The sequence below is a fragment of the Thermogemmatispora tikiterensis genome (assembly GCF_003268475.1).
GTDB lineage: Bacteria > Chloroflexota > Ktedonobacteria > Ktedonobacterales > Ktedonobacteraceae > Thermogemmatispora > Thermogemmatispora tikiterensis.
Genome location: NZ_MCIF01000002.1, coordinates 2,634,983 through 2,692,653, shown reverse-complemented (window position 1 = coordinate 2,692,653; position 57,671 = coordinate 2,634,983). Strand labels below are relative to the sequence as shown.

The window sequence follows — 57,671 nt, the reverse complement described above, 5'->3', positions numbered from 1 at the left end:
GGCGCAGGTCCAGCTGATGATGAGGGGCTGCGCTTGCAACCGCGGCTTGGGGAGCGGGCCTTCTTTGATATTACGGATGACAAGACATCCTCGCAACAGGAGCAAGATATTCTCTGCCTGCGCGATTCCCGCCAGATGTATAAGCGAGAAATTGGGCGCACGCGGCAGCTCTCTGCCGAAGAAGTGACAGCCCTTGCGCGGCAGATGGAACGTGCCCGCGAGGAGCGCAAGAAGGCCCATCCTGATCCCTACATTCTTGCCCAGGGAGAGGAAGCCAAGCGGCAGCTGATCGAATCCAACCTGCGCCTGGTGGTTAGCATTGCGCGCCGGTACGTGGGCCTGGGGATGGACCTGATGGATCTGGTACAAGAAGGCAACATTGGCCTCATCCACGCCATAGAAAAGTTCGACTATCGTCGGGGCTACAAATTTAGCACCTATGCCACCTGGTGGATCAAGCGTGCCATGTCCCATGCCCTGGCCAAGCAGGCCCACACCATTCGCGTGCCGCTTTACAAGCGTGAAGAACTGAAACGTCTGACCCAGGTACGCCAGCGCTTGCAGCAGGACCTGGAGCGTGATCCCACCACCGAGGACCTGGCGGAGGAGCTGGATCTCTCAGAGCGGCAGGTGATAGCCCTGTTGCAGGCTAGCGAGGAGACGCTCAGCCTTGACTCCCCGGCCACCGGCTCGGAAGATGAGATCCCTTTCAGGGACACCATTGAAGACGACATTGCCTACTCACCGGAGCAGGTAGTCATTCGCCAGATGCTGGAAACTCATATCAAGGAAGTGCTTCAGAATCTCAGTCCCAACGAGCGCAGAATCATTTGCTTGCGCTATGGCCTGCAGGGGGCGCGTGAGCACTCCCTCAAGGAGGTTGGGCGCAGGCTGGGAGTCACGCACGAGGCCATCAGGCAGGCCGAAGCCAAGGCCCTGCGCAAACTGGCCGATCCTTGCCGCAAGCGCATGCTTGAGGAATTCCTTGTTCCCTGATGGAGCAGAGCTTGATCGGTCGCTGCGCCTGGGCCAGGGGGACAGGCGGACAGCAAGAGCGCTGTACCTCTCCTGGCCGGGCCAGGCCGGCCAGACCAGACCCGCCTCAGCCGCTCTGGCCTACGAGAAAGCAGCCGCGGGACGCTGTCGGCGAGAAAGCAGGGACTGCCAGGGAGAAGAGAAGGAGCCTCACGTCAGATCAAGGTCCAGCCTGGAGTCAGTTGATTCATAGACAGGCTACAAACAAGAGGAGACAGGTATTTCGGCGAAAGCACCCGCCCGTGCCCATGCATAACGAAGGCGGGCTATCCTATCACCTACGGCGGAAAACCAGGGGCCTTCATCGCCGCTGGCTGATCACCCTCCTAGCCAGATGAACAAGTAACAACCACCTGCCGATATGATTGACCGATGGGGGCCAGATCGCTCGGCTGAAGGCCAGCCAGCGATTGGGCCTCGTTTCCAGGAAGGGGCAGGCCACGATGGGCAAGCTTGTCATGGTGATCGACGACTCATTGCCGGTGCGCAAGATCGTCGAGGTATGTTTGCGACGCCAGGGCATCGATTGTCTGACCTATGCCGATGGCGTCGAGGCCATCAGAACCCTGGCGGAGCAGCGCGATCTTCTCCCCGATCTCGTGCTCCTGGACATTGCCTTGCCGCGCCTGAGTGGCTACCGTATTGCACAGATCCTCAAAGCCCGTCACCCTCGGCGCCCGGTCGTCGTCATCCTCTCCGGTTACGATGGCGTACTAGACCGTCTCAAGGGGCGTCTGGCGGGAGCCAGCGCCTATCTCACCAAGCCCTTCCGGACCGAAGAGCTACTGGCGCTCATCAAGACGCACCTGGGTGAGAGCGAGGCCGAGCCTCCTGCTCAGCAGGCCCATCCTGAATAAAATAAAAATCAAGGGGGAGAGAGAAGGAGAGAGGCCAGCGCCGGCGCAAGGAAGAAGAAGAGAGACGGCGGGAGAGGCAGCAAGAAAGAAGCCTTGCCACCGGCGCTGTGCCCATCCTCTGATGAAGAGGCCTGGCAGGGGGCCGCCTACGGGCAGCGGCTCAACACTTCCTCGATGCGGGCAACCTCCTCCTCTCCAAGCTCGGGATAACAAGGGATGGCCACCAGCAGGCGAGCGACCTCTCGTGCTCGCTCGGCGGCCACGATACGGCAGGGAAGCGAACCCTGGCGATAGAGTGGCTGGTCTGGCACCACACTGTAGGTATCGGCGACCTGGATACCCGCCGCGCGCAGGCGAGACTCCAGCAGGCGACGGGCTTCCAGCGTGGGCGCTTTGACCATGTAATTAAAGAAAGCATGGGTGCGACCAGGTGCAGTATAGGGTGGCGTGAAGGAGGTGCCGGCCAGAGCAGTGTTATAGCGTGCGGCAATCTGTTGACGACGGCTCACCCAGCTATCGAGATAGCGCAACTGGGCCAGGCACTCTGACGCTGAATATTCATCCATCCGTGCACGGATACCCCAGGTCTGGTGCTCATAGCGGTGCCGACCGAGGCGCCCTGTATTGCGCCAGGCGCGGGCCTCAGCGGTGAGGGCTGGCAGGCGGGAGCCGAGGCGCGTAGTCAGTGTCAGCAGGCCCGCATCATTGCCCATCGAGCCAATGTTTTTCACATCGCTCAGCGAAAAGCAGCCGCAATCGCCCATACTCCCCGCCTGGTAAATATGGTTCGTCTGGGGATCAGTGTAGGTTGCGCCGTGGGCCTGGGCGGCATCCTCAATGACAAAAAGCTGGTGCTCATCGGCCAGATCGAGCAAGGGGCGCATGTCGGCCATTTGGCCCAGCATATGGACGGCGATGATGGCCCGTGTACGCTCGCTCAAAGCTTCCCTGACGCTGGCCAGATCGATGGTATAAGTTTGAGGATCGATATCTACAAAGACAGGGATCAAACCGCCTTTGGCTAGCGCTCCGCTCTGCGGCTCGAAAGCAAAGGCATCGTTGACCGCATATGCGGTCATAATAAACGTATAGGCCGGGACAATGACCTCGGTTCCAGGGGGCAGGCGCAGCAGTTCGCAGGCGGCCCGCAAAGCAGAGCTGCCGCTATTGACGGCGATCGCATCGGCCACCTGAAGATAGGTCTTAAATGCCTCTTCCAGGGCCTGGACACGAGGCCCATTGGTGTGACTGCCGCTCTCAACTGCCTCCTCTACGACCTCGGCCACTTCCTGCTGGAGAGCGTTGAGTCGTTGCAAGAGACGGCGCCCGTTGCCCTGAGCGGGAATCAATGGCCGGGCCTCGCTCGGGGCAGCGGCTGCAGTAGCGTAAGAAGCTGACCGGCTCATAGCTATGCCTCCTTGCTGCGCGGTCTACAATTGAGGCCGCGGTGGACGCGATGATCACTGTGCTCAAGATGAGCACTTCTATCGTAACGATAGCCTACCATGATCAGCTGCCAAATGCCTGTGATTTTCTACCGCACTGATGGTGAAAGGATGTCGGTCTTACTGGATGTAAGGTGCGCTTCCGGGGCACAGGTGTTTGAACCGCTGCGGGCAGAGGAGACTAGTCTAGGGCAGGAAGCTATACGCTTGATAGCGGAAGGCCGTCCAGGCTGATAAGGATGTCTGGCTCAAAGAGACGGGGACAAGGCGCAGGTGGATGGCGCTTTTGCCCGCCGTCAACTGAGCTGGCAGCGGATAGTCTTCCTCGCGCCAGCAGCGGCGAGGCGAGCCGGGCGGGCCATGATTAGCCACACCGGCGCTGTACCAGATCCCGGCGAAAGTCCCATCGACGTAGACTGCGGCGCTCTGATTGGGGGTGCAGTAGTCAAAAAGGCGGCGCAGAAAAGCCCCGACGTTGTTGGCCGTCAGGCGGAGGCTGAACGAGATCGCCCCCCCCGTCGCACTGACGGTGCCGCTTCGCGTGATATTCCCCTGCTGGTAAATGGCAGCGGCGCGCAGATCATAGAAGTGTTCATCTGTGGCCTGATAGCCATGTTGCAAGCGGCTGCCTGCCTGGGCTGGGAGCAGTGTATCGCTAAGAGTTGCCGTCTGACGTGCTGTCCCATACCAGAGCAAGAGAGCGCGATAGGGGTAAGGACTCTGATTGTGGCTGCCATGTTCCAGACGGAAGACCAGATGGCGGTTGAACGGGATACTGTCAGCGACAAGGAAGCGGTAGAGGGCTGCGCCATCGCGCTCGCTCCCCGATGGATTATCTGGACCGCTGGGAAAGCCACCCAGAGGCAGGCTCGTCTGGCGACCGCCGTGCCAGTAGTCGCCGCCGAGGCCCCATTCTTCGGTACCCGTAACCTCGATTTGAGGAGTCAGGCTATCATCAAGCGTGATCTCTGGATTGCCTTCCAGCGTCCCATCGGGTCGCCAGAAATTAATCACCGTGCCAACAAGCTTGCCGCTTCCGCGGACATCCAGCAACGTCAGAGCCTGACCCTGTGGCGGATGACTCACACTGGTGTAGGTAGCATGAAAGGTCCCCCACCAACTGGGGGGATCAGGAAAAGGCTCAAAGGCCACGCTCCAATCTACGGCAGTCAGCCGTTGGGAGGACTGCAGCATAAAGCGAGCGCTGCGCGAGAAAGGCATCGGCCAGTAAAGATGGAAGGCCATCAATCGCTGATCGCCGCTGCCCTCGCTCTGGATCGTCGCCAACCAGCCGGCCACCAGTGGGCGGCCCGCGGGTTGATAGAGGCCGGCGCCATCACCAGCGAGAAACTTCACAGGGGCGGTTACCGAGGGCCGTCGCTCGCCATCCCAGGCGATCGACAGCCAGCTCCTTCCAAAAGCGACCGCCTCGCTCAGTGGCACACGAAAGGTCAATTCCCGTACCTGGGCAGGCCCCTGCAGAGTCAGAAAGGTCACACGCTTTCCTGGCGACACCGTGAGCTGACCGCTTTGCCGGTATTTGGAGGCCGCTGCTGGCAAAGCTGGAGTATGGGTACTGACCAACGTGGCCGTCTGCGCTATCGTGCTGGAGGGGCACTGTGGGGGAGCGATCCCCCAGGGAAGGCGCCGATAAAGCGCATAAAAATTACCGTTGCGATGCGTTGTGCTCAGCGTCAGGCGTTGAGCGAAAGGAAGCGGCAGCGCAATAATACTGCTTCCCTCATCTTCGCTCGGATTCAGGGAAAAAGGGTAGGGAAAGCGACTGGCCGTCTGTGAGGTGGGCCGTCGCTGGCCCAAATCGCTGGCCGAGAACTTCTGCAGCTCGCCATCGCGGTAGAGCAGCCAGGGTGCGCCGATCTCCTCCTGCATACGGGCGAAGGTCAAGAGGCCGGGACCGAGCGCATCAAAAAGGACGCGCCCGCCGCCCGCGAGTGAACGCAGGTAATGGGAAGAATCGGCGTTGTTCCCGTAAAGATCAGCTGTGGACAAGCCCAGGACACGATCGCCGATCTCCAGATAGGCCAGCTTGTCCACGAAGCGGTAGGCGGCCAGGCCCAGATAGAGCGGAGCCGTGCGCCCGGGGGAGAGGAAGAGCGCAGTACAGTCGCCTCCCACGGAAGCGAACCCCGTGGCTGATCTACCAGCGAGTGTCACCAGCAGCGGTAGCAGCATGACGAACAACGCCAGATAGAGCAGCAGGCGACCGCGGCTGATCTTCCTCTCCCAATACTCACCAGGCCACTGCACTCTCATCACGAAAGCCATCCTCTATCTCTTCTCCCCAATGGGGATGGGCGATTGCTCTCCCGCGAGTACCAGGTAAGCTCAAGCAAAACCTGATTCCTCCTGGAGCCAGGTCTCTTGCCCAGGGACTTGCCGCTCTCCGGGTCTCTTACCCGCCTCTTCCATCACAGCCGATTCGCCACAAGGGATCGGGGCCGAGACCTTGCCTCTACCGATCGCAGCAGTGCTATCGGGCTGCGCAGGCAGAGAGAGTAGACGTAGATAGTCGCCAGGAGCAAGCGAGCCTTTTTCTCTTCTAGAAGCGCACCGTCATTTTTATCATAGCTAGCTTGTTTATAATCTTCTGCTCCTATCCCTTCTTTGGAGGATAACGACTTCAGGGGAGATTGTCAAGCAGCGAGCGGTGAAATGACAGGAAGGAAAGAGACAAGGAGACGCCGCTTGCGACAGTCGGCGTCTCTCCTGCTCGACTGAGGGTGATTAAGAATGGCCACCAGGTTTGCTCAGGCGCGCAAGGAGCGCAGGCGAGGCAAGGTACGGGCAGCCTGCTGGCGAGCCTCGCGAAGCCGCGAGCGTGCCTCTTTCAGGGTGCTGGCGGGGACAACGCGGACTGGCAGCTGCGAGCGTCGGCGGCGTTGCTGGAACAGGCGAATCAACAGAGGCAAGGCGATGATCAACGCTAATAGCGGTAGTAAGAGTACCGGACTGCTTGGGCGGTGCTCCTCCGCGGGCCGCCCTTCGACCACAGCCGCCAGCGAAGCCAGGATCTGGTTATAGATCCGTCTCAGGCCCAAAGGGGCGAAGAGGCGCTCAAAGAAACCGCCGAGACCGCTGCCTCCTTCCCACATTGTTGCAATGCGTACCTGCGTACGTTGCCCATCGTCGAGCGGCGTGACCGTCCAGGTTGTGACCAGCGAAGAATTGAGGTCGCTCTCCGTCAGGGTTTGGCCCCGTACTGGCTCGCTCACACGCATGCGGTAGAGGCGTTCCCGCCCGCCAGCGTGCAGACGAAAGCTCACCACCGTACCCTCACCCTGGGCGCCCTGCTCAACCCGATAGTCCTGGAAGTTAGCTGGCAGAATCTGCGGATGACGGCCCTTATAGTCAGCTAGAATTGCGTAGATATCTTCTGGCCTACCAGAAATAACCTTTTCGCTCTGAACAATAATCCGACTCACAGAAGTCCGCTCCTTTCCTGATGTGCGTCTCTATCACAACGAGCATATATGCTGATCCGTCACTTTCCTTTCTGCTCTCAGTATGGACACGTTCTATGACAGATCAATGTATATATAGGGATCTGCTTATGGAAGGGAAAAGGGGGGGCGATAGCCTCCCTGCGGCTGGAGAGAACGGCTGGCAGATAACACAAAGGCAAGGTTACTAGCTGTGGTCCATCTGAGCCTGTGACGTGAGAGTGGGAGTGATCGCAGCGGGTGAGGCCGTAGGAAAGAGGGAGGGAGCCGCCAAAGATGCACTACCACTGACGGGCTGTGCTTGTGCTGGTTCAGGAGGAGAAGGCTGGGCGAAGCGCTGGTCAGGGAACGCTGTTGGCAGCGGCGATGCTTTCAAACCGACGACTGTGGCTACATGGATGCTAATCAAGTGAGAATTGTCTGGCAAGCGGGAGCCATTGCCACTGAGGGAGAGCGAGACGCTCTGGATACCGGGCTGCTGTCGAAGCAGGGCCAGCGCCTGCTCCTGGGTTTTTCCTTTGATCAGGTTCGCCAGTCGCTGGCGCGCTTGAGCATCGAAGCGATAGGCCCAGATGCCCTCGGCCTGCACGCGAAGCGTGATGAGGCCCTGCTGATGCTGATCGAGGGTAGCCGAGACGATACTAGTGGCGATCTGATCTACCAGACTATAGCCTGGCCCGAGGTTCCCTGCTGCATCGTTGGCGAGCAGACTGGCGGCCAGAATACGTGCCTCCACTTGATCGTAGACCTCACCGCTGCAGGCGACAACGACCGTCACTGTCACCTCTAATGCTCGATCGCCAGCCTGGTGATCGGCGCTCGTCAAGACTGGGCACTGTGCTCCGCCGACAAAGCGCTCATTAGCTGCCGCTCGTGCCTGAAGATCGCGCTGGGCCGCTGCAATGAGGCTCGTCTGGAGCACCATGCTGGCCTGATCGATATCGCTCTGTTGAACATAGGTGTAGGATTGTGGATCGGCTCCTCCGCTGAAGGCCAGAGCATTTTGGACCGTGAGGCCATTGCCGCAGCAGGAAACGGTGTGAAAGGCGAAAGCCGGAAGATTGCCCTGACTCCCTGGCTGCAAGGCATGAGCCGGAACGCTAGCGCTGGACTCCACGGGGGGCGTAGCTGCTGGCAATGTGGCTGTCTGATCGGTGATGACTTGAACGCCGCTTGGAGCACTCAGGATGGTTCCTTTCGGAATGCTTTGAGGCACGGGCAAGGCATTGTAGAAGGTCAAGATGCCCTCGGCTCGTGTTGCTGGTGTCAGGCCGTGCCCGCTGGCTGGCACCTGGCGGCTCTGGCGCAATTCGGATGAAGCCAGAAGGCGAGCACTGATCTGGTGACGGGCGGCGTTGGCAGAGATGCCCGGCTCTCCGCTCAAGGTGTAGATCTGCTTGAGGTCGCGCGTTGCGGGAACAATGATGACATTGGCGGCGCTGGCTGCCCCGCCGAAGAGCTGTGATAGCGGGATGAGCGCGATGCTGATGAGCAGCAGGAGCATGATGACGAGGCCGAGGAGTAGCCAGAAGCGCCTATTGGCAAGAACGCGGTGGGGAAGACGATGCTTGCGCGTGGGCGGGGGAGGGATGAGGGCGCTCGTCACCGGCACCAACGGAGGCAGGGCGCCGGTCGCCCTGTTGGGAGGAGGTTGGGGAGCGATCGCCGTCGTGGCAGGTTCGCTGTCTCCGCCCTGGGAGTCGGGTTTTGCTGGAGCTGGACCTCGCAGAGCATCAGCGCCTGACTCGACAGCGGGGCCACTTTCTGCCTCGGCGACCGCTGCCGGGTCCGCAACTGCTGCTGCACTCTTGCCTGGCGACGGCTGGTACAGCTGGGCTGTGGCGGCATACTCTTCCAGCGAGGAGAAGACAGGAAAACGCTGCTGGCGAGCGTAGTGGGCCACCTTCGAATCAGGCTGGGCAATAACGATGAGCTGCGTCTGCAGCTCCCGCTGTAGCTCTCGCAACCCTTCAAAATCAACCTTGCGATGGAAAGCCTTATTCTCGGCTGGCAGAAGCAAGACTGTTTGTCTGCGCCCCAGCTTCTCTTGCGTCAAGATGGCCGTGAGCACGCTCTGGCGCGTGTCAGTGGGTCGCACCTCGATGATACTGATAGCCTGGCTGCGCAGTACTTCGGCTGGAGGCAGCTCACCGCTGTTGTGCTCTTGCATGATCCGGGCCTCCTTGCTCTCATGAAAGCCGCCGCCAACTGATGATAGCCCACGGCCTGGATTATGGGCCTGAACGCTTGCTTTGTCAAGTAGTCGAAGAAAGAAGATCGTAATTGTTCCAGCGGAAATACGCTACATGCTCGATACGACCCTCAACTGCCAGGGCAGCGCTATAAGCAGGCGATGGATCAATGGCCAGCAAAGACCAGCGTTGAGGGGCGTCTGGATCTTCATAGCTTGCCAGCAGTCTGGCAGGAGAATCGGGAGTGAGCGACACCTCAAAGGCGTCTAAAGGCAGCGAAAGACCCTGACCGCGTGCCTTGACGTAGGCCTCTTTGCGCGTCCAGCAGCGGAAAAAAGCCGGCAGCCTCTCCTCGTAAGGCAGGCTGAGGAGCGCCCTGTATTCCGCGGGGGCAAAGTAGCGGGCGGCGAGCTGTTCCAGCTCAGCCTCGGAGAGCGGACGCTGATACTCGAGGTCGATACCGATCGCCAGTCCGCCTGTCACAGCATAGAGAGCGAGTGCTTCGGAGTGCGACAGATTGAAGGTTACGGTGGGCTGAGAGCTAGCTGGCCTCGGTTCTAGCTCTGGTTTTCCCCAGGGATTGGTGCGCAAGCGCAGCTGCTGAGGAGGAAGCCCAAGATAGCGGCTGAGAATGAGACGCAGGGTGGCGCGTGCCGCCACGAAGTGCTGACGGGCCTGGGCTGAGCGGAAGCGGGCAGCATGATCCTGCTCAGCGGGTGTCAGAACTGCAGTCAGGCGTTCCACACTGGCGGGGGGGAGAGCCAGCGAGGCGCACCAAATATGGACCTCACCACGAGCGAGGCGCAGATGGGCTGGCGCGCATGGCCAGTGCTGCCAGGAAGGCAGAGTACTCATTCAGTGACCTGACCCTCCTTCTTTCCTTCCTTCCTTCCTTCCTTCCTTCCTTCCTCCCTCCCTTCGTGACAGAGCAGAGTGCCTATCGGTCTCTGCGCAGCTCTCCATTCATTACAGACGTGTCAGGGAGGTCTCTTGTTGCAGCCTGGCTGAGCGCCAGGAACTGGAAGCGGGGCAAAGATCCATGCTCAGGCCCACGAGCAGGGTAGGGCGGAAGTCCCGCGTCAATACCTGCCCCGGGACTTGACAGCAACGGCAAAAAATGGTATAAATCCCAAAAAGCAACCCGCTCTAAGAGCGAAAAGCGTTGCGGGATGAGTAGCGGCCAGGCCGCATTCAGAGAGCGAACGGTTGGTGCAAAGTTCGTATGCTGGCAGGTCGTGAAGAAGGTCCCGAAGCTGCGAGAAGAAATCGTCCGTTCAGGCGGGCGAGAGTAGACCTCTGCCGGAGGCCCCCGTTAACGGGCAGGAGTGCAGTCTCGCTCTCTGTTTTCTAGTGCATACTGACCGCAAAAGGAGGGAGTGAGGGGGCTGCACTCGTCGAGGTCACTACCGTGAGGTAGTGGCAAATGAAGGTGGTACCGCGAGAGCCGCTATCTCTGTTGCGCTCTTCGTCCTTTCGAGGATGAAGAGTTTTTTTGTTGCTGCGGCAATCTGCCTGCAGAGATGGCCGGGCAGCGGCAGCAAGAAAAGAGGTCTTTCCAGGTGAGAGCCTGCCAGCGGGAAGCGGACTGCGAACGCCGGTCGCTGGTTATCAAATAAGCGCCTGATAGACAAAACAAACACGGTCAAATTCGGAGAAGGCACTGAAGGGGACAGGTAGCGGTTCCTCCGATAGCCAGAGAGCGAGCGGCTGGTGGAAAGCTCGTCTATCGTGAGCCGTGAGAAAGACCCCAGAGCTGCGAGAAGAAATCGTCCGTTCAGGCGGGCGAGAGTAGACCTCTGCCGGAGGCCCCCGTTAACGGGCAAGAGCACGCTGGCGTGCTCGCTGAGGCCGGTGCGCAGGAGTGCCGGCGAATGAAGGTGGTACCGCGAGAGCTGTCGATTGTGATAACTGACGCTCTTCGTCCTTCGCAAAAGAAGGGGACGAAGAGCGTTTTTGTTTGGCTGTATCTAGTGAGAGACACAGACGTGTAATAAGGCTGCTAGTCAGGAGGAACAGTCATGAGCAAACTGGTTGCCCTCTGTCCGGAGTGCGAGGCCGAGATCGACCTGCAGAACAGGCTTGTAGGGGAGATTGTCTATTGTCCCGATTGCAATGCCGAGCTGGAAGTAACTAATCTGGAGCAGCCAGCAGTGGCGCTGGCGCCGCGTGTTGAAGAGGATTGGGGTGAATAGACCATGAGGCTGGCAATTCTGACCTCGCGCATCCGCGTTGAGGAGAAGTTGCTCATCGAGGCCATGCGCCAGCGCGATATCGCCTTCGACCTGCTGAATGATGGCGAGCTGCTGCTTGATCTGGCGCGACCTGATGAGCGCTGGCGCTCCTACGATGCCGTGCTCTGTCGCAGCGTGAGCCAATCCCAGGGCCTGGCGGTAGCTCAGGTCCTGGAGAGCTGGGGAGTGCAGGTCTTCAATCGCCCGGCGACGACGGCCCTCTGTAACGATAAGCTGCAGACCACCCTGGCCTTGCTACGTGCGGGCATCCCCACACCACGCACCTTGCTGGCCTGTAGCGCCGAAAGCGCTCTACGTGGCATCGAGGCCCTGGGCTATCCCGCGGTTATCAAGCCGACTACTGGTTCCTGGGGGCGTCTGCTGGCGCGCGTCAATGACCGCGACGCTGCCGAGGCTGTACTGGAGCACCGCGAGACGCTCGGCTCTTATCAGCACCACATTCACTATATCCAGGAATACGTGCAGAAGCCGCAGCGCGATATCCGGGCCTTTGTTGTAGGAGAGCGTACGATCTGCGCGATCTATCGCACAAGCGAGCACTGGATCACGAACACGGCCCGCGGGGCGCAGGCCAGCAATTGCCCAGTTACACCCGAGCTGGATGCTCTCTGTGTGCGTGCGGCGCAGGCAGTTGGGGGTGGTATTCTGGCCATTGATCTCTTGGAAGACGAAGAGCGTGGCCTGCTGGTCAACGAAATCAATGCCACAATGGAATTCCGCAATAGCATTGCTCCTACCGGGGTTGACATCCCTGGTGCGATGCTGGACTACATCGAGCAATGCGTGCTGCAAGGAGCGGAGCGATGAGTCAGGTGCGCGTAGCGATCGTTGGCGGTTCGGGCTACACAGCGGGCGAGCTGCTGCGCCTGCTCCTCTTTCATCCCCAGGTGGAAATTGCCCAGGTGGCTTCCAGCAGTCACGCTGGCCAGTATGTGCATAGCCTGCATCCCAATCTGCGCAAGCTCTGCGGCCTTCGCCTCTGCCATTATGATGACCTGTCGACTTGCGACGTGATCTTTCTCTGCATGCCGCATGGGACGGCGATGCAGGCTATCGAGCGCTATCGTAGCCTGGCGCCAGTAGTCATCGATCTCTCAGCGGATTTTCGTCTGCGCTCGCCAGACCTCTATCTGCGCTGGTATGGGAAGGAACATTCGCAGCCGGAGCTCCTGGCCCAGGCTGTTTATGGTCTGCCGGAGCTGCATCGGCAGGAGCTGCGCGAGGCGGCTCTCATCAGCGGGACAGGCTGCATGGCCACGGCGGCCATCCTGGGTCTGGCTCCGCTCTATCGGGCTGGTCTGGTAGAGCAGAGGTTGCCCCTGGTAGTAGATGCGAAAGTTGGCTCCTCGGCGGCGGGGGCCACGCCCGGGCCGGGTAGTCACCATCCCGACCGTAGCGGGGCGGTGCGCTCATTCCAGCCGACTGGTCACCGTCACAGCGCCGAGCTGATCCAGGAGCTGGGTGCGCTAGCCGGAGGCTCCTGGCAGCAGACACTCGCCTTCTCGGCGACCGCTGTGGAGCTGGTGCGGGGCGTCCTGATCACCGCCCAGGTCTTTCTGAATACCGACCTTGATGAGCGGGCCCTCTGGCGTCTCTACCGCGAAGCGTATCGCGATGAGCCATTCATTCGCCTGGTGAAAGAGCGCAGCGGCGTCTATCGCTATCCGGAGCCGAAGATTCTGGCTGGCAGCAACTACTGTGACATTGGCTTTGAACTTGATCCTTCCCAGCGCCGCCTGGTAGTCATGGCTGCGCTGGACAATCTGATGAAAGGGGCCGCCGGCAATGCCGTGCAGGCGCTCAACTGTCGCTTTGGCTGGAATGAGACGCTGGGGCTGACCTTTCCAGGGCTGCATCCGATCTGATCTGAGTTCTGTTCGGTTCGGTCAAGAGAAGAGGAGGCACGGGCCATGACTCTTGTTGTCAAGATTGGCGGTGGGGCCGGTATTGATGCGACGCCGATTGTTGAAGAGATTGCGCGCCTGGTGAGGGAAGGCGAGCGGGTAGTAGTGGTACATGGCGGCTCTCAGCTCACGAATGAGCTGTGCGAGCGCCTGGGCCACCCCATGCAGGTGCTCACCGCTCCCAATGGAATGACCAGTCGCTATACCGATGTCGAGACCTTGCGTATTTATGCGATGGCGGTAGCTGGCCAGATTAACACGGAGCTGGTAGCGCTCCTGCAGCGGCGCGGCGTCAACGCAGTGGGCCTGGCCGGCGTGGATGGACGGCTACTGCTGGCGCGGCGCAAGACGGCCCTTCGGGCGGTGATGCCCGATGGCCGCGTGCGGGTGGTGCGTGATGATTACAGCGGGCAGATCGAGCAGGTCAATGCCTCGTTGCTGCAGTTGCTCCTGGGTGCAGGTTATACGCCGGTGGTGGCGCCGCTGGCCCTGGGCCTGGAGGGAGAGCGCTTGAATGTTGATGGCGACCGCGTGGCGGCGGCGATTGCCGCGGCTCTAAGTGTGGAAACCCTGGCCATTCTGACCAACGTGCCGGGCTTGTTGCGCGACCTGGCTGATCCGGCCAGCGTGGTGCGCACCATTGCGGCCCACGAGCTGGAGCAGTACCTGCCCTATGCTCAGGGGCGCATGCGTAAGAAGCTGCTCGGTGCTCAGGAGGCTCTGGCCGGCGGGGTCCGCCGTGTCTGCATTGGCGCTGGCTCACTCGCAGCGGTTCTGGCAGGTGAGGGCACAACCATCGCTGCCTCGGCATCTCTCAGCGAGAGCGCGGCTGCCTCCTCCTCTTACATCGCTGCTCTATCAGCGGAGGTGCGGCGATGAGCGCACTGAGCGGACTAACGGCGCTGTCCGAGTCACTCCTGGAGCAGGAGCGGCTCTACAGCAGTGGGGTCTACAACAAACGGCCAGTAGAGATCGTGCGTGGCGAGGGGGCGCTGCTCTGGGATGTGCAGGGACGCTGCTACATTGACTGCGCCGCCGGGCATGGAGTGGCGAACATCGGGCATGGGCGGGCGGAGATTGCCGCAGCGCTGGCGGCCCAGGCGCAGCGCTTGATCACCTGCCCCGAGAGTGTCTACAACGATGTTCGGGCCCGTCTCCTGGAGCGTCTGGCGCAGCTCATGCCGTCTGGACTACAGCGCTTCTTCCTGTGCAATAGTGGGGCTGAGGCCGTCGAGGGGGCGATCAAGTTTGCTCGCCTGGCAACCGGACGACCGGGCATCATCGCCACGCTGCGTGGCTTCCACGGACGGACCTTTGGTGCCCTCTCTGCTACCTGGGAGCGTAGCTATCGTGAACCGTTTGCTCCTCTGGTACCAGAGATCAGGCATGTGCGCTACAACGACCTGGCGGCTCTGGAGCGAGCGATCGACGACCAGACGGCGGCGGTGCTGATTGAGCTGGTGCAAGGCGAGGGAGGCGTACATGTCGCTGATCCAGTCTATGTGCGTGAGCTGGCCAGGCTCTGTCAGGAGCGAGGGGTGTTGCTCATTGTCGATGAGGTACAGACTGGCTGCGGACGCACGGGGCGCTTCCTGGCCTGCGAGCATTATGGGCTGCAGCCCGACCTGCTCTGTCTGGCGAAAGGGATCGCCGGCGGGCTGCCGATGGGCGTGATCGCGCTTGGTGAGCGTGTGATCGCCAGCGGGCGTCTCACGCCGGGCACGCATGGCAGCACCTTCGGAGGCAATCCGTTGGTCTGTGCTGCAGCCCTGGAAACGCTGGACATTATCGAGCGCGAGGGACTGGCTGAGAGAGCCGCGCGTCTCGGTCAGCATGCTCTGCAGCGTCTGAGTGCGCTGCAGTCGCCGCTGATCCGCGAGGTGCGCGGCCTGGGCCTGCTGCTCGGCGTCGAACTGCGCACGCGGGTGCAGCCCTATCTCGAAGCGCTGCTAGAGCGCGGCGTGCTGGCCCTGCCGGCAGGTCCCAATGTCATCCGCTTGCTGCCGCCGCTAGTCATCAGCGAGGAGCAGCTTGACCATGCGCTTGACTGTCTGGCAGAGATATTGCTGCAAGCCGGGCAGCCGGGGCAGCCGGCAGTGACGGAGGTGACGGCAGAATCGCATCCCGCGGGATCAGAGGCGATCTCGGGAGGGGCATCTGCTGAACAGGGAGCGGAGATTGAGTTGCTCTATCGCATGGTGAGCATTCCAAGTCTCTCCGGTCAGGAGCGTCCTCTTGCGACCTGGCTCGCTGAATATCTCCCGCGCCTGGGGCTGCGAACCAGTCTCGATGAGGTCGGCAACCTGATCGCCACGGTGCCTGTGGACCCGGAGGTTGCTGGACGAGCGCCGCTAGTGCTGCTTGGCCATATGGATACGGTACCAGGGGCCATCCCGGTGACTATCCGCGAGGGCAAGCTCTACGGGCGTGGGGCGGTGGATGCCAAGGGGCCGCTGGCGGCCTTTCTGGCGGCAGCGGCGCGTCTGGCGAAGCGCGGCGGACTGCAGCGTCCGATCGTGGTTATCGGCGCAGTAGAGGAAGAGGCTGCGACCTCGCGGGGGGCGCGGGCCGTCGTTGATCGCTATCGTCCCTATGCTTGCCTGATCGGCGAACCGAGTGGCAGCCGGGCGGTGACCCTGGGCTACAAAGGGCGATTGCTTGTTGATGGGCGAGTGGTACGTCCCTGTGGTCACAGCGCTGGCCCCCGCCAGACGGCGGCGGAGGCGGCGGCGGCTTTCTGGGAGCGGGTCAGGCTCCATGCCGAGGAGTGGAATCGTGAGCATGGTGGCAGCTCACCTTTTGCGGCGCTGCAACCGGTGCTGCGCAGCATCGAGAGCGGCCAGGATGGCCTGCACGAATGGGCGACGTTGCGCATTGGCTATCGTCTGCCGCTGGCTTGTTCGGCGCGGGAGCTGCGCGCTGAGCTAGAGCGCTGGGCGGCGGAGGCAGAACTGGCAGTAAGCTTCAGCGGCGAAGAAGCTGCGTTCCAGGCGCCGCGCACAACCAGGCTGGTGCGCGCCTTTGTGCAGGCCATGAGGGCAATGGAAATCCAGCCTGCCTTTAAGGTCAAGACCGGCACTTCGGATATGAATGTCGTCGGACCGGTCTGGGGACCAGAGATTGTGGCCTATGGCCCGGGCGATGCGCGTCTGGATCATACGCCCGAGGAACACCTTGCTCTGGAGGAATATATGGAGGCCATTGCCATACTGGAGCGCGTGCTGACGAGCCTGGCTCAGGAAGTAGCAGGCAGAGGGGAGGATGAGGAGCGATGAGACGAGCGCTGCACATTCTTGATACGACGCTCAGAGAAGGCGAGCAGTTCGCCGGCGCTTTCTTCAATCTGGAGCAGCAGATTGCTATTGCTCGTATGCTGGATGCCTTCGGCATCGATTTCATTGAGGTGCCCTCGCCGATCTCGGCGCCGCGCATCCGCGAAGCCATCGAGCACCTCTGCGCCCTGGGGCTGCGGGCGCGCATCGTGACCCACGTGCGCTGTGTGGAGGCGGATGTCGAGGCGGCTCTGGCCACCCCGGTGGCTGGCGTCAACCTCTTCTATGGCACCTCACCCGAGCTGCGCTCTTATAGTCATGGGAAACGCATCGAGAGGATTATCGCCGATGCTGTGCCACTGATCCAGCGCATTCGTGAGGCGGGACGCTATGTACGCTTCTCGGCTGAGGATGCCTTTCGCAGTGATCTGGTCGACCTGTTGACCGTCTTTGATGCCGTGGTGGAGGCTGGGGTGGAGCGCATCGGCCTGCCCGATTCGGTGGGCATTGCCACGCCGCGCCAGGTCGAGCGCATCATTCGCCTCTGTGCCGAGCGCTATCCCCGGGTGGGTATCGAGTTCCACGGCCACAACGATAGCGGCTGCGCCATTGCCAATACCATTGCCGCCTACGAAGCCGGAGCTGATTGTCTGGATGTGACCGTCCTGGGCATCGGTGAACGTAACGGTATCGCCTCGTTGAGCGGCCTGGTGGCGCAGCTCTACTTGCACTATCCCGAGACGCTTCAGCAGCGTGATTTGAGGCAGTTGGCACCTCTCGATGATTATGTTGCTCAATGTCTTCATCTGCCTATTCCTTTCAATAATCCGATTACAGCTCCATATGCCTTCACACATCGCGCAGGCGTACATACTCGTGCCATTCTGAACAATCCGCGGGCCTATGAGATTCTTGATCCGGCAGATTTCGGTCTGGAACGCCGCGTAGATCTCGGCTCGCGCTTTACGGGAAGCCATGCTGTAGCTCATCGGGCCGCGGAGCTGGGGCTGCAGCTGAGCGACGAACAGGTACGAGAGCTGACCTGGTCCCTGAAGATGCGTGCTGAGGAGGGGCCACTTTCCCCAGAGGCAGTCGATGCCTTTATTCGATCCTGGTATGAAGAACAGAGGAGTACCGCATGGGAACGCTAGCCGAAGAGATCTTTAGCTATAAACTGGGCCGGCCAGTGAACGCCGGCGAAATTGTGATCGTCGACGTTGATCACGTCATGAGCCATGACACGACCTCGCCGCTGGCCATTCAAGCCTTTCGCAAGCTGACGGGCGAGGGCGGTGGGCGCGTCTTTGACTCGGCGCGTGCGCATATTGTCTTTGATCACATCGTCCCGGCGGCCACCGTGGCAGCAGCCACGCTGCAGCGTGATATCCGCGTCTTTGCCCGTGAGCAGGGCATCCAGATCCTGCAGGAGGGCATTTGTCATCAGGTGATGCCGGAGCGCGGCTTTGTGGCGCCGGGCGAGATTATTGTTGGTGCCGACAGCCATACCTGCACCTATGGCGCCCTTGGGGCCTTTGCCACCGGCATGGGGTCGACCGATATTGGCGTCGCCTATGCTACCGGGCGCAGTTGGTTCCGCGTTCCCGAGACCATTAATGTGCGCCTGACAGGGCAGCTGCAACCCGGCGTCTATGTCAAAGATGTGACGCTGGAGCTGGTGCGACGCATTGGGGTGGACGGGGCCAACTACCGCGCCCTGGAGTATAGCGGCCCGCTTGTCGAGTCTCTCTCGATCAGTGAGCGTTTCACTCTCTGCAACATGGCCATTGAGATGGGCGCCAAGACCGGGTTGGTGGCGCCGGATGCCACCACCGAGGCCTGGCTGCGCGGGCGTGTCAATCGCAGCTATCCCATGTTGCAGCCCCAGAATCCGCGTTATGAGCGTGTGGTCGAAGTCGATGTTTCCGATCTATCGCCACTGATTGCCTGCCCGCCGGATGTCAACAACGTGGTCCCGGTTGAGCAGGTCGAGCACATTCAGATCGATCAGGTCTTCCTGGGCACCTGCACCAATGGCAGGCTCGACGACCTGGCCATCGCGGCCTCGATCCTGCGGGGGCATACCATTCATCCCAATACGCGCATGGTCGTGATCCCGGCCTCGCGCGAGGTCTATCTGGAGGCGCTGCGCCTGGGCTACATTGAGACCTTTATCCAGGCGGGGGCTTCGGTTGGCACGCCGGGCTGTGGCCCTTGCATTGGCCGACACTTTGGCGTGCTTGGTCCTGGCGAGCGTGCCCTGACGACGATGAATCGAAACTTCACCGGGCGCATGGGCGATCCCACTGCCGAGATCTACCTAGGCAGTCCGGCCACGGTGGCGGCAACGGCCATCACCGGGCATATCACCGATCCGCGCCAGTTCCTTGCTTGAGTCTATGATCAGGAGCTGGTGAGCGAGAGGAGCGGGACGAGAGGGCAGGCACTCTGTCCACTAGAGCAACGACAGACAGTAGATTGAGAGTGAGAGAAGGAGCGATCAAGAGCATGGGACGTATCTGGAAGCTCGGTGATAATATCAATACCGATGTCATCATTCCGGGGCGTTACAATGTCACGACCGACCGCGCGCAGCTGGCGAAGTACTGTCTATGTGAGATTCTACCGGAGTTTGCCCAGCAGGTGCGCCAGGGTGACATCATCATGGCTGGCCACAACTTTGGCTGTGGCTCCTCGCGGGAGCATGCGCCGGCGGCTATCCAGGCCAGCGGCGTCAAGGCGGTGATAGCTCGCAGCTTTGCGCGCATTTTCTACCGCAACGCCATTAACATCGGGCTGCCTGTCCTGATCTGCGAGGAGGCCGTACTCAATAGTGAGGATGGGCAAGAGGCCGAAGTTGATCTAGAGCAGGGCCTGATTACCAACCTGACCACTGGCCAGCGTTTTCAGGCGCAGCCGCTGCCGCCCTTTATCGCGCGCATTGTGGAGGCGGGGGGCATCATTGAATACATCCGGCGTGAGGGAACGCTGCGATGAGCGCGGGCATCTTTCGGCGAACGCTGGCCCCGGACGAGCCGGCGCTGATCTGCGTCGTTGCCGGCGATGATGCCGCGCCCGAAGTAGTCTGGCCCACAGTGGAGATCTTGCAGCGCCTGGTACCGGAGTTGCGCTTTGTCAGGGGGAGCAGTGGGCGCGAGGCCGAGGAGCGTTATGGGGCGGCTTTTCCGCAGGAGACGCGGGAGCTGATTGACAGGGCGGTGTGCACGCTCTTTGGGGCCAGTGGCGGGCCGAGCCGGCCTGTGCTCTGGTATCTGCGCTGGAGCAAAGATACGCGTGTCAACATTCGTCCGGTGCGCTGGCAGCCGGGCTATCGCAGTCCGATGCGCGAGCCGGAGCATTTCGATTTTGTCATTGTGCGCGACAATCTGGAGGGGATGTATCCACCGCGCGAAGGAGACCTGGCCGAACTGGCGGCCCTGGCGAGTAGCCGTAGCTGGTGGCAGCCGCCGCCGCTGGACCGTCAGGGGGCCTATGCGGTGCGCATCTGCACCGATGAGCAGATGGCCTATGTGGCGCAGGCGGCCTGTGAGCTAGCCCTGGAGCGCAAGGCTCAGGGCTATCCGGGGCGGGTGACGCTCGGTGCCAAGTATTCGATTCAACCGCGTACCGACGGGCGCTTTCGCGAGATCGTGCGCGAGACGGTGCGCCGTTATGGAGAGCTGGAGTATCAGGAGTTTCTGATTGATGACCTGGCGCGGCGCATGGTAGCGGTGCCTGAGAGCCTCGATGTGGTTGTGCTCTCGAATGAGCACGGCGACATTCTGGCCGATATGGCTGCTGGCTGTATTGGAGGGCTTGGTCTGGCGCCGAGTGGCTGCTATGGTCCCACCTATGCCTATTTTGAGCCAGTGCATGGCTCAGCGCCGGACCTGGCTGGCAAGGGGGTGATCAATCCAACGGCCATGCTGCTCTCTGGGGCCATGTTGCTGGACTATCTTGGCTATGGAGAGCAGGCCCTGCGCTTGCGGGAGGCTGTTGCTGAGGTCTATCGACGCGGGCAGGTGCTGCCTCCCGACCAGGGGGGCAGGGCGACCACAGCGGAATTTGTGGAGGCGGTAAGGCACTTCCTCTAGGATGGTTCAGGAGGGCGACCGAAGGGCGCGCCCTGGCTGAATCTGGCAGCAGCTGCTCCTGTCTGCCGGCAGCCAGGTGGCGCGCTCTTTTTATGGCTGGCGATGAGTGGTCAGGTCAGGAAGCGCAGGGGGGCTAGCAGCCACTCGCTGAGGCGCACATACCAGGGCCGCTGCTCCCAGTCTTCGAGGCGCAGCTCGAAGGCATTGGTCTTGTCGTACTTGAAGAGGACCTCCATCTGACGGGCCAGGTCGCCGTTGTAGATCTCCACGTTGATCTCGTAGTTGCCGATCGAACTGAGGCGGTCGAGGTTGGCGGTGCCGATGGTCGACCATTCGCCATCGATGGTGCAGGTTTTGGCGTGAAGCATATGGCGGTAGCCGAAGACGCGGATGCCGGCCTTGAGGCACTCGCTAAAGTGACTGCGGCAGAGCCAGTCAGCGATGATGTGGTTGGACATCCAGGGGACGAGGATTTCGACGTCGACGCCGCGCCGGGCGGCGGCTTTAAGGGCATCGAGCAGGATCGAATCCGGCACAAAGTAGGCGTTGGTCAGATAAATGAATTTCTGAGCGCGGTCGATGGCCTCGATGTACATGTCACGGATGGGGAACATGAGGCGCATGGCGCTGGTGCCGCGCACGTTGATGAGTGGGTTGAAGCAGCGCGGGTGGCGCCTGGTGATGCGTTCATGGGCGGGTACATGCTGGTTCCAGAAGTCGACGAAGGATTGAGCCAGGTCGGCGGCGGCTGGTCCGCGGATGCGCAGGTGGGTGTCGCGCCAGCTGGTAGCGTAGGTTTCGCCGATGTTATAGCCACCGATGAAGCCGATCGTGCCGTCGACGACGAGCAGTTTGCGATGGTCGAGGGCGTAGCGCCGGGGGTCGAAAAGGTGCCAGGGATAGCGGAGCGCCTGGTACTGGAGCACATGAATGGTGGGCGGGAAGATTTTGAATTTGCGCGGGACGACCAGGTTGGCGAACCAGTCGAAGATGACGTAGACGGCGACGCCTTCTTCGGCTTTGCGAATCAGGTGCTCTTTAAAGGCGCGGCCAACGCTGTCGTCTTTCCAGATATATGATTCCAGGTAAATGGTTTCCTGAGCGGAGTCGATGGCGGCGAGCATGTCATCGTAGAGGTCGCGCCCGTAGTCGTAGAGCTGCAGGTGGTCCTGTCCGATGGTGATCTCTGCAAAGCGGGTGTGAGGAAAGCCGCCCTGGGGGAGGTAGCGCTTGCGCTGGCGCGAGATGACTTGCAGGATGATCAGGGTAATGGCCTGGGCGCTGAGGATGGCCCCCAGGGTGCGTAGAAGGAGACGCTTGAGGGAGAAGTGGCGTGCGAGGGAGATGAGCAAGGCCATCGCTATGCTGGTTGGGCTGCTGCGCTCTCGGTGCTCTCTATGCCTCATATGGTTTTTCTCCGTTCGTGCTGTCAGTGAGGATGGCTGTTGTGCGTTCTCTGCTGGCTGGTTTGTAGTGTAGGCGGCCCGGCCCAGTCCGGTCCGGCCTGGCTGGTCCCGTTAGGGCTGATGGCGGCTGGCTGAGACACCCCCGTTGTCCTCTGCTGTTCCCGACTGCCTTGATATGATAGCGTACTTTGCCCCCCCGGGGAAGGTGAGAGTAAGCTGAAACTGGGAATCCGGGGTGTTGGCTCGTTCTGTTTTTAATGGATAGTACTCTTTTCAGCAGGCAGAGGGAGAATTGCCATCTGTGTCCACCAGGCCCAACTTGATTCTATGGAACCGCTTTCCGCTCTTGACAGCTGGTGCCGAGACTGCTAGATTTGTAGGTGATAGTGATGAGTCAGATTGTGAAGTAATTTTACTTCACAATCTGACTCATCAAAAAATTAAAAAGGAGGTGCGCTAAAAATTGAAAAATGCCGATGTTAATATTCGAGAGGAAAGGTTAGATTACAGTACCTCTGCTTCTGAACATCGAAACAAAGATGAAGGTTCTCTCTTCAAGAAAGGAGGCAAAAATGAGTAGAAAAAGAAAAAGTAATGCAAGGAAGATGTCGAGAGGATTAAAGCACAAAAATCTAGTTACCAAAGATCAAAGGCAGTCGGGGCGTATTCATACCTCACAGCCTCGCGGACAAGCTCTAGATTCGTCCGATTTCTCCAGGAAGAAATTAGGGATACGTGGTTGGCTGAGATCAGATTTTTTGCCTAAGCTTGTTTTAAGGATAGGGAAGTGCATCTTAGATGAATACCTCCGTTCTTTCGTTAGCTGGATTATCCCCTACGTTAACAACATTCCAGTTTTCTTATGGTCTTTTCTGCATCGCCACTTTCGCTGATCCATAGAACAGGGTCAGTCCCGGAGTGAAATTGCGTGCGCCTGGAGCAAGAGTAATCCACTCTTGCTCCAGGCACTGGGGCAAGATAGAGGAAAGCAGTTACCCGAAGAAAAACAGGTTCCTTAGAGGATGGGGCTTGCGTCTTCCCTCAGATGTTGTGTTATACTTAGAGCAGTCATGACCAAATGGTTTTGAAACGAGCCAATTTGGCTGCTTTAATCCTCTCGGCATCTAGTCCTTTCCCGTTTGGGCTTGTGAGAGGAAGTAGCACAGCATCCACCTGCCTCTACGCAGCGCAGGTGGATGCTTTTTTCTTGCTATCGGCAGTCCTTAGAGTTATTGAAAGAAATCAGCAGAGGCTCTCATATGCAATTCCATCGAACTGTGCTATACTGCTCTTGTCTGCTGCAAGGTGCATCTTAACGGAGCAATGAATGGTGAAGGGAGGTAGCGCAGCCGTGGCCTATGCGCTGGTTATGCTCGACACCGATCGTATCAAAAACTACGTCTTCAGCACCGATCGCCTGAGAGAGATCCGTGGTGCCAGCTCCATCCTTGACCGGCTCAATCGTGAGGTTATGGGAGCCATCGCCAAGGACCTCGATCCCAACGCGCGAGTGGTCTATGCCAATGGCGGCTCAGGCCTCTTCTTGCTGGCTGAGGACAAAGCAGAGGAATTCGTGAGACGAGTCCAGGCCAGGTACCGCGAAGAAACTCAGGGTGGGGCTACTGTCACGGGCGCTGTGCAACGGCTGCCAGCAGAGCTGGCTGAGTCTGATCTCTGGCAGGCTAATCTGAGCCAGCAGCTTGATCTGTTGCGCTATAAGCTGCGCCGCGCCAAGGACTGCCCACCGGCCATCGTGGCCTTGCCGTCCCATCCGCTGCTCCGGCTCTGCGACTCCTGCGGCCTTGAATATGCTGCCGGGCAAAGCCCCTGGCGAGAGCCTCGGCAGGAAGAGCAGCGTTATTGCCCTGTCTGCCTTCAGAAGAGAAGAGAGGATGCTCAGATCAAGAAAAGTATTGAGAGAATGGCAGCCAGACCCCAGGAGGTGAGCCCTGACTCTGACGAGGAGGCGAAGCGAGCGGTACTCTGGGCCAACCTGATCTCTCGGTTAAATAGAATAGCGCCTGATTACTTCCTGGAGGATGGTAAGCCCATCGTGCCCAAGCGCCCGCACGATATCGATACCTTGCGCGCCGTTGCCAGCAGCGGTCGAGGTAGTGTCAGAGACTATCTCGGCCTGATCTACGCCGATGGCAACGGGATGGGCAGCAGGGTTGAAAAACTCTCGACCCTCAAACAGGTCAAAGAATTCGCCGGAGATATCGACAGTGCCATCTACGACGCCCTGGCGAGCGCGGTCGCCGAGCACCTCAAGCCGGTCCTCGTGAAGGGCCTGTTGGATGAGGAGGACAACGAAGAGGAGAATGGCCAGGCAAGACAAGAAGCTCAGCCAGAGGGCGACTATTTCTTCCCCTTCGATGTGCTCTTGCTTGGCGGCGACGACCTGATGCTGCTGACCAGCGGTGATCGGGCCCTGAACGTGGCGCTGGAGGTGGCCCGTGTCTTCCGTAAAAAGGCAGGTGGGCAGCAGGGCACACTCTCAGTGGGGGTAGTTTTTGCCCCTTTGAAGTATCCTTTCGGCCTGATGCACGATCTGGCGGAGAATGCGCTCAGGTTCGCTAAGAAGCAGGCTCGCGTGGACCAGTGGCGTGACGCTGGAGATGGCGACGACACGCGCATCAATTTCCTGGTCGTAGCTGGTGCTGGCACCCACGAATTTGACTATCTCTACAAGACCGTTTACTGCCGGCGTGAGGCCGGCACTGAATTCCGCGCCACACTGCGCCCCTATCGGCTCCCCGTGCTGGAGGATCTGCTACAAGCCATTCGCGGGGCGAAGCGCCTGGGTTTTCCGCGCTCCAAGTTGCATCAGCTACGCGAGGCCGTGCTCAGAATGAACCGGACCAGCGCCGTTCTCGAGGCCCTGACAGCCTTGCAGGGCTGCCGCGACAGAGAGCGTGAGTTTCTGTTGAGATGGCTCTATGAGTTCAGTCAGCGCTATCTCCTCCTGGGGAGCCAGTCGGGGACCAACTCCGGCAATATCCAGGGTTTCCCTCGCGTGATTTTCCCCTGGTCTCGGCTTCAGGGCCAGAGTCAGTCAGAGCAAGAGATCTACCTGACGCCGTTGCTCGATCTGGTTGAACTCTACGATTTTGTGACAGCGCAGGAGGGCGAGCGTGAGAGTGAGGACTGATCGCCTGTCCATTGATTACAGTCTGACCTTCCTGACCCCTTTCCACTTGGGGACTGGCTTTCGTCAGGGACTGGTTGATCGCACGGTGGCGCGCGATCGGCAGGGCCGCCTCTACGTACCTGGTGCCACATTCAAGGGAGTCCTGCGCGAGTGCTGCGAGCAACTGGCCCGCACCTATGAAGAGCTGGCTGAGATGCGCAATCTGTTAGCCTCTCCCCATGATGAGAATCTGGCTCTGCGCGGTCTCGGGTCGCGTATCAGCATGGTCACACGCATCTTCGGCTCGCAGATGCTGCCTGGAACGCTCTTCTTCGACAACGCTCACCCCGTGACCACCAGCGCAACAGAGCTGCCACAGTCGGGAGAGAGCACACGGGCAGCGGCAGCGCTGGAAGAGGGCGCTGCAAGGCAAGTGACGCTCTATACCCAGGTACGCCTGCGCCGCCTGACGCGCACGGCTGTCCCCGGAGCGCTCTACACCAGCGAGTTTGGCCTGCGTCATCTAACCTTCCACGGCACTATTCGCGGCTGGCTGACCTGCCTGCCTCTCGACGAGCAGCCGCGCAGCCCGACCTATTCGCTGCTACTCTTGCTCGCAGGCTTGCACCTGGTCGAGCAGCTCGGGGCCAATAAGTCAACGGGCAAAGGGCGATGTCGCTGTGAGGTGCTGCGTCTGGAAATCAACGGAGAGGAATATCCTTCCACGGAATGGCGCGGCTGGTTAAAGGAGCGTCTCGATGACCTGGTCTACTATTCGACGGCGCAAGAGGAGGCCTGGCAATGAAAACTTTTGCGCTGTTGCTAGAAGCTCGCTCGCCCCTGGCCATTCGGGCTGACCACGCTCCTTCCGGCTTTGGTTGTCTGGACTACCTGCCCGGAACGAGCCTGGCCGGGAGCCTGGCCAGCCTCTTCCGTTTGCTCTATCCTAACGAACGAGATGAGTTCAGACGCCTCTTTCTGAGTGGGCGCGTGCAATTCCCTGATCTGCTGCTCGCTCCTCTGATCCCGAGTGAAGATGGGCAGCAGAGAGAAGAACAGGAAATACCGCTCAGTCCTGTCTATCCACTGCCGCGCACAGCCCAAAGCTGCAAGCGGCACCCAGGCTTTAAAGGCGACAGCGGTCGGGCGCGGGACGAGGGTGGGCACGGTGTGTGTGATACGCTCTTTGCCTGGGCTGTCTTTGCTCTGCAGCCCGATGGTGAACCGCAGGCGATCAGGGCGCTTAAAAACCTGTACTCCTGTAAGGAGTGCGATGCCTCGATGCAGAGCATTACCGGCAGCTATGCGCATCATGAGGCGACCTTTCGGCTGGCCGATTATCGGGGAAGACGGCGCTTGCAAACGCACACGGGCATCGACCGCCTGCGGGGAACCGTGCAGGAAGAGATTCTCTACAATCGCGAAGTTCTGGACGAGGGAACCTGCTTCTGGGGACTGCTCAAGGCCTCCGACGAAGAGGCGCCTGCGCTCCAGCGTTTTATCGAAGAGGCGGGTCATTCGGGCCTGGTGCGTGTTGGCACTGGACGAACGCGCGGCCTCGGCTCAGTTGAGCTGACGCTGACTCCCCTGCAGGAGCCGTCGGCGTCCTGGGAACATTTCCGCCAACGCCTGCTGACCTTCGATCGCGAACTGAAAGACTATCTGGCTACCTACGGGACGCCAGGGCCTCGCAAGGGCCAGGGTCAGGGTACAGAGCCGTTCTACTTCGCGCTCACGCTCTATTCGCCAGCCATCCTCTGCGACGAGTTCCTGCGCTACCGTGGGCGCATCGATGAGGTAGTTCTGGCGGAGCTACTCGGCCCACCCTTCACCAGGGAAGAGCTGCGTGCTCTCCACATGGCCGCAGCGCTGCGTCGTATAACAGGCTGGAACGAGCTTTGGGGCCTACCGCGTGCGGCGGAGTATGCGATTGAGCGCGGCTCGGTCTTCCTCTTTGCTTACTGGATGCACAGCGATGCCGACCGTGACGAGCTGATCAAGGCCCTTTTCCGCCTGGAGGAGGAAGGCATCGGGCGCCGTCGCAACGAGGGCTTCGGTTCGGTGCGTATCTCCGATCCTTTCCATTTCGAGGTGTTGTGATATGAGTACAAGGGCTAATGCGCTCTCTGAAACGCAAATTGCGCTCGCTGTGAGCCGAGAGGCGGACAAAAAGGACTTCTACGAGCTGGCGGAACGCCTTGGACACTACGCCGCGGTTGTCCTGCAAAAAGAGCACCGCTCACAGATGACTGGACTGGAGGCGGTCGTCAACGGAACGCTCAAGCGTAGTGACGTGCTGGACTACGTTAAGAAACAAATCGGGCGTTTGGACGAATGGCGTAAACCATGCAGTGATGATCAGCGTGATCCTCAAACTGGCTTCGGCGAGCGCCTGCTGCAGGCCCTGGGGGGGGATCTGGGTGATCGTGCTGGCAGGCTGTGTGAGGAGCTAGGCGTCGATGAGGAAACCGAGGAGGGCCGTCAGCTGCGCCGGCGTCTCCATCTGCTCTTGATGCGCCGGTTTATCCGCTCAATGGTCGCCCATTATGAATGGCGCTCCATTATGGAGAAGACCAGGTTGCTGGATGCCTTCGTTGAGAGGAGGTCATAGCCCGTGCTCACCGAGGAGCAGATCAATACCATTGCCCTGCTTAGCGATGAGGTGCTCTATCGAGAGGCCGTGGCCTTCATGCGCCAGCTGCTCGAAGAGGAGGATTGCGAGCCGCTGCCCATGAGCCAGATCCAGGGTCTGCATGCCATCTCGCTGTCCCTGAGCTACCAGGAGCTGCGCCGCTTTGTGGCCCATCAGAACGAGCGTAACTGGCCCAGAGATAAAGAGAATATAAAAGTATTCTACAAAAAGCTGAAGGAGTATATGGAGTCTATGCAGAAAAAACGTCTGAAGAACGAGTTCCATCTCCTCAGCGATCAAGGGGGGCCGCGGCAGGTGATCGCTCAGACTGAGGAACTGATGGCGCTGCTGATGGCCGAATTCATCCAGCACCTGGCAGCGGAGAACAGCTACTTACTAGCCGTGCAAAAGCAGCAAAGTAGGCAGAAGAAAGCGAGTTCCTCCAGGAGTAAGTGATAATGGCAGTTCAAGACAAGCTCTATCAGGATGACCCTGTACGACGGCTACGCCTGCGCAACCGCTATCTCTTCACCGGGCGGCTCGTCATGGAGACGGCGCTGCATATCGGCGGCGGCAAACTCACGCTCAGCAGCAGCAGAAACCCGATTGTCCTGACGCCCGAGAACATCCCCTTCATTCCTGGTTCGAGCTTCAAGGGGGCGTTGCGCAGCACTGTCGAGAAACTGGTCGCTACCCTGGCTGAGCTTCCGCAGTTGCCTCTGCGCACCTGCGGTCTCATCGAGGGAGAAGCGGAGGAGCTAGAGCAGGCGCGACAGGAAGGGCGCCTTGATAAAATCTGTCCCACGGCGCGGCAACGTACCATAACAGAAGAGAGACGCCAACGTGGTGAACTGGCGCTTGAGAATATTCTAAAGGATCTGTGCCATACCTGTCAGCTCTTCGGTTCCCCCTTCTCCGCCTCGCGGGTCAACGTCAGCGACCTCTACATCCCCGAGGAGGAATGGAGCGGTATTATCCAGATACGCGACGGCGTGGCCATTGAGCGCGACAGCGAACGTGCCAAGGAGCGCCTCAAATACGACTACGAGGTTGTGCCAGCCAGCACCTCCTTTAGCCTGGAAATCACGCTAGAGAATGCCACCGCCGAAGATCGCTGGCTGTTGAGCCTGGGTCTCAGCGAGTTCGTCAATGGCTTCGGGGCCATTGGCGGCAAGCGCTCGCGTGGTCTGGGGGCCTGTCGTCTGCGCGATCTGCGCGTCTACATCCTGGAGCTGGAGGGGGAGGAAGGGAGTGCCGACGGAGGACAAAGAGCAGTGAGCGCCGAGGAGCGCACTCGTCGTTTGCAGCGTTACCTGCTGGGACGCAGCCCTGAAGAGAAATTTCACCGGGTCGAAGACGGTAAGAGCTTCCTGGCGCGGCAGATTGAGCAGCTGTTTCAAGCGAGCTAGCGCAAGAGATTGAGTGAGAAGGATAGTGGCTTATGCTCAAGCAACTGGTCAATGAAGCGCGCTTGCGCCTGCGCATCACCACCACCGGGCCCCTGCTCGTTAAATCGGGCTTGCCCACCGTCAGTGGGCCAGACATGGCCCCAGTGCTGACCTTTCGCAACGGGCGTCAGGAGCCATTCCTGCCCGGCAGCTCGCTCAAAGGGGTCTTCCGCAGCCACGTAGAGAAAATCGTCACGAGCCTGCGAACACGTGTAGTCTGTTATCCCTTTGCCATTAACAAGAGCGCGGAGACGAAGGACTCTCTAGAAGAGCGCCGTCGCACTCACCGCGACTCCTGTGGCGAGCGCTTCAATCGCGAGGTCAGGAATGATGAGCAGCGCCGTGCCCAGCTCGAAGCCCGTACCGATGAGGTCTATGGGCGCTCCTGTCCCGTTTGTCGTCTCTTCGGCTCCACCTGGTTTATTGGGCGCCTGGCTATTAGCGATGCCTATCTCGTTTCAAGTCCTATCCTTGAGCAGCGTGACGGCGTCGGCATCGATCGCCTGACCGGGGGTGCGGCCCACGGAGCCAAGTTCGAACTGGAGGTAATCAGCGAAGGGGTCACCTTCGAGTGCGGCATTCATCTGCGTAACTTCGAGATCTGGCAGCTGGGCATGCTCTTTGTCGTGCTGCAGGATCTGGAAGATGGCCTGATCCGTCTTGGTTCGGGCCGCTCGCGCGGTCTGGGTTGGGTCAAGGGAACGCTCAGCAGCGAAGAGCACGATGGCTGGCCTGGCGGCCTGGTCACGGCTACCATCCGTGGCAGCGACGCGCGTGAGCCACGCGATGAGCTTTGGGGACTGGGGCGCTGGCTCAATGAGCAGCCCACCTCTGGTGAACCCGGCTGGGGACGCTACGGTACCTGGTATGACGACCTGGTGAAGCTTCCGGCTGAGATTGAGCGTCTCCCGCGCGGTATTCGTCACCTGCGTATCTTTACCGGCGAGGCCCTGGCACAGCTCCGCGAGGAGGCCATCCAGCACTTTATTCGTCGCATTCAGGAATGGCCAGATGAGTCTGCGCAAGTCCCTGCCCTCGCAGGAGGAAAGCGCTCATGAGCACGAAGGCGTCTCCTGAAAGTGGCGCACACAACGCCGAGGTCATCGCCAGCGCCTCGCTACCCCACGAGGAGCTGAAAGAGCTGGTGCAAGCCTTCCCGCCGGGCGCCTACTTTCTCGGCGAGCATCTACCAAACTTCGTCGTGGATGATGATCGGAGCTGGCGGCGGCTGCTGGTGCGCTTGGCCCGGCTGAAGGAAGTACAGCAGGAGCAGGGTCCTCTCCCCTGGACCGTCTATACCTGGGGCCGGGTTTTCTCGGCAGAGGGAGAATTGCGCTGGGATAGCAGCGAGGGAAAGCTGCGCGTGGTCTATCTGGGCCATGAGCGCCTCCTGCCCGCGCGGCTGCGCGAAAGCAGTCAGCCACTGATAGGTCTCAGGCGTTGTTCGGTGAGCTACGATCTGTTTGGCGAGCGCCCTCGCGAGGTGAGAGCGAGAGAGGTGGGGGTCAGCGCTCAGGAGGAGCGACGCCTCTTTCTGACCACGCGCATTCCCCGTCCCTTGCTCTACCCGATCGAGGAAGAGGAACAGCAGGCCAACGGCCAACAGGTGGATAGGGTCAAGCTCAAGATCTCTCTCTATCAAGATCCTGCAACAGGAGAAACTGTCTACTTCCGCTGTACCGGCCTGGAGACCGAAGCTGCATCGACGAGAGCAAGGCCAAGGGGAGGAAGTCTATGAACCCGTACGATTTCGCGCGCATCGATTGGAGCCGTCCCCCGGAGCGACGTAAGCCTATCTGGCATGATCGCCTCTTCGGCAGCGATCTGCCCCGCCTCTACAGCGGCAGCCTGACGCTGCGTCTGACGGCGCGCACCCCTATCTTTATCCCGGCCCGTCCTGTCACCTCTGGTCCTAGAGATCCACGTAAGCCGGAAACGTTCATCAAAGATGGAACTGGCCACTATATCATTCCCGGCACCTCGCTCAAGGGTCTGCTGCGTAATCTGGTCGAGACCCTGGGCAACGGCTGCCTGACGCTCTTCGATGGCAACTATGAGCAGGAAAAAACGGGTGAACGAGGCCGCTATAAGGCACCGTACAGGGATAAAGTCAAGCCTGAGTTCTTGCATTGCGAGGACAAGGCGCACCTGTGTATCTCCTGTCGCATCTTTGGCTCGCTCAAGGAACGCAAAAGCGGCGTCTTCACAGGCAAGGTCAACATCAGCGATGCCCAGGCCGATCCAGAAACAGTGGCTCTCTACAAACCGATGTATACCCTGCCTCTGGTTGAGCCGAAGCCACACCACCGCGCTTTCTACCTCGACGAGCAAGAGCGTTGCATCGCCGGGCGCAAGTTCTACTTCCATCACGATCCTAATAAGGAGCCTTGGCAGGCGGACGGCTATCGCTACTTCACACGCGCGGAACCGGCCAACCGCTACATTCACCCGCTGGACTACGACACCGTCTTTTATGCTCGCCTCGACTTTACCACCCTGGAGCGCGACGAGCTGGGTGCGCTCCTGTTGGCCATCGTTCTCGAAGAAGACATGTGCCATAAGATTGGCTACGCCAAGCCGCTGGGCCTTGGCTCCATTGCCCTGGAGCCGCTGCGTCTGGAGCTGATTGACTACGCACGACGCTATAGTCTCAGTGCGCGTGGCCAGGGCGGCAGAGAGCAACTGGAAGGCGAGGCCCTGACGCAGTTTATCGACGAGTTGGTAGAAGAGTTCAAACGCCAGCACTTGCAGCGGCTGGCAATGGAGGATCTGCGCCGCATCTGGCGCTGGCCGCCCGATCCTGATGTTGAATACTGCTATCCCGACAAGTCCTGGTTCGATCAAGCGGAAAACGCTCGCAAACGCATCGCTGAGACGCGCGATGCGCTGTAGAAGGGAGTCTCTGATGGAAGCGAGCCGATCAACAGCTCTTGAAATTCTTTGCCTGTATGCTAGTGAGGATAAGCAAGGCTTTGAACAACTGAGTAAACACCTGCATCATATTAACGAAATAAATGATATTCAGAATATTTCCCCGGGAAAACCAGTAAAGCCGGAGCGAAGCCGACTGATCAATCAGGCGCGGCTGATTATCATGCTCGTCAGCCCTGACCTCTTGTCTTCACTGAGAGAAGAGACCAGCATGGCCTTGGAACGGGCAAAGAGTGGCAAGGCTGCACTTATTCCAATCTTGTACAAGACCGTGGCCCTCAGAAGCACCGACCTGGCCGAGCTACAGCTCTTACCGCGCAATGGGGTGGCAGTGACTCAGCGAGAGGGAGATGATCGCAATCAAGCATGGACGGAAATTGCTGAAGAGATTCAGAAGATCTGGCAAGAGCTTGCCGCCACTGCTCCCTCTGTTGTGGGAGAGAAAGCAGGGACAGCGGCGAGTGTACACCAGAATGCTCCAGTACAAGGGCAGGAGCAGGACCCTGCCAGGCCGGCCACCGTTTTCATCAGCTCCGCTGGCGATGCCGGCGAAAACCGCGAACAGCTAGAACTCATGCTGCGCCTGCGTGGCCTCAAGCTCTGGCACCGCGACAGCGAGGACCTGCCCTTTCTCGGCATCTGGGAAAAAGCAGCGGAGCGGGCCGTGAGTGAGTTGGCTGATGCCTACCTGCTCTATCTCACGCCCGAGGCTCTCAAGAAGCCTCAGCTCTGGCTACCCGAGGCGCGCGCCGCCCTACAGCGCCACGAAAACGCGCCGGAATTTCCTATAGTTGTAATTCTGCAGGGGGTCAGCCGGAAAAGGGCACAGAACGCCCTGGCAAAGGTCAGTCTCGGGAAGCTGAATGATTTCGTGTGGGAAGAGCTGCAGTCGCAAGCAGTCGATCAGAAGCTTCAGCAGCTAGCCCGGCGTATCCTGCGCGAGGCTTTTCTCCAGCGTCGAGTGAGGGCAGGGGAGAATCATGAAATCTGGATTGGGCTACGCACCTTTGTTTCTGGAGAAGATAGCCCCAGACTCGATCTCTCGGTTGATGCCAGGGGACTTTTCCTTAGAGATGAGCGTAGCGATGTGCGGCGTGTTCCTTCGCTCGCTGAGTGGCAAAATCTCATTGTTCCAGCGCTACAAGATATCAAAGGACTGCTCGCGGGCGTTGGCCCCGGCTCTGGAGAAAGCCTAAAGGTTCCGATCAAAGCAGTCTATTCGCTGGCCTACCTGTTCGGCTTCATTTTCCAGGGGATGAGGCTACAAGTACGTGACGAAGCAAGACAACAGTATTGGGATAGCGAGGGACCTCCAAGTGATTCTATCCCTCTTACCTGTGATGAGAGCAGCCGGGAGGGAGATCCCCACACAGCGATCGTAGCTATTTCTATATCGAATGATGTTCGAAAAGGTATAGAAACATACTTGCATCAAGCGGAGGACAAGATTAACTATAGCCGTTTCATCCATTATTCGATGGCAGAGGAAGTAGACCACACTCGGGCAGTGAAAGATGGGAGCCATGCCCTGGCCATCGCGCGTCAGATTGGGCGTGATTTACGCCGTCTGCGCAGCCAGGGCATCGTTCATATTCATCTCTTCTCATCGCTCCCGGTGGGGCTTGCGGTCTTGATTGGCCAGCAGCTAAATGCAAGTGTGTTCGGCCCGGTTTCCTTGTATGAGTATTCTTCAGGCAACTATTGCTATACCTGCACGCTCAATCAGAAAGAGTAGAGGAGCATTGTGCGGATAGGAGTCTACACAAGACTCTGCTTAAAAAGCGGGGACTTTGTGAGATCGTACATCAAGCAGTAGAAGAGCAAGCGCTTTTGTTGCCAACCCTTCTACTGCTGCTATTGCTGAGTCTGCTACTGAGAGGCAGTCAGGTGCGGGAGCCTGTGTGACCTCGTATGGAAGCTAGCGGCGTGTGCGTGTATGGCGGCGGCGGCGACGACGGGCCACGGCGGCCTTACGCTTGCGGCGATCGCTGCGGCTCTCGTAGTGCTTGCGGCGGCGCACCTCGGCCAGAATACCGGCGTTCAACACCTTGCGATTAAAGCGTTTAAGAGCAACCTCAAAGGACTCGTCGGGGTTCAGGCGAACTTCGCTCATCTCGGCCCGCCTTACCAACGCGCGCGGCGGCCCTGGCCGCGCCCGTACGACTCCTGGGGACGATAGCAATCGCTGCAATAAACGGGGCGATCATCGCGAGGCAGGAACGGCACCCGGGCCTCATTGCCGCAACTAGCGCAGGTCACCGTGTACATCTGGCGCTCCTCACGCCCGTAGCCACGGCCACGACGCCCACCGCTCGCCTTGCGCGCCGCCCGACAGCTGGGGCAGCGGCTGGGAGTGTTGGTCAAGCCGCGGCTGGCAAAAAACTCTTGCTCTCCAACGGTAAAGGTGAATTCCTGGCCGCACTCGCGGCAGACCAGGATTTGGTCCTGTCCAGGGTTAATCATGTAGATAGTCTCCTTACGCGCATTTCTCCGCGGAGGGAAATGCATTGGGACTCGTCTGACAGCGCTCTTAGTCTGCAAGCCGCCAGACGGCAAAAGGCTATAGGCGCGGGAGCGTGCGACCTGAGCCTAGCAGAGTAGGGGCAGCGTCGGCGCGGAGCCGCTGAATGACAAAGAACGGCGTGCCAAAAAAAGCCGCTGCCCGTAACCATGGGCAGCGGCTCTGACAGTTCGCTTCCATGTGTCCTTTGCAGCATACCACACTCTCCGTCTCTCGTCAAGCCTCCCATCCCAACTGCCAAAAGCTCGTCTGTTGCTTCCCCCACAGCCTTTTTTGCCTCGCTGTGGCCGAGAGTTAGTCAAAAGACAACCGCCAGCAAGTGCCTGCCAGGCGTGCTCGCCTCCTCCCTCTCTGGCTTGCGGTCGCCCACATTTCTGCTATATGCTGAAACTACCTTGTCTAAGCTGGCAACAGAGGGCGAGCCAGGCAGCGGCGAAAATGTCAATCCCAGTCCAGTCCGACCCGGTCCAAGAGAGAAAGCAGCCAATCGATCAAATCACGAGAAAAGCCGTTGTGCTACTTTTACGCCAAAGGAGCACTACTCATGAGCGAACAGGTGACGCTATCCCCAGTCGACACGATCGACGTCACGATTCTCGTTGATAACAGTGTCGATGTCCTGCTGCCCGGCAACGAAATGGTTCAGCGGGCCCCCCTGGCCGTAAACTGGACCGAGCGCGAGCAGCTCATTGCCGAGCACGGCTATGCCCTGCTGCTCACAGTGGCGAGCAACGGGCGGCGCGCTTCTCTGCTCTACGACGCTGGGCTTGGGCGCAACACCCTCTTGCACAACATGGATGTGTTGGGGGTGCGTCCCGCTGATCTACGGGCCATCGTCCTCTCTCACGGCCATGCCGACCATCACGGTGGGTTAGAGGGCGTCGTACGCCACCTGGGAAAGCGTGGCCTACCGCTCTTACTCCATCCCGATGCCTGGCGCTACCGGCGCATCGTCTTTCCAACCGGCACCGAAATCCATATGCCCCCACCGAGCCAGGCCGATCTCGATCGCGAAGGCGTCACTATCATCGAAGAACGAGGTCCTTCATTGCTCCTCGATGACACGGTGCTGGTCACCGGCCAGGTTGAGCGCATCACCGATTTCGAAAAGGGTTTTCCCCTGCAACAGGCGCGCACAGAACACGGCTGGGAGCCCGATATCTGGGTCTGGGATGATCAAGCTATCGTCTGCCATCTCAAAAACCGCGGCCTGGTAGTGCTCTCCAGTTGCAGCCACGCCGGCGTCATCAATATTCTGCAGCATGCGCGCCGGCTCACCGGCATCGAGACCGTCTATGCCTTTGTGGGCGGCCTCCACCTGAGCGGAGCCGTCTTCGAGCCGATCATCCCGCGCACCATCGCCGAGCTGCAGGCAATTGGCCCCAGTGTCATTGTGCCTGGGCACTGTACCGGCTGGCGCGCAACTCATGAGCTGGCTCGCGCCTTGCCCGCGGCCTATGTCCAGACCAGCGTGGGTACCACGCTGCACTTTGCCTGATGTTCCCTCTTCTCTCTCCTCGTGTGCCAGAGCAGGGGCAGAAATGGGAGAGATTGTCACCGTTGTCATGCTCAAAGAGTTAAATCGCGCTCTGCGCTTCCTGCTGGAAGTAGCCTTGATCCTGACATTGGGTTACTGGGGAGCAAGCACCAGTCTGGCGCTCACGCTCAGATTCTTCCTGGGGCTGGCTCTGCCCCTGCTCGCAATGCTTGTCTGGGGCCTACTCGTGGCCCCCAAGGCGCGTCACCGTTTGGTTGATCCCTGGCGGCTACTGATCGAGCTGGCCCTGTTCAGCCTGGCTGCGCTGGCTCTGTGGGATCGGCAATTCTATCTACTCGCTATCGCGCTAGTCGCGCTCTTCCTGCTTAATCGCCTCGCTCTCTCGCTCTGGGGACAAAACACGGTCTAGCGGACGGACTGCAGCGACACCTTTTGCGTGGCCCAATCGTACCTGTGACAGAGCGGGGATGACTGTTGCCACTGTACCTCTGCTACTGGTTGTATGGCATTGGGCCGTTTTTGTGAGAGTGAGCAGGATAGCTGTGAGCAGGCTGTGAGATGCCCTTGCTATGCTCAAAAAGAAAACGAGCGATGCTCACTGGCTATGTCCGAAGATGACTACGGCTGTGACCTTGAGCGAGGATCGCTGCAAAAGCTGCTAGAGTAACTGTTAATTGTCAAGTGGGTATTCTTGCCTTGTTTGTCGCTGAACAGAGGAGGGAAGCATGTCGACCGCTGCCGGAGCGCGTACACTCAGCCAGCAGCAGCTAGAATTGATGCATAAGTATTGGTGTGCCGCCAACTACCTGACTGTAGGGCAGATCTACCTCCAGGAAAATCCCTTGCTCAAGGAGCCACTGCGGCCCGAGCATATCAAGCCTCGGTTGTTGGGACATTGGGGCACCTCACCTGGTCTGAATCTCATCTACGTTCATCTCAATCGCCTGATCAAAGACTATGACGTCGATATGATCTTTCTGGCAGGACCCGGGCATGGTGGTCCGGCGGTGATTGCCAACGTCTACCTTGAAGGGACCTATTCAGAGATCTACCCGGAAGTGAGCCAGGACGAGCAGGGGCTGCGTCGCCTCTTTCGCCAGTTCTCTACTCCTGGCGGTGTGCCCAGTCATGTCGGCGTTCCCATTCCTGGCTCCATCCACGAAGGGGGCGAGTTGGGCTATGTGCTGGCTCATGCCTTTGGCGCTGCCTTCGACAATCCCGATCTCATCGTAGCTGCCGTTGTCGGCGATGGCGAAGCCGAGACCGGTCCCCTGGAAGGCTCCTGGAAAAGCATCAAATTCCTCAATCCCGTCCGTGACGGAGCCGTGCTTCCTATTCTCCATCTCAACGAGTACAAGATCTCCGGTCCGACGGTTCTGGGTCGCACCAGCGACGAGCGGATTGAACAGCTCTTCTCGGGGCATGGGTACCACGTCTACTTTGTCGAGGGGGACGATCCGCTTGCAGTGCATCGTAGCCTGGCCGACACGCTTGACCGCTGCTATCACGAGATCCGCGGCTACCAGCAGCAGGCCCGGACCCAGGGTCTCAGTGGCGTACCGCGTTGGCCGCTCATCGTCCTCCGTACACCCAAGGGCTGGACCGGTCCCAAAGCAGTCGATGGGGTACCCATCGAAGGGACCTTTCGGGCCCATCAGGTCCCTCTGGAGGGAGTACGAACGAATCCGGCCCATCTCAAGCTACTGGAGGACTGGTTACGCAGCTATCACCCCGAAGAGCTGTTTGACGAAAGCAGACGCCTCCACCCCGCATTGGCGGCTCTGGCCCCGCAAGGTGAGCGCCGCATGGGCGCCAATCCTCATGCCAACGGCGGCAAGCTGCTCGTTGACCTGCGTCTGCCAGATTTCCGCTCCTACGCAGTCGACGTCTCCAAACCGGCTACCAGCTACTATAGCAATACGCGCCCGCTAGGGGTCTTTCTCCGCGACATCTTCAAAGAGAACGCCGAGCAGGCCAACTTTCGCTACTTCTGTCCCGACGAAACCAACTCCAATCGGCTCGGCGACGTCTTCTCCGTCCAGAATCGGACCTTTTTGGAACGCATTCTGCCCAGCGATGACCATCTCTCGCCGGATGGGCGCGTCATGGAGGTGCTCAGCGAGCATCTCTGCGAGGGCTGGCTAGAGGGCTATCTCCTGACCGGCAGGCATGGCCTGTTTGCCACCTACGAAGCCTTCGCCATGATTGCCGACTCCATGATCATCCAATATTCTAAATGGCTCGAAGGCGCGCGCGCCCTCGCCTGGCGGGCGCCGATCGCCTCGCTCAACCTGCTGTTGACCTCCACCTGCTGGCGCAACGATCATAACGGCTTCTCCCATCAAGGCCCGGGCCTTATCGATACCCTGCTCTCACGTCGCGGTAGCATTGCCCGCATCTACCTGCCACCCGATGCCAACTGTCTGCTCTCAGTCGCTGATCACTGCCTGCGCAGCCGTGACTACATCAACCTGATCGTGGTCGACAAGCAGCCGCATCTGCAGTATCTCAGCATGGCCGAGGCCATCGAGCACTGCCGGCGCGGCCTCTCGATCTGGTCCTGGGCTGGCAACGCGGAAGATGGCGAACCGGATGTCGTGCTTGCCTGCGCCGGGGACGTCATGACAATGGAGACCGTGGCCGCCGCCTGGTGGCTTCGTCGCCGGCTCCCGCAGCTCAAGGTACGTGTCGTCAATGTCGTCGATCTGATGACGCTCTATCCTCCAGAACTGCATCCGCACGGCCTCGACCGCGCAACCTTTGTCGCCCACTTCACTGAGGAGAAACCTGTCATCTTCGCCTTTCACGGCTATCAGCGCGCTGTCCATCAGCTCGTACACGGACGCCCCAATCCGGCCCGCTTTCACGTCCGTGGCTACAACGAGCAGGGAACCACGACCACACCCTTTGATATGGTCGTCCTCAACGAAGTCAGCCGCTACCATCTCTGCCTGCTGGCGATGGAGCACGCGCCGCGCCTGCGCCATCTCACAGCGCCGCTCGTGCGCGAATGCGAGGAGCAGCTGCGTGAACACCATCGCTATATCCGCGAGCACCTGGAGGATATGCCTGAGATACGCGACTGGACCTGGACGGATTGAACTCTGAACGGGAGCGACTCAAGGAAGCGATGTTGTTGTGCTTCTCTTGAGCCGCTCCCCTGTAGTTTCAAGCGCAGCAGGAGGCAGCAGGATCTGCCTCCAATGGGGACCGCAGCGGCTCAGCAGATGTAACCCCTCAGCGGGCCAGCTGCTCCGCCGTCTGTGGATGTGGACTACCGTCCCGTTGCTGGCGACGCAGCACATGCTCAACAAGATTCATCGGGCAGAATGGCCCACACATTGAGCAGGCCCGCGTCTTAGAAGCGCGCTCGGCGAAGATGCGCCGTGCCTCTTCGGGATAGAGCGCCAATTGAAATTGAGTATCCCAGTCGAGGCGATAGCGAGCCTCCGACATCTGGCGGTTGCGAGCCAGGGCCTGGGGATGGCCGCGAGCTACATCAGCGGCGTGGGCGGCGATTTTGAAAGCCACCACTCCCTCGTAGACCTGGCGCGGGTTAGGCAGGCCCAGGTGCTCCGCCGGCGTCAAATAGCAGAGCATATCGGCCCCATGCATGCCGGCCAAGGCCCCACCGATTGCTCCGGCGATATGGTCGAAGCCAGCAGCGGTATCAACGGGCAGCATGCCCAGGATGTAGAAGGGTGCGCCCCGACAGAGCTTCTTCTGCAGCTGGACATTGGTCTGCACTTCGTTCAACGGCACATGGCCCGGTCCCTCGACCATCACCTGCACACCTGCGCGCCGCGCCCGTTCGACTAGCTCTCCCAGGATGATCAGCTCGCCTACCTGCGCGCCGTCGAGATCATCGGCCAGCGACCCAGGACGAAGACCATCCCCCAGGCTCAGCGTCATATCGTACTGGCGGGCAATCTCCAGCAGCCAATCGAAATGCTCGTAGAGCGGATTCTCCGCCCCGTTCTCCAGCATCCAGGCCGCGAGCAGGCCACCGCCGCGTGAGACAATCCCTGTCACGCGCTCCGCCTGCCGGTAATGCTCCAGATTCTGACGCGTCACCCCACAATGCACAGTAATAAAATCGACGCCGGCCTTACCGTGCTGTTCAATCGTCTCAAACAGCTCATCGGCGCTCATCTTGAGAAAAGAACCCTTCTCGCGCACCGCCTGAAACTCGGCCTCATAGATGGGCACTGTGCCCAGAGGAACCACACAGGACGCTAGCAGCGTCTGGCGAATGGCAGCGATGTCGCCACCGGTCGAGAGATCCATGACGGCATCAGCTCCTGCTTGCTGTGCCAGGGCCAGCTTGTGACGCTCCTCTTCTACATTGACATAGTCGTAGGAGGTACCAAGATTGGCGTTGACTTTTACCAGGAGGCCCTGGCCGATGGCAGTGAAGTGGGAGAGTGTGCGATGGTGAGGATTAGCGGGAATAACCGCCAGACCGGCAGCCACCTTTTCGCGAATCGCTTCAACGGGGAGACCTTCGGCTTGGGCCACGTAGGCCATCGCCTCTGTAATCTGGCCCTGACGGGCCTGCTCAAGCTGAGTTGGCACTTGTTCCACCTCCGGTCATGATCTGGGACTGACCTGAAGGGGAACCGGCAGCGGGTTGGGCAGCCAGACGGACCCTTCCCTCCGCCGGTATTACCCGGGTCAGGTTCGAGGGGTCGGCCCCGCTTACAGAGGCCCTCTCAGCCCGGTTGCCCGAGCTCCCCCAGGTCCAATCAGAAGCGCTCAGTCTTCTGCTAAGAGAATCATACCATAGTGGTTCTGCCGACCTGGCCCGCTCGATGGCCGGCAGCGGGCTTCCCTGGCCGGCTGAGTGCGGTGTATGAGTGAGAGAGAACAAGAGGGAAGAGGAACAGCCGAGGCCGCAGCGCTGCCAGGCTCCGACCGCTCCTCAAGCAGGAATAACTCAGGCTGCCAGCCAGCCCCCGTCAACGGGCAGAATGGCCCCATTAATGTAGCTTGCTTCTTTGGAGGCCAGAAAAGCGATGGCCGCAGCGATCTCGTCAGGCGAGGCTACCCGCGAGGGGGCACTGGCGTGAATGAAGGCCCCAACGCGCTCCAGGCCAGACTGGCTTGGCGTACCCTGTCCCAGGCCAATAGCTGTCGCCACCGCTCCCGGACAGACGGCATTACAGCGAATGCCACGCTCGCCGTAGTGGAAAGCAATGCTGCGAGTCAGGCCGATCAGGCCGTGCTTGGAGACCGTATAAGGGGTGCCAGCAGCGCCGCCGCGCAGGCCAGCCTCGGAGGCCGTATTAACGATCGTACCGCTGCCCTGCTCTAGAAAAATCGGAATGGCCCGGCGGCAAGCCAGGAAGGGACCGTAGAGGTTCACTGCGAGCACGCGCTCCCATAACTCTAGGGGAACCTCGGCGGCGGGCGTCATCAGATCCATGATGCCCGCATTATTGCACAGGATATCAAGCCGTCCATAGGTCGAAGTGGCCGTCGTCAGCATGGCCTCAACGCCGCTCTCCGAGGCCACATCGGCGCAGCAGGCGCAGAGCTTTGCCCCCTGTCCTTGCAATTCCGTCACCAGTGCCTGCAACGGCTCCTCGACAATATCGACGGCGACCACCGCAGCCCCTTCGCTACTCAGGCGCTGCACCAGTGCGCGACCGATGCCCGACGCGGCTCCTGTCACCACGGCGACCTGTTGCTCGAAGCGCATCATCTCTTGCTTACTCCTTCTCTGCTAAGCTGGAGACATCAGAAGCTGGAAACTAGAAGAGAAACGCTGAGTCATCCCTGCTCGTTGCCAGATCCAGGCGGCGCTTGACGGCCAGAGCTGCGGCGTCAGTGCACGTGTGGGCTGGTTGTCAACGCCGCTTGTTCGCATTATAATGTCACTAACTGACAAAAGTCAATGAAAGACAAAAAGGAATGAGTGACACGGCGATCTCAGAGCAGGATCAGGCCGGACGGCCTGGCCTACGCGAGCGCAAGAAGCGCCTCCTTCAGGAAGCCATTGAACAAGCCGCACTCAAGCTCTTTCTACAGCGCGGCTACGAGCAGACCTCAATTCAAGATATTGCCGAAGCGGTGATGATCTCGCCGCGTACCTTCTTCCGCTACTTCCCATCCAAGGAAGAAGTCTTGCTGGGGCCAACGCGAGCGGTCATGCGGGCCGGGCTAGAGTATCTGCGTACCCTGCCGAAGGGGCAGTCAGAGGATGAGGCGACGAGCATGGCGCTAAGAGCTGCCATGTTGCACATTGCTCATCTCTACCAGCAACAGCGCCACAGTTTCCTGCTTCGCTATCAGATCGCCCGCCAGATTCCATCGGTGGCTGCATTCTACCTCTATGCCCTTTTGGAAGCCGAAACGGCTTTCTGTGATCTCCTCCAGGAACGCGCGGGAGGGGCGCGTGAGTATGGCCAGCTTCGCCTGTTGGTGGCGACCCATGTGGTTGCCCTGCGAGTTGCGCTGGAACGATGGCTTGATGAGGGAGCGGAGGGTGACCTCCAGGCTCTCGTCACAAGCTATCTTGAGGAGCTGCACTAAGCACGTTGAATGCTGACCTTCCTGCCCCAAGCGCTGGTAGCGAGTGCCGTGGGTAGAAGAGAAAGGGTGGTGGCCGCTAGCTCTGGGGGATGGCCAGGCCATCGGCGGGAGAAGCCTGGTATGGCCAGCCAGCGGAAAAAAAGAAGCTGCCGTATGTGAACGGGCCTGTTCAGCCTGCTCACATACGGCAGCTCAAGAAGGGTGCCGAAGGTGGGATTCGAACCCACACGCCCGTGGTAAGGCACAACGCCCTGAACGTTGCGTGTCTACCAGTTTCACCACTTCGGCTCGTGCCTGGGACCCGCTGCCTATCTGCCTGAGCGGCGGGGCTTTCGGTTCCGTGACGCTATATTACTCCAACTCGGGCTTTCTGTCAAGGGGTTTCCCGAAGAATTTTTCAATTGGCTGCTTATCCCGGTCCTCTTCTCCGGCTCGCGGGCAAGCATGCTATAATGAGACAAAAGCGGCCAATTGTCGGTTTGCCTGAGAGGTGGCCTGGGTTCTGCCAGCGGCCAGCGCAGCGCGAAGGAGCTGGCGAATCTGGTGGCCTCGAGGAGACCGTGCTGTCAGACAGAAAAAGCAGGTCCTGCAGAGAGAGCGAGACAAGCATCTATGGGAGCAGAGTCGCGGCCAATTCGAGCGGCCATCGACATCGGGAGCAACACGATTCACCTCGTCGTTGCCCGTTGCTGGCCTGATCGTCTGGACATTCTTGCCGATGAGCTTGACCTGACGCGTCTTGGGGAGAGCGTTAACGCCAGCGGCGCCATCTCTGAGGAAAAGATAGAACAGGCCTTAGCGGTCATTGCGCACTACGTCGCCCTTGCTCGCCGCCTGGGAGCGGAAACCATCCTTCTGATTGCCACCGAGGCCATTCGCCGGGCCAGCAACCGAGAGAATTTCCTCGAACGAATTGAGCAGCAAGTAGCGCTCCCGGTGGCCCTCATCAGTGGCGAAGCCGAGGCTGTGCTGACCTTCTATGGGGCCACCTATGAACTCTATCACACAGGGCGAGCTCCTCTTGACCTCGGGGTTGTTGATCTTGGCGGAGGAAGCACCGAGCTGGTCACTGCCCACGACGGGCGCATTACCTGGCGTTGCTCCCTGCCCATTGGCTCAGGCTGGCTGCTGGATCGCTATCTGACCTCCGATCCTCCGACCCGTCAGGAACGTGCGACCGCGCGAGCCTTTCTGCGCGATTACCTGCAGGCGCTCTCCATCCCATACTACCCGCCCGTGCTGGTTGCCACTGGTGGGAGCGCCAATTCGCTTTGGCTGCTGGCTGAACGGGCCTTTGGTCTGCCGTCTCACCAGCGCTCCCTGAGCGGCGATGACTTAGCGCAATGCGAGGGACTGCTGGCGGCCCTCTCGGCGAGCGAGATCGCCGAACGCTACAGCCAGCCTTATAAACGGGCCCGCATTCTCCCTGCCGGTGCCCTCATCTTGCGCTCCCTGCTGGCGCGTCTGGGGTTGGATCAGCTACTGATTAGTCCCCACGGCATTCGCGAGGGGGCTTTGCTAGCCTATGAGCGCTACGGGCCAGCTTGGCTGCACGAGGTTGAGAGGCAGGGAGCTGTCGGTGATCAGGATCGGACCCTGGACCAGCAGCAAGTGACCGAGGGGGCCAGCCCAGACAGTTTTCTTGCCTATGGTCGGCGCCTACTTACTGAGCGCCTGGAGAAAATGCTCTCCTGGCGTCGTCTCCTCTTAAAGGAAGCTGATGAGGAAGCGATCCATAAGATGCGCGTGGCCTCGCGGCGTCTGCGGGCGGCTCTTGACGCCTATCAAGGCTATCTAGAGCCAGTGGCCTTCAAGAAGCTCTATCGCCGCCTCAAAAAAACTGCAGCTCTCCTCGGCACTGTGCGCGACAGCGACGTCCTGTTGCTGAACCTGCAGGCACTGCTGACAGAAGCTGAGACTGACGATCGACCGGCGCTCCTGTGGCTGCTGGCCGTGCTGGAGGAGCAGCGTGGTCAGCAAGTCGCCGTTCTAGAGAAGCATCTGCGTGAGCTAGATGGCGAGGCATTGCGTGCACAACTGCTGGCCTGCTTTGCAGAAGAGGAGTGTTAAGGAATGGCCAAAGCCCAGCCTGTCAAAGGTCTTGATCCCTGTGCTCCTGCCGCACGCAATGCGCGACTAATCGCCTTGCAGCGCTTAGAAGAACTCTATAGCTGGAGCCGGGCCGCGGACGATCCGCGCGACACGCTGCACCAGCACCATCTACGTATTGCTGTCAAACGGCTTCGCTATACGCTGGAGCTATTCCAGGAGGTGTTACCGCAAGAGTGTCATGCTGTTCTAGCAGAGCTGGAACAACTGCAAGAAGAGCTGGGAAGACTCCACGATCATGATGTGCTCATTGCCTTGCTCAAAGGAATACTGACCGGACAGGACGTTGTTGATGAGGCGGCGGAGACCGCAAGCCTTCTCCAGGCTCTGGGGGAGCCACCTTCTGTGGTCCAGGAGAGCCTCCGTCACTTGCTACCGCGTCTCCTCCAAGAGCGCGAAGTGCATTTCTTCACCTTCCGTCAACATTGGTACGAGCTTGAAGCTCGTCACTTTCGACAAGAGCTGCAAGCCCTCTTACGTAGCTAGCGGAGCGGAGTGGCATTCGCAGGCCTGCGCAAGCTGGTTCTTCTCTGCACGGCAGTCTTCGTCAATCTGGTGTACAATAAGAACAGGTAAAGGGATAGTAAACGCCAGGTTAAAACTATGCTACAAAGCATGGTCTGTTGAAGAGCGTGGCGTATAAAGGTGGGTATACCGCATGCATTCCATAGAAGATCAATTAGAGTGGTGGCAACTTCCTCAGCCCACACCCGAAGAGTTGCAGCTCAGCGGGGGATTGCAAGTCGAAGACTGGCCCCATGCCCGTCATGTGGCGCGCCTCTCCTTGCAGCTCTTTGCGGCCACAGAATCGTTGCATAGACTTGATACCAAAGCCCAGCGTCTGCTAGAGCGCGCAGCCCTCTTACACAACACAGGCATGCTCGTTGAAGAGCGGCGTCACCACAAGCATTCCTTCCGTCTCATCAAAGAGACCCCGCTCCCTGACTTTTCCGACGAGGAGCGTCACGAGATTGCTTGCATTGCACGCTATCATCGGAGAGCCTTGCCGAGTCTGGCTCACGAGGAATATGCGGTCATGAGCCGCCCAGCGCGTAAGCGCGTCTCCATGCTCGCGGCCCTCTTGCGCATTGCCGATGCCCTCGACTACAACCACGATGCTCGTGTCCTGCGTCTGGCCAGTGTACCCGAAGAGTGCACCCGGGAGCGCTGGACCATTCAACTCTGGACACGCCCCCTGGCTGATCTTGATGAGGAGCTTGACCAGGCTCACGAAAAAGCCGATCTGTTCGAGAAAGTCTTCAAGCGAAAGCTGCGCTTTCAAATCGCAGCGGCGGAGTAGGAGGAGGCTGAAATAGGTAGCTCAGCCGGAGCGCTGGCCGGACCGGCTCCAGGCCTCGCCTGCTCCGCCGCTGCTCACTTCTGCTCCTGCGCTCTGACCTACTTCTAAGTGCTGGCTTTCCCTTCTGATCACTCAGGAAAGTTGGTGTAGCACAATAGCAGCTCCGCACGTAACGTCTGGATGAATCCAGAGGGCTGCTTGAGGCTGCTCCTGGAGCATATAAGTTACTCCGTGCTGGTCCAGATAGCGCCGGGCTGCTTGCAGATCGGCAACCTCCAGCGTCATCCGACAGAGATTCTCGCCCACCTTCTGGAGAAAGTGCCTCAGACTGGCTGGCTCCGGCAAAGGCTGCTCCCAGCCCGGGAGCGGATCAACGAGCGAGTTCTCAGCGCTGGCCAGCGCTAGAGGAGCGGCCAGTTCAAAGCTCTGGAAGCCATTCCCCAGAGGAAAAGCCGCCAGCAGTGCTTCCCAGTGGTCGGCCTCGCCTGTGTAGGGAGGGGAGGCCTCCAGCCCATAGATGTGGCTGAAGCGCCGCCGGCCCTCGTCCAGATCGGCCACAGCGATCGTCACACTGGAGACGCGCACCGCCCCCAATGGGTGGTGAGGTGGCTGCTGCCAGCCAGCAAGGCGAAAACGGCGCTCCTCTCCGCTGCTGTCGTGCTGGATCAGGAAAGGATAGCGCTGGGCCAGGTCGGGACGCTCGATATCGGCGCGTAGCCAGGAGCGAGAGCGGCCATCGCTGGCTCGTAGCTCTCCGCGTGTGGGGCCTAGCACGGGCACCCCGCGTGCTCGCATTCGCTGGCAATCTGCCTCAATCGCATCGGACGCCAGAGCGAAGTTCCAATAGCCTTCTCCCTTGGCGAGGCGTTCCAGCATAGCAGGCTGAGCCTCATCCGGCGCTATCACCGTAATCAGTTCCAGATAGGTGTCGCCGATCACAATAATACGATTAGCCGTCCCGGCGGCGGGGTGGCGCCCGCCGCCAGAGACGGTCAAACCCAGCTGCTCGGTGAAGAGAGCACTCGCCCCCTCCAGATCCTTGACCCCGATGATCACATGGTCAATGCCAGTGAGCATAACCGTTCTCTACCTCTTACTCGTTCAGGAGAGACCTGAAGAGTAGCCAGTTGATGCTTTCTTGCGTATGCTTCTGCCTGGATCGCTGGTCCGCTCAGCCAGGAAAGGTGAACCAGGCAGGTACATGCTTCGCAGGCGATATCGGCAGGTTAGCCGCGGGTCGAAGTCAGCTCGCGCTCGCGAGCGCGACGCCCACTCGGAGCAGTGGCACCTGCACCGCCAAAACGGGCTCGTAGCCAGCTCAGACCAAGCTCGCCTTTCTCCCAAATTACCAGCAGCATACTGGCGTTAAAGATAGACGAGTACGTGCCGCTGAAGATGCCGAGCAGCAGCGTCCCCGTGAAAGGTCGGATCGAGACGCCGCCAAAAAGCGTCAGCGCAGCCAGGGTGAGGAGCACCGTCAGCGAAGTGTTCAGCGAGCGCGCCATTGTTTGTATCAGACTGGCATTCACCACCTCCTCGAACGTTTCAACGGTGCGCCGCTGCATGTTCTCACGGATGCGGTCAAAAACCACAATGGTATCGTGAACCGAGAAGCCGATCACCGTAAGCAAGGCGGTGATAAAGAGCGAGTCAACCTGGAATCCAACCGTCCAGCCTAGAATCGAAGAGACCCCCAGCACCACCAGCACGTCGTGCACCAGCGCGAGCACGGCGCAGACACCATAGCGCCAGGGACGCGGCACCTTGCGGAAGGCGAACCAGATATAGAGCAGGATCAAAATGGAGGCTGCGACAACTGCCAGAATAGCATTGCGCTGTGTATCGGCTGCCACCGACCCCTGAACAGTAGCCGTCTGGAGCAGCTGCACATAGGTATTGCCCTGATTGATAAAGGCGCTTTCGATCGCGGCCTGCAGATTGGCATCCAGAGGGGTCACTGTCAGAATATTGATCGTCTGGGTCGTGGTCCCCTGACGGATGTCCATAACCTTGACTGGGATGGTGGCCGCGTTACTACTAGAGCTGCTCGACGGCGTGGCGGTTGGCGTAGCCGTAGCAGTCGCCGTGGCGGTAGGCGTCACCTGCTTGGCCGCAGCCGTAGCCGTTGCCTGAGCCGCAGCCGTAGCCGTTGCCTTGGTTGGGGCGCTGGCCGTTGGGGTCGGCGTGCGCGCTACCGAAGGCCCCGAGGTCGGCGTAGGAGTGGCTGACGAGACACTGCTAGAGGAGGTGGCCTTCGTCGTATCGGTCGTATCAGGCAGCTTGCTCAGAGCATTGCGGATGTCCTCCACCTTGGGAGTGACCCCTGTGGGGAAGTTGGTCACCGTGACGATCGTGACCTTCTTTCCGCTGTAGACCAGGTCATCGAAGGTAATCCCCAGACTCGTGCTCTTATAGAGCGTCTGCAGGTCCTTCTTGATCGCGTTCTGAACTGTACTGTCGATTGTCGTATTCAAGCGTACCCAGACCGTACCCTTGCCGGCCAGCGTCTGATCGTTGCCGAGCTGGACCTGCACATCCTTGAGTGGGAAGGGTCTAAGCAGGTTACGCACGGTTGTGATGGTTAGCTGCTTTTCTGGTCGCAGGCTGAGAGAAGATCCGCCGGCGAAGTCGATGCCGACATTAAGCCCTTTAAAGATCAGGGATAGGGTACCAGGTACGATCACCAGCAGCGAGAGCGCCAGGAAGAGATAGCGCTTTTCAACGAGCCTGAACACGGCAGCCTCCTCTTACAGCGAGCTACGCCGTCCTGCAGTCGCCGCCGCGATTGAGCCGGCGGGCAGACCGAAGAGGGCGGGATGGTTGATGACTCCTGTCGGCACCAGCACGTTCAAGAAGGTCCGTGTCACCACAATGGCAGTGAACATGCTGATCAGCACGCCCAGGATAAGCGTAGTAGCGAAACCGCTGATGATCGTGGCGCCGAAGGTGTTGCCGAAGAAGAAGAGCACCAGGCATGTGATGATAGTAGAGAAGTTGGAGTCACGGATCGAAGGCCAGGCGCGCTTCCAGCCGGCATCGATCGCTGCTGCCAGTAAGCGACCGGCGCGTAGCTCTTCCTTGACTCGCTCAAAGATCAAGACATTGGCGTCCACCGCCATGCCAATCGAGAGGATGAAGCCGGCAATTCCGGCCAGCGTCAGAGTGACGCCGATAAGCTTGAAGACAGCAAAGGTGAGTCCGGCATAGAGCGCCAGGGCCAGATCGGCCAGCAGGCCGGGCAGGCGGTAGTAGAGAAGCATGAAGAGCACCACCATGCTCAGACCAATGGCCCCGGCGATCAGACTCTTCTGAATCGAGTCGGTGCCCAGTGTAGGACCGACTGTCTGCAGGCTAGCGATCTTGAGTGCGATGGGCAAGGCTCCGTAGCGCAGGACCGTCGCGATCGATTGGGCCTCCTGGAGGGTAAAGCGACCGGTGATGACCCCTGGGCCGTTGATGGCACTCTGAATCACTGCAGACTGAATAACCTTGCGGTCGAGGGTGACGGTCAGGTAGTCGCCGATGTGCTGCTGAGTGAACTGGCCGAATTTGGAGACAGCGTCACCCTTCATGGCAAAGTTGATCTGCAGCTGACCTGACGAGTCCGTGCTCACGCCGATCTGGCTGGGATCGAGATCCTTGCCGGTAAACCAGGGCTTGCCGCCCGGGTTAGTGCTGGTATATTGGCTAGGGTCGAACGTGCTATTCTCGGTGAGCGGAGTCGAGCCAGTATCCCAGAATTCGAGGTTGCCCGCCTGCAGCAGCGTCTGCAGGGCCTGCGTCTGGTTACCGGTGTTGAAGCCCGGCAGCTCCACTGAGATGCTGTACTGGTTACCGTTCTGCTGCACACGGATGCTCGGCTCCGATACGCCCAGACCGCCATTGACGCGCTGCTCAATCAGATTGCGGGCGGCCTGGATGGTCTCATCGGTCACCTGTTCATTGGGGTTAGATGGCACCAATAAGGCGCGTACGCCTCCCTGCAGATCCAGTCCCAGATTGACCTTGAAATCGTGGTTGATCCCCAGAATGTGGATACCCGGCGTATTGGGCCAGTCAATATAGGCCGCACAGGCTGCCAGGATGACGATCAGCAGGAGGAGTAGGGCTGTTCCTCTACGCATAGCGTCTACGTTCTCCTCGCTCTCTGCCTGGCTCCCCTCCCCGTTGCCCGCTTGCACGGACGCTGGCTCTCCTTGCCGTCCTGCCCGCACTGCTGAGATCCCGGGGAAGGAAACTCAGGAAAAGAGATGGTATTGGGTTTGACCAGCGCCTGCCAAAACGCGCCGAAGCCAGCAACATTGCTTATAGGCTGTGTGGACCGGGCCGCTGATGCGCGCAGGCGGTCGCTGTTGTTCGATTCTTGCCAGTTGCTCGCTGTTTCCTCTGTCAAGGCTGTACGATGAGTTCCTGTGCAGTATAGCATAGTTGATGATACTTGCCTATCCCGGACTCTTGGACCGACGCAGCCCGGTGTCCCCTTCTCTCTGGCCGCCCCGTCCCCCTGGCTTGGCGCCAGACTTTGACCAATGTGCACCGAGAAAGCTCCACATTGCCCTAATTAAGGCACTATTGCCCCCTTGACAGATCAGATAACAGTATGTTATAAATTCGAAAGCTATAACAATAAGCTATAGCCAGTCGGAGGATCGGCAGATCGCCGCCGGGCGAGCAACCAGCTATCCTCTTCCCTCTGGGGGGGGTATCATATGCCTTGTGAGGGAAAGGTGAGGAGACAGAGCGAGCAACCACTTGTCAAATGTAACCGGGACAGAAGGAGAGATCACTGTGATGGAAGAAAGAGCGCAAGGCGATCAGGGTACAGGCCAGTCCAAACTCCAGCCTGCGGCGGCAGCGGTCGGTGAGCAGGGATCTTCAGTGCTGGGGAAGACCATCTTGCAGGTTGAGGAGGTAACGCGCAGCCTGCCACTCGGTCACGAGCGTATTGAGATTCTGCGCGGTATCAGTTTCAGCGTGAGGCAAGGGGAGTTCATTGCCATCGTGGGACCTTCGGGTTCGGGCAAGAGCACCTTACTGGGGATCATTGCCGGCCTGGACAACCCGACTAGTGGGCGGGTCATCATTGATGGTATCGATGTCACGCAGATGAGTGAGGGCAGGCTGGCCGCCGTGCGCAACCAGAAAATCGGCATGGTCTTTCAAGCCTTCAACCTGATCCCCACCCTCACGGCTCAAGAGAACGTTGAAATCCCCCTCTACGTCGGCAAGCACAAGGGGTCGCCAGCCGCACGGGCGCGGGAACTCTTGGAGCTGGTTGGCCTCTCGCACCGGCTCAATCATCGCCCGACGCAGCTTTCTGGGGGCGAGCAGCAGCGTGTTGCCATTGCCCGCGCGCTTGCGACCGATCCTCCCCTGGTGATCGCTGATGAGCCTACTGGGAATCTGGATGCTGCTAACGGCGAGAAGCTGCTACAGCTGATCGCTTACTTGCGCCAGACCACTGGCAAAACCTTTATTATTGCCACGCATGATGCGACGGTGGCCAGCCACGCCGATCGGGCCATTCGCATTATTGACGGTCGTATTGCCGCTATCGAGGTGCTCAGGGAGGAGGCAATCCGCTCATGAAAGCCTCACTCTACTTCAAGTATGCCTGGCGTTCGCTTCTCAGGGGTGGTCAGCGCAGTGTGCTGGCGATTCTGTGTATTGCGGTAGGTGTGCTGGCCATCGTCTCGCTTGAACTGGTCGGCCAGATGATCAATCTGGCCTTTACCAGCAACGTGCGTGAGGCCAATGGGGGCGATGTTGCGGTCGCTGCCTATGTTCATCCCTTCAACAACACTGATCTGGCCTTCTTTGAGCGCCTCAAAGAGCAGGGAGAAATCAGCGCCTATACCCCGGTGATTACGGCACGCGCCTCGACGCGACTGTCGGCAAGTATTGGTGAGGCCTTCTCTCTCATCGTGATTGACCCTCAGACCTTCCCTGTGGTTCCCTCACCTACCTTCCTCCAGCCCACCGACGGCAGCTTTGCTCGCCTGGTCCAGGGGCAGCAGGTGGTGGTAACCAAGAATTTTCTGGATCAATATCATTACAAGGTTGGGGATAGTCTCACCATCTATGTCAGCCCTGACAGCTCTACTGGTACTGGAAGCATCTTCCATGTCACCATTGCCGGCGTCATCGCCGATGAGGGCCTGGCCGCCACAGCGGGCAGTACTATGTACCTATCGGCGGCTACCTATCAGACAGCTGCCCCTGACCAGCCTTTGCTTTATGACAGCATTTATATATCGACTAATAACGATCAAGCTCGTGCTGATCAAGTAGCCAAGGCTGTTCAGAACCAGTTCTATTACGCCTCGACGCAGACGGCGACGGACGCTTTAAAGGCCGATGAGCAGCAGGTTGACTATATCCGCAAGTTCCTGGAGATCGCTGGTTTACTGGCGCTGCTTATTGGAGGAGTGGGTATTGTTCACACCATGCAGGTGCTGCTCTTGAGACGGCGCACTGAGATCGCCATGCTTAAGACCACTGGCTATCGACGGCGCGATCTTTACCTGCTCTTTGGTCTGGAGGCCGGCCTGCTTGGACTCGTTGGGGGAGTGATTGGCTCTGCCATCGGCCTGGGGGTCAGTCTGCTGGCGCGCGGCCTGATCATGCACCTCTTTATGCTCAATCTGCCAGTCAGCTTTGACCCGCTCATCCTCGTAGGTGGAGTGCTCATCGGTCTGGGGACCGCCCTCATCTTTGGTCTGATGCCGATCGTTCAGGCGGCCAATATTCGCCCACTGAGCGTTATCCGCGATCTCCCGGAGGGCTTTCGCCCTGGCAGTTATGCTCTCACGGCTGGTCTCCTCTTGTTGCTCTCGCTGCTCTTTTGTGGCATGGCTATTGTAGTGCTCAACAACAACGTTGGGCTGGGAATCGGCGTCGTCTATGGGACCTTCATCTTCCTCGGCCTGCTCAGCCTCTTCTTTGTCCTGGCTGTTATTGTCATTAGTCTGCTGCCGGTACCGGAGCGGCTCAATATTGGCTTTCTCGCTTTGATTGTGGTGGCCCTGGTGATTGCCGGCCTGATCACCCTGGTGCTGCCCGTCTTTGGCTCGCTGCTCTTGCTGGCAGCCGTGGCTGGGCTAGTGGTAGTCTTCTTACCCGCCACCTGGAAGGCCAATATCAAGATGGCCTTGCGTAATATCGGACGGCAGCGGGCGCGTACCACTACCACGATGCTGGCCCTCTTCGTTGGCATCTTCACGGTTGGTCTAATCCTGATTCTGGGGCAGGACCTGCGCGATGCCATTAATTCTTCGCTGGCGCGGATCGTCTCGTTTAATGTCATTGTGACCGCTAACGATCGCCAGGCTCAGCAGTTAGAGGCGCAATGGAGCAGCGTGCCCGGCGTTCAGAATCGACAGCATCTGATCATAACCTCCTGCTTGCCATTGACGATCGACGGGGTGCCGCTGCAGACGCTGTTGCGCCAAAATGCAACTGCGTCTTCGAATCCGAACAACTTTGAAAATCAGGCTGCTCTCTTCTACCTGGGAAGCCTGCAAGGTTACGATCTGGCACATGGCCAGGTGCCGTCTCAAGAAGTCACCGTTGTCCAGGGGCGCAACCTCAGTGCAGCGGATGCCGCTAGCGATAACGTGCTCTTGCCCCAGGCTGCTCTCCAGCTTGCTCCTCTGAAAAACCACCTCCATCTCGGCAGCAAACTCACCCTGGTCAGCCAGGATGGTAAGCTGGTTCGTACAGTGACGGTGGTGGGCATTTACCGCTCACAAGGGTTTGCCTCCTCTGGGGCGATGCTGGCGTCCCTGGATCTGGTGCGTGCGCTCAGCCCTGGCGGCCAGGCCACCAACATCTACTACCTGAAGATCGATCCGGCCCAGTTGGGCAAGGCCCTCGATCGCATGCAAGCCATTGCCGGTGCCATCTCAGTAACCAATCTGGCGAACCTTGGCGATTATGTGAACCAGTTCCTGAGCTATATCATCCTGACGCTGAGCGCCATCGCCTCGCTCTCGCTCTTCGCGGGTATCGTCATTATTGCCAATGCTGTGGGCCTGGCCATGCTAGAGCGAAGGCGTGAGCTGGGTATTCTCAAAGCGGTAGGCTATACCAGCCGTTCGATCCTGGGTGAGGTCCTGCTTGAAAACGGCACCGTCGCTGGTGTAGGGGCTTTCCTCGCTATGCTGCTGGTGAGTCTGGCACTCAGTCTGCTGGGTCACTTCGTCTTTAATTTCAATCTGGGCACCAGCGAGATCATCGTCCTGGCGCTGATCGTCGGGGCTGCGGTTCTCTCGATGGCGGTAGCGGCCCTTGTCGCCTGGGGAGCGGTGCGTGTGCGTCCACTAGAGGTGCTGCGTTACGAGTGAGGGCGGCCCAAATCTCTGCTCACAAGAGCAGGGCAGGCCCGCTGTGGGGGGAGCCGCAAGGACAGGCTCCCCTCGCTCTGGCGCTCTAGCGAGGGCCTGGACCCTTCCTACGCTGGTCGGCTTTCAAAGCGGCAGCAGCAACAAGGGGATCTGCATCTCCGCCGGGGTCAGGCCGCCGTGATGGCCTCGGAAACGCATCTCGAAGCGTCCTTTTTCAAACCACCAGACGCTTTCCCCCTCATAAGGTAAGATGACAACATTGCCCACACGCTTCAGAAAGACCTCGCTGGGGGCCTGGCGGCCAAAGAAATGGGCGGTGATCAGCTCCTGCGTTCGATAGATCTCCGCTTTGCCAGCCAGGGCCTGTCTTAGTAGGGCCAGAGCCTCGTCCAGGGCTTCGTCTCTCACGTAGAGAAACATGTCGCGTGCCGAGCCTGCGGCTACCAGCGGACGGCCCTGGCGTGTGGTGCGGAGGAGGGGAACCAGTGCCGGTAGCTGCACATTCAGATAAAAGGTGGTTTCCGGGCGAACGGGAACCATGCCGTGGTCGGCGGTGAACATCAGAAGCGTCTCGGAGAGCTTAGCGTGTAGTGGTCGGTAAAAATGCGTTTCCAGAAGGCTCCAGAACTGTGTGACCGCCTCCTCAAACTCCGGGGAATCGGGACCAAAACGGTGACCGGCGGTGTCGATCCCATCGAAGTAGAGCAGATAGTAGGCTGGCGTTGTCTCATCGGCATCCTCTGAGAGGAGCTGCTCGCGCAGCTCATCAAGAGCCTGGGCGAGGGTGTCGAAGGCGTAGACGCGCGCCCCTCGAAAGACCGCAGTAGAGAAGGTCGATGGGGTATAGGAACGGTGCTGGAAAATCGTACTTCGCACACCGTGGCTCCCCAGCTTTTCGTAAAGCGTCTGTTGTGGATAAAAGGCTGAGGGCGGTAGGCCGCACTGCATCAGTGTATCGCGCGTGAATTCGCCTGCATATGAGAAGAGCAGGGGAGCAATCACTTCATCGACCAGTGGCTCATAATAGGTCCATTCATAGATCCCACTCTGGCCCACTTCCAGGCCGGTGTGAATCGTTGTGGTGTGGGCTGCCGTGGTCGAAGGAAACTGTGAGGTGAGAAGCGAGACCGTGCCCTCGTCAAGGGCCAGTCGAAGCAACGGATGGCGCTCGGCATAGCGTTGCAAGAAGCGCCAGCCAAAGCCGTCGATAAAGAAGAGAATCAGCCGTTGATAGCGCTGGGGCAGTGCTCCCAAAACATCGATGGGCAGGGTGCTCTCGCCCGCGCCAGTCAGCAAGGTCAGGATGGTACCTGGAATGTTGGCAAAGCAATAGGTGTCGTAGAGTGGCCTGACGAATGCTTGCGAGAAGCGGGCCTTCTCAACGGCCTGCACAGAAGCTGTATTCAGCATACTTGGTTCGCTTTCCAGAGGGAGGGTCGATGCTGGCCTGGTTCATCATATAATAGAGTATACGCGACTTGCCGCACAAAAGATAGAGCACACAAGCGCAGTCCGTTTCCGCTGAGAGAAAGGATAAAGCCGACGATGGACTTCGAACTCCCTGAAGAGCACCGACTGGCCTACGAAAGCGCTCTGCAGTTTGCCCTCCGTGAGATTAAGCCGCTGACGCCGGAACTTGAGCGCAGCGATGATTTCCCGCGCTGGCTCTGGCAAAAGCTGACAGCCCAGGGTTATACCGGCATTGGTATCCCTGAGAGCTACGGTGGTAGTGGCGGCGACTTCTTGATGGCTGCCCTGGTAGCGCGGGCCATTGGGCGGGCCAATGGGGGCATCGCCATGTCATTTGGAGCGCATCTGAATCTCTGTGCCCATAATATTTTGCGCAATGGAACGGAAGAGCAGAAGCAGCGCTATCTCCCCAAGCTTGCGTCAGCCGAGATGATCGGCGGGCTGGCCCTGACCGAGCCTGATGCCGGCTCCGATGCTATGGGTATTCGTACGATGGCGCGCGCTGTTGATGGGGGGTTCGTGCTCAACGGTACGAAGGTCTTTATCACCAATGGCCCGATTGCCGATTTGCTCATTGTCTACGCCAAAACCAAGCCAGAGGCCGGTAGTCGTGGCATTACCGCCTTCCTCTTCGAGACAAAGACGCCGGGCTATCATGTGGCGCGCAAGATTGAAAAGGTCGGTATGCATGGCTCGCCCACGGGGGAGTTAGTCTTTGAGGAAGCCTTTGTGCCGGCGGAGAACGTTCTGGGCCGGGTCAACGAGGGCTATCGGGTGGTCATGAGCGGGCTTGATCTGGAGCGGGCCTTCTTCGCGGTCAGCATTGTGGGTGGGATCGAAGCTGCGCTGGAGCTTTCGCTCAAGTATGCTCGTGAGCGTCAGCAATTCGGGCAGCCCATCGCCAACTTTCAGCTCATTCAAGCCAAGTTGGCCGACATGTATACCGATCTGGAAGCAGCCAGGCTGATGGCCCATCGAGCCTTGTGGCTGGCGCAGCAGGGGCAGCGCGTCAGTAAAGAGGCGGCGGCGGCCCTGCTCTTTACGGCTCGTGCTCAGTGGCGGGCGGCAAACGAGGCGCTGCAGATTCATGGTGGCTGGGGGTACACCACCGATTTCGAGGTCGAGCGCATGTGGCGCGATGCCCGCCTGGCGGAGATTGGAGCGGGGACAACCGAGATTCGCCAGCTGATTATTGCGCGCGAGTTGCTTGGCCTGCGCTAGACCCCTGTGGCTGCGGTCTGCCAGCCTCTCTGACTGACTACTTGCGGCCATTGAGAGGCAGCAGGTAGCTCTGATCTTCAACAGGCTCGCCCGCCCGGCGGACGCCAGCGTCGTAGCGTCTCCTGGTTGACAGGGGAGCTGAGGCTATGGCAATGTATAGAGCGACAAGCAGAGAACCCTTGTGGTAGAGAGAGCAGAGCACTGCGCTGGCCCTGTAAAGCCTCTCTCTCCTGCGCCCGGTTGGGCTATGTCGATTAGAGATAGAGAGGCTGAGGACGAGCGTCTGTAGCCCCCCTGCGGAGAGGTACTGAGCCGACGTGAGCCGCGCCGCAGGGGGGGTGCTCGAAGTAGGCGGCTGACTAGATTGGACCAGCGAGATATGCAGAAACACGGTCTGGTGCGTAAACGCACGCTGGCGGCTGAGGAGCTGCAGGAGATTGCCGCACTGGCGGCCCTCTGTCAGGAACGTGAGGGGATTGCGGTGCGCCTGCTCTGGGAAATGTTGCGGTCGCGCTCGGGGCAGGTGACCAATGACTTTCTCTACTATGAGGATGGCCAGTTGCTCGGTTATCTGGCACTCTATAGCTTCAACCCGCGCGAGGCCGAGCTAACGGGTA

Annotated in this window: 44 protein-coding genes, 1 tRNA gene, 1 pseudogene and 1 riboswitch (2 of these 47 running past the window's edge); of the genes and pseudogenes, 31 read left to right on the top strand and 15 right to left on the bottom strand. The window is 59.6% G+C overall.

All coding sequences use genetic code 11. The features are described from left to right. A protein-coding gene (locus A4R35_RS10930; protein ID WP_112429268.1) for a sigma-70 family RNA polymerase sigma factor crosses the window boundary here: on the top strand, window positions 1-996 show its 3' portion. The gene continues 48 nt to the left of window position 1, outside the view; 996 of the gene's 1,044 nt are visible here — the last part of the coding sequence; its start codon lies off the left edge, out of view; its stop codon occupies window positions 994-996. Window positions 997-1,478: 482 nt separating this feature from the next. Then, window positions 1,479-1,892, top strand: a complete 414-nt coding sequence (locus A4R35_RS10925) for a response regulator (RefSeq protein ID WP_112429266.1) — start codon at window positions 1,479-1,481, stop codon at window positions 1,890-1,892. A gap of 146 nt (window positions 1,893-2,038) precedes the next feature. On the opposite strand, the gene A4R35_RS10920 is transcribed toward A4R35_RS10925, so the two are convergent. The 5 genes from A4R35_RS10920 to A4R35_RS10900 form a co-directional block, all read right to left on the bottom strand. Beyond that, window positions 2,039-3,298 (bottom strand): DegT/DnrJ/EryC1/StrS family aminotransferase, encoded by a 1,260-nt coding sequence (locus A4R35_RS10920; protein ID WP_112429265.1) that lies wholly within the window; start codon window positions 3,296-3,298, stop codon window positions 2,039-2,041. Between the two features lie 225 nt (window positions 3,299-3,523). Further along, the gene (locus tag A4R35_RS10915; protein ID WP_223258298.1) at window positions 3,524-5,611 is read right to left on the bottom strand and encodes a DUF2961 domain-containing protein; all 2,088 of its coding nucleotides are present in this window, start codon (window positions 5,609-5,611) and stop codon (window positions 3,524-3,526) included. 494 nt (window positions 5,612-6,105) lie between these two features. Then, window positions 6,106-6,780, bottom strand: coding sequence for an SRPBCC family protein (locus A4R35_RS10910; protein ID WP_112429260.1), 675 nt, complete (start codon window positions 6,778-6,780; stop codon window positions 6,106-6,108). Window positions 6,781-6,985: 205 nt separating this feature from the next. Continuing rightward, window positions 6,986-8,968 (bottom strand): baseplate J/gp47 family protein, encoded by a 1,983-nt coding sequence (locus A4R35_RS10905; RefSeq protein ID WP_112429258.1) that lies wholly within the window; start codon window positions 8,966-8,968, stop codon window positions 6,986-6,988. Window positions 8,969-9,053: 85 nt separating this feature from the next. Further along, a complete protein-coding gene (locus A4R35_RS10900) occupies window positions 9,054-9,845 on the bottom strand; it encodes a 4'-phosphopantetheinyl transferase family protein (RefSeq protein ID WP_112429255.1) in 792 nt (263 codons plus the stop codon). A gap of 1,163 nt (window positions 9,846-11,008) precedes the next feature. Here A4R35_RS10900 and lysW point away from each other — a divergent pair. The 9 genes from lysW to A4R35_RS10855 all read left to right on the top strand — a co-directional run bounded on the left by lysW (window position 11,009) and on the right by A4R35_RS10855 (window position 20,509). After that, on the top strand, window positions 11,009-11,182 hold the full coding sequence (gene lysW / locus A4R35_RS10895) for a lysine biosynthesis protein LysW (protein ID WP_052887885.1): 174 nt from the start codon (window positions 11,009-11,011) through the stop codon (window positions 11,180-11,182). A 3-nt stretch (window positions 11,183-11,185) separates the two neighbouring features. Beyond that, a complete protein-coding gene (gene lysX, locus A4R35_RS10890; protein ID WP_112429253.1) occupies window positions 11,186-12,049 on the top strand; it encodes a lysine biosynthesis protein LysX in 864 nt (287 codons plus the stop codon). Further along, window positions 12,046-13,107, top strand: a complete 1,062-nt coding sequence (gene argC, locus A4R35_RS10885; protein WP_112429251.1) for an N-acetyl-gamma-glutamyl-phosphate reductase — start codon at window positions 12,046-12,048, stop codon at window positions 13,105-13,107. The genes lysX and argC overlap by 4 nt, the downstream gene beginning before the upstream one ends. Window positions 13,108-13,152: 45 nt before the next feature. Beyond that, a complete protein-coding gene (locus A4R35_RS10880; protein ID WP_112429249.1) occupies window positions 13,153-14,025 on the top strand; it encodes a [LysW]-aminoadipate kinase in 873 nt (290 codons plus the stop codon). Further along, on the top strand, window positions 14,022-16,421 hold the full coding sequence (locus A4R35_RS10875) for a [LysW]-lysine hydrolase (protein ID WP_112429247.1): 2,400 nt from the start codon (window positions 14,022-14,024) through the stop codon (window positions 16,419-16,421). The genes A4R35_RS10880 and A4R35_RS10875 overlap by 4 nt, the downstream gene beginning before the upstream one ends. Further along, window positions 16,418-17,569: a LeuA family protein gene (locus A4R35_RS10870; protein WP_112429245.1), complete on the top strand. Its 1,152-nt coding sequence runs from the start codon at window positions 16,418-16,420 to the stop codon at window positions 17,567-17,569. The genes A4R35_RS10875 and A4R35_RS10870 overlap by 4 nt, the downstream gene beginning before the upstream one ends. Next, window positions 17,557-18,810 carry a 3-isopropylmalate dehydratase large subunit gene (locus tag A4R35_RS10865; protein ID WP_112429243.1) on the top strand — a complete coding sequence of 418 codons (1,254 nt, stop codon included), beginning with the start codon at window positions 17,557-17,559 and terminating at the stop codon, window positions 18,808-18,810. The genes A4R35_RS10870 and A4R35_RS10865 overlap by 13 nt, the downstream gene beginning before the upstream one ends. A gap of 104 nt (window positions 18,811-18,914) precedes the next feature. After that, the gene (locus A4R35_RS10860) at window positions 18,915-19,412 is read left to right on the top strand and encodes a 3-isopropylmalate dehydratase small subunit (protein WP_112434136.1); all 498 of its coding nucleotides are present in this window, start codon (window positions 18,915-18,917) and stop codon (window positions 19,410-19,412) included. Further along, complete coding sequence (locus A4R35_RS10855; RefSeq protein ID WP_112429241.1) at window positions 19,409-20,509, top strand: isocitrate/isopropylmalate family dehydrogenase; 1,101 nt, start codon at window positions 19,409-19,411, stop codon at window positions 20,507-20,509. Before A4R35_RS10860 ends, A4R35_RS10855 begins: the two co-directional genes overlap by 4 nt. Window positions 20,510-20,619: 110 nt before the next feature. On the opposite strand, the gene A4R35_RS10850 is transcribed toward A4R35_RS10855, so the two are convergent. Next, window positions 20,620-21,915 carry a phospholipase D-like domain-containing protein gene (locus A4R35_RS10850; protein ID WP_223258296.1) on the bottom strand — a complete coding sequence of 432 codons (1,296 nt, stop codon included), beginning with the start codon at window positions 21,913-21,915 and terminating at the stop codon, window positions 20,620-20,622. 1,327 nt (window positions 21,916-23,242) lie between these two features. Here A4R35_RS10850 and A4R35_RS10845 point away from each other — a divergent pair. From A4R35_RS10845 to A4R35_RS10800, 10 genes are read left to right on the top strand one after another with little or no spacing between them, the layout of a single operon-like run. Next, on the top strand, window positions 23,243-25,066 hold the full coding sequence (locus tag A4R35_RS10845) for a Cas10/Cmr2 second palm domain-containing protein (RefSeq protein ID WP_112429237.1): 1,824 nt from the start codon (window positions 23,243-23,245) through the stop codon (window positions 25,064-25,066). Beyond that, window positions 25,050-25,850: an RAMP superfamily CRISPR-associated protein gene (locus tag A4R35_RS10840; RefSeq protein WP_112429235.1), complete on the top strand. Its 801-nt coding sequence runs from the start codon at window positions 25,050-25,052 to the stop codon at window positions 25,848-25,850. The genes A4R35_RS10845 and A4R35_RS10840 overlap by 17 nt, the downstream gene beginning before the upstream one ends. After that, a complete protein-coding gene (locus A4R35_RS10835; protein ID WP_112429233.1) occupies window positions 25,847-27,145 on the top strand; it encodes an RAMP superfamily CRISPR-associated protein in 1,299 nt (432 codons plus the stop codon). Before A4R35_RS10840 ends, A4R35_RS10835 begins: the two co-directional genes overlap by 4 nt. Window position 27,146: 1 nt before the next feature. Next, entirely contained in the window at window positions 27,147-27,656 is a 510-nt protein-coding gene (locus tag A4R35_RS10830) for a hypothetical protein (RefSeq protein WP_112429231.1), read from the top strand. Window positions 27,657-27,659: 3 nt separating this feature from the next. After that, a complete protein-coding gene (locus A4R35_RS10825; RefSeq protein ID WP_112429229.1) occupies window positions 27,660-28,133 on the top strand; it encodes a hypothetical protein in 474 nt (157 codons plus the stop codon). Between the two features lie 2 nt (window positions 28,134-28,135). Next, the gene (locus A4R35_RS10820) at window positions 28,136-29,086 is read left to right on the top strand and encodes an RAMP superfamily CRISPR-associated protein (protein WP_112429227.1); all 951 of its coding nucleotides are present in this window, start codon (window positions 28,136-28,138) and stop codon (window positions 29,084-29,086) included. Between the two features lie 32 nt (window positions 29,087-29,118). Further along, a complete protein-coding gene (csx7, locus tag A4R35_RS10815) occupies window positions 29,119-30,183 on the top strand; it encodes a type III CRISPR-associated RAMP protein Csx7 (protein WP_112429225.1) in 1,065 nt (354 codons plus the stop codon). Next, window positions 30,180-30,863 carry a type III-D CRISPR-associated protein Csx19 gene (gene csx19 / locus A4R35_RS10810; protein WP_112429223.1) on the top strand — a complete coding sequence of 228 codons (684 nt, stop codon included), beginning with the start codon at window positions 30,180-30,182 and terminating at the stop codon, window positions 30,861-30,863. Before csx7 ends, csx19 begins: the two co-directional genes overlap by 4 nt. Continuing rightward, window positions 30,860-32,017 (top strand): RAMP superfamily CRISPR-associated protein, encoded by a 1,158-nt coding sequence (locus A4R35_RS10805; protein WP_112429221.1) that lies wholly within the window; start codon window positions 30,860-30,862, stop codon window positions 32,015-32,017. Before csx19 ends, A4R35_RS10805 begins: the two co-directional genes overlap by 4 nt. Next, window positions 31,929-33,791, top strand: a complete 1,863-nt coding sequence (locus tag A4R35_RS10800; protein WP_112429219.1) for an SAVED domain-containing protein — start codon at window positions 31,929-31,931, stop codon at window positions 33,789-33,791. Before A4R35_RS10805 ends, A4R35_RS10800 begins: the two co-directional genes overlap by 89 nt. A gap of 183 nt (window positions 33,792-33,974) precedes the next feature. Here the strand turns inward: A4R35_RS10800 and rpsU are convergent, their stop codons facing one another. Beyond that, entirely contained in the window at window positions 33,975-34,169 is a 195-nt protein-coding gene (gene rpsU, locus A4R35_RS10795; RefSeq protein WP_052887903.1) for a 30S ribosomal protein S21, read from the bottom strand. Between the two features lie 11 nt (window positions 34,170-34,180). Next, window positions 34,181-34,519, bottom strand: coding sequence for a zinc-ribbon domain containing protein (locus A4R35_RS10790; protein WP_069802928.1), 339 nt, complete (start codon window positions 34,517-34,519; stop codon window positions 34,181-34,183). A 602-nt stretch (window positions 34,520-35,121) separates the two neighbouring features. Between A4R35_RS10790 and A4R35_RS10785 the strand changes: the two genes are divergently transcribed. From A4R35_RS10785 to A4R35_RS10775, 3 genes are all read left to right on the top strand, one after another. After that, window positions 35,122-36,075, top strand: coding sequence for an MBL fold metallo-hydrolase (locus A4R35_RS10785; RefSeq protein WP_112429217.1), 954 nt, complete (start codon window positions 35,122-35,124; stop codon window positions 36,073-36,075). Between the two features lie 43 nt (window positions 36,076-36,118). Beyond that, on the top strand, window positions 36,119-36,484 hold the full coding sequence (locus tag A4R35_RS10780) for a YrdB family protein (protein WP_189361646.1): 366 nt from the start codon (window positions 36,119-36,121) through the stop codon (window positions 36,482-36,484). A 316-nt stretch (window positions 36,485-36,800) separates the two neighbouring features. Continuing rightward, a complete protein-coding gene (locus tag A4R35_RS10775; protein ID WP_112429214.1) occupies window positions 36,801-39,176 on the top strand; it encodes a phosphoketolase family protein in 2,376 nt (791 codons plus the stop codon). A gap of 136 nt (window positions 39,177-39,312) precedes the next feature. On the opposite strand, the gene thiC is transcribed toward A4R35_RS10775, so the two are convergent. Beyond that, on the bottom strand, window positions 39,313-40,650 hold the full coding sequence (thiC, locus tag A4R35_RS10770; RefSeq protein ID WP_223258295.1) for a phosphomethylpyrimidine synthase ThiC: 1,338 nt from the start codon (window positions 40,648-40,650) through the stop codon (window positions 39,313-39,315). A gap of 58 nt (window positions 40,651-40,708) precedes the next feature. Then, window positions 40,709-40,822: riboswitch (TPP riboswitch) on the bottom strand. A gap of 189 nt (window positions 40,823-41,011) precedes the next feature. Beyond that, window positions 41,012-41,779, bottom strand: a complete 768-nt coding sequence (locus A4R35_RS10765) for an SDR family NAD(P)-dependent oxidoreductase (RefSeq protein ID WP_223258294.1) — start codon at window positions 41,777-41,779, stop codon at window positions 41,012-41,014. A gap of 209 nt (window positions 41,780-41,988) precedes the next feature. On the opposite strand from A4R35_RS10765, the gene A4R35_RS10760 reads away from it, so the two are divergent. After that, entirely contained in the window at window positions 41,989-42,609 is a 621-nt protein-coding gene (locus tag A4R35_RS10760) for a TetR family transcriptional regulator (RefSeq protein WP_112429213.1), read from the top strand. Between the two features lie 202 nt (window positions 42,610-42,811). Here the strand turns inward: A4R35_RS10760 and A4R35_RS10755 are convergent. Continuing rightward, window positions 42,812-42,897: transfer RNA gene (locus A4R35_RS10755), tRNA-Leu, on the bottom strand. 324 nt (window positions 42,898-43,221) lie between these two features. Between A4R35_RS10755 and A4R35_RS10750 the strand changes: the two are divergent. Together A4R35_RS10750 and A4R35_RS10740 are read left to right on the top strand one after the other, a co-directional pair. Further along, window positions 43,222-45,204, top strand: a pseudogene (locus A4R35_RS10750) (Ppx/GppA phosphatase family protein). Between the two features lie 172 nt (window positions 45,205-45,376). Beyond that, a complete protein-coding gene (locus A4R35_RS10740; RefSeq protein ID WP_112429210.1) occupies window positions 45,377-46,018 on the top strand; it encodes an HD domain-containing protein in 642 nt (213 codons plus the stop codon). 132 nt (window positions 46,019-46,150) lie between these two features. Here the strand turns inward: A4R35_RS10740 and A4R35_RS10735 are convergent, their stop codons facing one another. The 3 genes from A4R35_RS10735 to secD form a co-directional block, all read right to left on the bottom strand. Further along, window positions 46,151-47,095, bottom strand: coding sequence for a VOC family protein (locus A4R35_RS10735; protein WP_112429208.1), 945 nt, complete (start codon window positions 47,093-47,095; stop codon window positions 46,151-46,153). Window positions 47,096-47,244: 149 nt separating this feature from the next. Further along, on the bottom strand, window positions 47,245-48,753 hold the full coding sequence (gene secF / locus A4R35_RS10730) for a protein translocase subunit SecF (RefSeq protein ID WP_112429206.1): 1,509 nt from the start codon (window positions 48,751-48,753) through the stop codon (window positions 47,245-47,247). A 12-nt stretch (window positions 48,754-48,765) separates the two neighbouring features. Further along, entirely contained in the window at window positions 48,766-50,142 is a 1,377-nt protein-coding gene (secD, locus tag A4R35_RS10725) for a protein translocase subunit SecD (RefSeq protein WP_146747184.1), read from the bottom strand. A 667-nt stretch (window positions 50,143-50,809) separates the two neighbouring features. On the opposite strand from secD, the gene A4R35_RS10720 reads away from it, so the two are divergent. Further along, window positions 50,810-51,607, top strand: a complete 798-nt coding sequence (locus A4R35_RS10720; protein WP_112429202.1) for an ABC transporter ATP-binding protein — start codon at window positions 50,810-50,812, stop codon at window positions 51,605-51,607. Next, complete coding sequence (locus A4R35_RS10715) at window positions 51,604-54,363, top strand: ABC transporter permease (protein ID WP_112429200.1); 2,760 nt, start codon at window positions 51,604-51,606, stop codon at window positions 54,361-54,363. Before A4R35_RS10720 ends, A4R35_RS10715 begins: the two co-directional genes overlap by 4 nt. 123 nt (window positions 54,364-54,486) lie before the next feature. On the opposite strand, the gene A4R35_RS10710 is transcribed toward A4R35_RS10715, so the two are convergent. After that, window positions 54,487-55,773 carry an alkaline phosphatase family protein gene (locus A4R35_RS10710; RefSeq protein WP_112429197.1) on the bottom strand — a complete coding sequence of 429 codons (1,287 nt, stop codon included), beginning with the start codon at window positions 55,771-55,773 and terminating at the stop codon, window positions 54,487-54,489. A gap of 135 nt (window positions 55,774-55,908) precedes the next feature. On the opposite strand from A4R35_RS10710, the gene A4R35_RS10705 reads away from it, so the two are divergent. Both A4R35_RS10705 and A4R35_RS10700 read left to right on the top strand, forming a co-directional pair. Then, the gene (locus A4R35_RS10705; RefSeq protein WP_112429195.1) at window positions 55,909-57,054 is read left to right on the top strand and encodes an acyl-CoA dehydrogenase family protein; all 1,146 of its coding nucleotides are present in this window, start codon (window positions 55,909-55,911) and stop codon (window positions 57,052-57,054) included. 379 nt (window positions 57,055-57,433) lie between these two features. Then, window positions 57,434-57,671: the 5' portion of a GNAT family N-acetyltransferase gene (locus A4R35_RS10700; protein ID WP_112429193.1), read on the top strand. 641 nt of this gene lie beyond the right edge of the window; 238 of the gene's 879 nt are visible here — the first part of the coding sequence; its start codon is at window positions 57,434-57,436; the stop codon falls past the right edge of the window.

Coding starts and splice junctions, on each gene's coding strand:
- A4R35_RS10800 (WP_112429219.1), top strand. CDS start 31,929: ATGTTGAATACTGCTATCCCGACAAGTCCTGGTTCGATCAAGCGGAAA.
- A4R35_RS10780 (WP_189361646.1), top strand. CDS start 36,119: ATGGGAGAGATTGTCACCGTTGTCATGCTCAAAGAGTTAAATCGCGCT.
- A4R35_RS10880 (WP_112429249.1), top strand. CDS start 13,153: ATGACTCTTGTTGTCAAGATTGGCGGTGGGGCCGGTATTGATGCGACG.
- A4R35_RS10865 (WP_112429243.1), top strand. CDS start 17,557: ATGGGAACGCTAGCCGAAGAGATCTTTAGCTATAAACTGGGCCGGCCA.
- A4R35_RS10915 (WP_223258298.1), bottom strand. CDS start 5,611: ATGAGAGTGCAGTGGCCTGGTGAGTATTGGGAGAGGAAGATCAGCCGC.
- A4R35_RS10710 (WP_112429197.1), bottom strand. CDS start 55,773: ATGCTGAATACAGCTTCTGTGCAGGCCGTTGAGAAGGCCCGCTTCTCG.
- A4R35_RS10805 (WP_112429221.1), top strand. CDS start 30,860: ATGAACCCGTACGATTTCGCGCGCATCGATTGGAGCCGTCCCCCGGAG.
- csx7 (WP_112429225.1), top strand. CDS start 29,119: ATGCTCAAGCAACTGGTCAATGAAGCGCGCTTGCGCCTGCGCATCACC.
- A4R35_RS10705 (WP_112429195.1), top strand. CDS start 55,909: ATGGACTTCGAACTCCCTGAAGAGCACCGACTGGCCTACGAAAGCGCT.
- A4R35_RS10790 (WP_069802928.1), bottom strand. CDS start 34,519: ATGATTAACCCTGGACAGGACCAAATCCTGGTCTGCCGCGAGTGCGGC.
- A4R35_RS10830 (WP_112429231.1), top strand. CDS start 27,147: ATGAGTACAAGGGCTAATGCGCTCTCTGAAACGCAAATTGCGCTCGCT.
- A4R35_RS10850 (WP_223258296.1), bottom strand. CDS start 21,915: ATGAGGCATAGAGAGCACCGAGAGCGCAGCAGCCCAACCAGCATAGCG.
- A4R35_RS10855 (WP_112429241.1), top strand. CDS start 19,409: ATGAGCGCGGGCATCTTTCGGCGAACGCTGGCCCCGGACGAGCCGGCG.
- lysX (WP_112429253.1), top strand. CDS start 11,186: ATGAGGCTGGCAATTCTGACCTCGCGCATCCGCGTTGAGGAGAAGTTG.
- secD (WP_146747184.1), bottom strand. CDS start 50,142: ATGCGTAGAGGAACAGCCCTACTCCTCCTGCTGATCGTCATCCTGGCA.
- A4R35_RS10845 (WP_112429237.1), top strand. CDS start 23,243: ATGGTGAAGGGAGGTAGCGCAGCCGTGGCCTATGCGCTGGTTATGCTC.
- A4R35_RS10905 (WP_112429258.1), bottom strand. CDS start 8,968: ATGCAAGAGCACAACAGCGGTGAGCTGCCTCCAGCCGAAGTACTGCGC.
- A4R35_RS10900 (WP_112429255.1), bottom strand. CDS start 9,845: ATGAGTACTCTGCCTTCCTGGCAGCACTGGCCATGCGCGCCAGCCCAT.
- A4R35_RS10820 (WP_112429227.1), top strand. CDS start 28,136: ATGGCAGTTCAAGACAAGCTCTATCAGGATGACCCTGTACGACGGCTA.
- csx19 (WP_112429223.1), top strand. CDS start 30,180: ATGAGCACGAAGGCGTCTCCTGAAAGTGGCGCACACAACGCCGAGGTC.
- A4R35_RS10760 (WP_112429213.1), top strand. CDS start 41,989: ATGAGTGACACGGCGATCTCAGAGCAGGATCAGGCCGGACGGCCTGGC.
- A4R35_RS10870 (WP_112429245.1), top strand. CDS start 16,418: ATGAGACGAGCGCTGCACATTCTTGATACGACGCTCAGAGAAGGCGAG.
- rpsU (WP_052887903.1), bottom strand. CDS start 34,169: ATGAGCGAAGTTCGCCTGAACCCCGACGAGTCCTTTGAGGTTGCTCTT.
- A4R35_RS10765 (WP_223258294.1), bottom strand. CDS start 41,779: ATGATGCGCTTCGAGCAACAGGTCGCCGTGGTGACAGGAGCCGCGTCG.
- argC (WP_112429251.1), top strand. CDS start 12,046: ATGAGTCAGGTGCGCGTAGCGATCGTTGGCGGTTCGGGCTACACAGCG.
- lysW (WP_052887885.1), top strand. CDS start 11,009: ATGAGCAAACTGGTTGCCCTCTGTCCGGAGTGCGAGGCCGAGATCGAC.
- A4R35_RS10925 (WP_112429266.1), top strand. CDS start 1,479: ATGGGCAAGCTTGTCATGGTGATCGACGACTCATTGCCGGTGCGCAAG.
- A4R35_RS10735 (WP_112429208.1), bottom strand. CDS start 47,095: ATGCTCACTGGCATTGACCATGTGATCATCGGGGTCAAGGATCTGGAG.
- A4R35_RS10785 (WP_112429217.1), top strand. CDS start 35,122: ATGAGCGAACAGGTGACGCTATCCCCAGTCGACACGATCGACGTCACG.
- A4R35_RS10720 (WP_112429202.1), top strand. CDS start 50,810: ATGGAAGAAAGAGCGCAAGGCGATCAGGGTACAGGCCAGTCCAAACTC.
- A4R35_RS10835 (WP_112429233.1), top strand. CDS start 25,847: ATGAAAACTTTTGCGCTGTTGCTAGAAGCTCGCTCGCCCCTGGCCATT.
- A4R35_RS10875 (WP_112429247.1), top strand. CDS start 14,022: ATGAGCGCACTGAGCGGACTAACGGCGCTGTCCGAGTCACTCCTGGAG.
- A4R35_RS10775 (WP_112429214.1), top strand. CDS start 36,801: ATGTCGACCGCTGCCGGAGCGCGTACACTCAGCCAGCAGCAGCTAGAA.
- A4R35_RS10920 (WP_112429265.1), bottom strand. CDS start 3,298: ATGAGCCGGTCAGCTTCTTACGCTACTGCAGCCGCTGCCCCGAGCGAG.
- A4R35_RS10715 (WP_112429200.1), top strand. CDS start 51,604: ATGAAAGCCTCACTCTACTTCAAGTATGCCTGGCGTTCGCTTCTCAGG.
- A4R35_RS10740 (WP_112429210.1), top strand. CDS start 45,377: ATGCATTCCATAGAAGATCAATTAGAGTGGTGGCAACTTCCTCAGCCC.